General features: G+C 34.0%; 44 protein-coding genes and 1 tRNA gene (2 of these 45 only partly in view). 37 read left to right on the forward strand and 8 right to left on the reverse strand.

The window, feature by feature from the left end:
* On the forward strand, positions 1-824 hold the 3' portion of the coding sequence (locus tag A8975_RS11700) for a histidine kinase dimerization/phosphoacceptor domain -containing protein (RefSeq protein ID WP_134200676.1). The gene continues 754 nt to the left of window position 1, outside the view; the window shows 824 of its 1,578 coding nt (coding positions 755-1,578); the start codon falls outside the window, past its left edge; its stop codon occupies positions 822-824.
* Here A8975_RS11700 and A8975_RS11705 read toward each other — a convergent pair.
* From A8975_RS11705 to A8975_RS11720, 4 genes are all read right to left on the reverse strand, one after another.
* The gene (locus A8975_RS11705; RefSeq protein WP_131508799.1) at positions 805-1,419 is read right to left on the reverse strand and encodes a response regulator; all 615 of its coding nucleotides are present in this window, start codon (positions 1,417-1,419) and stop codon (positions 805-807) included. The two genes, A8975_RS11700 and A8975_RS11705, sit on opposite strands and share 20 nt — an antisense overlap.
* Before the next feature lie 70 nt (positions 1,420-1,489).
* The gene (locus tag A8975_RS11710) at positions 1,490-2,497 is read right to left on the reverse strand and encodes an isoaspartyl peptidase/L-asparaginase family protein (RefSeq protein WP_134200678.1); all 1,008 of its coding nucleotides are present in this window, start codon (positions 2,495-2,497) and stop codon (positions 1,490-1,492) included.
* Positions 2,494-3,804: a sugar MFS transporter gene (locus tag A8975_RS11715; protein WP_134200680.1), complete on the reverse strand. Its 1,311-nt coding sequence runs from the start codon at positions 3,802-3,804 to the stop codon at positions 2,494-2,496. The genes A8975_RS11710 and A8975_RS11715 overlap by 4 nt, the downstream gene beginning before the upstream one ends.
* Before the next feature lie 19 nt (positions 3,805-3,823).
* Entirely contained in the window at positions 3,824-6,772 is a 2,949-nt protein-coding gene (locus A8975_RS11720) for a GH92 family glycosyl hydrolase (RefSeq protein ID WP_134200682.1), read from the reverse strand.
* Between the two features lie 112 nt (positions 6,773-6,884).
* On the opposite strand from A8975_RS11720, the gene A8975_RS11725 reads away from it, so the two are divergent.
* Positions 6,885-8,120, forward strand: a complete 1,236-nt coding sequence (locus tag A8975_RS11725; RefSeq protein ID WP_134200684.1) for a metallophosphoesterase — start codon at positions 6,885-6,887, stop codon at positions 8,118-8,120.
* 140 nt (positions 8,121-8,260) lie between these two features.
* Complete coding sequence (locus A8975_RS11730; RefSeq protein ID WP_129760948.1) at positions 8,261-8,557, forward strand: thioredoxin family protein; 297 nt, start codon at positions 8,261-8,263, stop codon at positions 8,555-8,557.
* Here A8975_RS11730 and A8975_RS11735 read toward each other — a convergent pair.
* Both A8975_RS11735 and A8975_RS11740 read right to left on the reverse strand, forming a co-directional pair.
* Positions 8,554-9,195 (reverse strand): polysaccharide deacetylase family protein, encoded by a 642-nt coding sequence (locus tag A8975_RS11735; RefSeq protein ID WP_134200686.1) that lies wholly within the window; start codon positions 9,193-9,195, stop codon positions 8,554-8,556. The two genes, A8975_RS11730 and A8975_RS11735, sit on opposite strands and share 4 nt — an antisense overlap.
* Before the next feature lie 17 nt (positions 9,196-9,212).
* Positions 9,213-12,575: a DUF2723 domain-containing protein gene (locus A8975_RS11740; protein WP_134200688.1), complete on the reverse strand. Its 3,363-nt coding sequence runs from the start codon at positions 12,573-12,575 to the stop codon at positions 9,213-9,215.
* A 150-nt stretch (positions 12,576-12,725) separates the two neighbouring features.
* Here A8975_RS11740 and A8975_RS11745 point away from each other — a divergent pair.
* Positions 12,726-12,798 (forward strand) — tRNA-Gln (locus A8975_RS11745).
* Between the two features lie 51 nt (positions 12,799-12,849).
* Here A8975_RS11745 and A8975_RS11750 read toward each other — a convergent pair.
* The gene (locus A8975_RS11750) at positions 12,850-13,674 is read right to left on the reverse strand and encodes a universal stress protein (RefSeq protein WP_129760951.1); all 825 of its coding nucleotides are present in this window, start codon (positions 13,672-13,674) and stop codon (positions 12,850-12,852) included.
* 151 nt (positions 13,675-13,825) lie between these two features.
* On the opposite strand from A8975_RS11750, the gene rimP reads away from it, so the two are divergent.
* From rimP to infB, 3 genes are read left to right on the forward strand one after another with little or no spacing between them, the layout of a single operon-like run.
* Complete coding sequence (gene rimP / locus A8975_RS11755; RefSeq protein WP_129760952.1) at positions 13,826-14,290, forward strand: ribosome assembly cofactor RimP; 465 nt, start codon at positions 13,826-13,828, stop codon at positions 14,288-14,290.
* 12 nt (positions 14,291-14,302) lie between these two features.
* Positions 14,303-15,541 carry a transcription termination factor NusA gene (gene nusA / locus A8975_RS11760; protein WP_129760953.1) on the forward strand — a complete coding sequence of 413 codons (1,239 nt, stop codon included), beginning with the start codon at positions 14,303-14,305 and terminating at the stop codon, positions 15,539-15,541.
* Positions 15,542-15,571: 30 nt separating this feature from the next.
* Positions 15,572-18,313 carry a translation initiation factor IF-2 gene (infB, locus tag A8975_RS11765; RefSeq protein WP_134200690.1) on the forward strand — a complete coding sequence of 914 codons (2,742 nt, stop codon included), beginning with the start codon at positions 15,572-15,574 and terminating at the stop codon, positions 18,311-18,313.
* A gap of 71 nt (positions 18,314-18,384) precedes the next feature.
* Here infB and A8975_RS11770 read toward each other — a convergent pair whose 3' ends face one another.
* Entirely contained in the window at positions 18,385-18,759 is a 375-nt protein-coding gene (locus A8975_RS11770; RefSeq protein WP_129760955.1) for an SPOR domain-containing protein, read from the reverse strand.
* A gap of 310 nt (positions 18,760-19,069) precedes the next feature.
* On the opposite strand from A8975_RS11770, the gene A8975_RS11775 reads away from it, so the two are divergent.
* The 30 genes from A8975_RS11775 to A8975_RS11920 all read left to right on the forward strand — a co-directional run.
* Positions 19,070-20,359: a cytochrome c3 family protein gene (locus tag A8975_RS11775; RefSeq protein WP_134200692.1), complete on the forward strand. Its 1,290-nt coding sequence runs from the start codon at positions 19,070-19,072 to the stop codon at positions 20,357-20,359.
* 35 nt (positions 20,360-20,394) lie between these two features.
* On the forward strand, positions 20,395-23,508 hold the full coding sequence (locus tag A8975_RS11780) for a TAT-variant-translocated molybdopterin oxidoreductase (protein WP_134200694.1): 3,114 nt from the start codon (positions 20,395-20,397) through the stop codon (positions 23,506-23,508).
* 35 nt (positions 23,509-23,543) lie between these two features.
* Entirely contained in the window at positions 23,544-25,274 is a 1,731-nt protein-coding gene (gene nrfD / locus A8975_RS11785) for an NrfD/PsrC family molybdoenzyme membrane anchor subunit (protein ID WP_134200696.1), read from the forward strand.
* A 9-nt stretch (positions 25,275-25,283) separates the two neighbouring features.
* Positions 25,284-25,820, forward strand: coding sequence for a DUF3341 domain-containing protein (locus A8975_RS11790; RefSeq protein ID WP_129760959.1), 537 nt, complete (start codon positions 25,284-25,286; stop codon positions 25,818-25,820).
* A 1-nt stretch (position 25,821) separates the two neighbouring features.
* Positions 25,822-26,379 carry a c-type cytochrome gene (locus A8975_RS11795; protein ID WP_129760960.1) on the forward strand — a complete coding sequence of 186 codons (558 nt, stop codon included), beginning with the start codon at positions 25,822-25,824 and terminating at the stop codon, positions 26,377-26,379.
* Positions 26,380-26,403: 24 nt separating this feature from the next.
* Positions 26,404-27,801 (forward strand): quinol:cytochrome C oxidoreductase, encoded by a 1,398-nt coding sequence (locus A8975_RS11800; RefSeq protein ID WP_131508810.1) that lies wholly within the window; start codon positions 26,404-26,406, stop codon positions 27,799-27,801.
* Positions 27,802-27,829: 28 nt separating this feature from the next.
* Entirely contained in the window at positions 27,830-28,885 is a 1,056-nt protein-coding gene (locus A8975_RS11805) for a cytochrome c oxidase subunit II (RefSeq protein ID WP_129760962.1), read from the forward strand.
* 36 nt (positions 28,886-28,921) lie between these two features.
* A complete protein-coding gene (locus A8975_RS11810; protein WP_134200698.1) occupies positions 28,922-30,715 on the forward strand; it encodes a cbb3-type cytochrome c oxidase subunit I in 1,794 nt (597 codons plus the stop codon).
* A gap of 84 nt (positions 30,716-30,799) precedes the next feature.
* Positions 30,800-31,822, forward strand: coding sequence for a Holliday junction branch migration DNA helicase RuvB (gene ruvB, locus A8975_RS11815; RefSeq protein WP_129760964.1), 1,023 nt, complete (start codon positions 30,800-30,802; stop codon positions 31,820-31,822).
* Positions 31,823-33,163: a cytochrome P450 gene (locus A8975_RS11820; protein WP_134200700.1), complete on the forward strand. Its 1,341-nt coding sequence runs from the start codon at positions 31,823-31,825 to the stop codon at positions 33,161-33,163.
* On the forward strand, positions 33,163-34,089 hold the full coding sequence (gene queG / locus A8975_RS11825; protein ID WP_134200702.1) for a tRNA epoxyqueuosine(34) reductase QueG: 927 nt from the start codon (positions 33,163-33,165) through the stop codon (positions 34,087-34,089). Before A8975_RS11820 ends, queG begins: the two co-directional genes overlap by 1 nt.
* Positions 34,090-34,143: 54 nt before the next feature.
* The gene (locus A8975_RS11830; protein WP_134200704.1) at positions 34,144-36,441 is read left to right on the forward strand and encodes an NADP-dependent malic enzyme; all 2,298 of its coding nucleotides are present in this window, start codon (positions 34,144-34,146) and stop codon (positions 36,439-36,441) included.
* A 54-nt stretch (positions 36,442-36,495) separates the two neighbouring features.
* Positions 36,496-37,077: a Holliday junction branch migration protein RuvA gene (gene ruvA / locus A8975_RS11835; RefSeq protein ID WP_129760968.1), complete on the forward strand. Its 582-nt coding sequence runs from the start codon at positions 36,496-36,498 to the stop codon at positions 37,075-37,077.
* A 5-nt stretch (positions 37,078-37,082) separates the two neighbouring features.
* Complete coding sequence (gene sprA / locus A8975_RS11840) at positions 37,083-44,306, forward strand: cell surface protein SprA (protein ID WP_410504199.1); 7,224 nt, start codon at positions 37,083-37,085, stop codon at positions 44,304-44,306.
* A gap of 93 nt (positions 44,307-44,399) precedes the next feature.
* Positions 44,400-44,780: a glycine cleavage system protein GcvH gene (gene gcvH / locus A8975_RS11845; protein ID WP_129760969.1), complete on the forward strand. Its 381-nt coding sequence runs from the start codon at positions 44,400-44,402 to the stop codon at positions 44,778-44,780.
* Complete coding sequence (locus tag A8975_RS11850) at positions 44,773-45,135, forward strand: VanZ family protein (RefSeq protein WP_131508821.1); 363 nt, start codon at positions 44,773-44,775, stop codon at positions 45,133-45,135. The genes gcvH and A8975_RS11850 overlap by 8 nt, the downstream gene beginning before the upstream one ends.
* A gap of 65 nt (positions 45,136-45,200) precedes the next feature.
* Complete coding sequence (locus A8975_RS11855) at positions 45,201-45,923, forward strand: energy transducer TonB (RefSeq protein WP_129760971.1); 723 nt, start codon at positions 45,201-45,203, stop codon at positions 45,921-45,923.
* Positions 45,924-46,038: 115 nt separating this feature from the next.
* A complete protein-coding gene (locus tag A8975_RS11860; RefSeq protein ID WP_134200708.1) occupies positions 46,039-46,833 on the forward strand; it encodes an energy transducer TonB in 795 nt (264 codons plus the stop codon).
* A gap of 164 nt (positions 46,834-46,997) precedes the next feature.
* Positions 46,998-49,112 (forward strand): gliding motility protein RemB, encoded by a 2,115-nt coding sequence (locus tag A8975_RS11865; protein WP_134200710.1) that lies wholly within the window; start codon positions 46,998-47,000, stop codon positions 49,110-49,112.
* Positions 49,113-49,237: 125 nt separating this feature from the next.
* Positions 49,238-50,131: a heme o synthase gene (cyoE, locus tag A8975_RS11870; RefSeq protein ID WP_129760974.1), complete on the forward strand. Its 894-nt coding sequence runs from the start codon at positions 49,238-49,240 to the stop codon at positions 50,129-50,131.
* A 3-nt stretch (positions 50,132-50,134) separates the two neighbouring features.
* Positions 50,135-50,716, forward strand: a complete 582-nt coding sequence (locus A8975_RS11875; RefSeq protein WP_131508825.1) for a heme-copper oxidase subunit III — start codon at positions 50,135-50,137, stop codon at positions 50,714-50,716.
* Between the two features lie 136 nt (positions 50,717-50,852).
* Positions 50,853-51,830, forward strand: a complete 978-nt coding sequence (locus A8975_RS11880) for a cytochrome c oxidase subunit 3 (RefSeq protein ID WP_134200712.1) — start codon at positions 50,853-50,855, stop codon at positions 51,828-51,830.
* 22 nt (positions 51,831-51,852) lie between these two features.
* Complete coding sequence (locus A8975_RS11885; protein WP_134200714.1) at positions 51,853-52,233, forward strand: cytochrome C oxidase subunit IV family protein; 381 nt, start codon at positions 51,853-51,855, stop codon at positions 52,231-52,233.
* 103 nt (positions 52,234-52,336) lie between these two features.
* Complete coding sequence (locus tag A8975_RS11890; protein WP_134200716.1) at positions 52,337-53,053, forward strand: hypothetical protein; 717 nt, start codon at positions 52,337-52,339, stop codon at positions 53,051-53,053.
* Positions 53,037-53,783 carry an SCO family protein gene (locus A8975_RS11895; RefSeq protein ID WP_134200719.1) on the forward strand — a complete coding sequence of 249 codons (747 nt, stop codon included), beginning with the start codon at positions 53,037-53,039 and terminating at the stop codon, positions 53,781-53,783. The genes A8975_RS11890 and A8975_RS11895 overlap by 17 nt, the downstream gene beginning before the upstream one ends.
* Positions 53,783-54,328 carry a DUF420 domain-containing protein gene (locus A8975_RS11900; protein WP_134200721.1) on the forward strand — a complete coding sequence of 182 codons (546 nt, stop codon included), beginning with the start codon at positions 53,783-53,785 and terminating at the stop codon, positions 54,326-54,328. The genes A8975_RS11895 and A8975_RS11900 overlap by 1 nt, the downstream gene beginning before the upstream one ends.
* Positions 54,321-54,551: a hypothetical protein gene (locus tag A8975_RS11905; RefSeq protein WP_129760981.1), complete on the forward strand. Its 231-nt coding sequence runs from the start codon at positions 54,321-54,323 to the stop codon at positions 54,549-54,551. The genes A8975_RS11900 and A8975_RS11905 overlap by 8 nt, the downstream gene beginning before the upstream one ends.
* 136 nt (positions 54,552-54,687) lie before the next feature.
* Positions 54,688-55,389 (forward strand): ABC transporter ATP-binding protein, encoded by a 702-nt coding sequence (locus tag A8975_RS11910; RefSeq protein WP_129760982.1) that lies wholly within the window; start codon positions 54,688-54,690, stop codon positions 55,387-55,389.
* Positions 55,382-56,632, forward strand: coding sequence for an ABC transporter permease (locus A8975_RS11915; protein ID WP_134200723.1), 1,251 nt, complete (start codon positions 55,382-55,384; stop codon positions 56,630-56,632). Before A8975_RS11910 ends, A8975_RS11915 begins: the two co-directional genes overlap by 8 nt.
* A gap of 1 nt (position 56,633) precedes the next feature.
* Positions 56,634-57,671: the 5' portion of an ABC transporter permease gene (locus A8975_RS11920; RefSeq protein ID WP_134200725.1), read on the forward strand. It continues 222 nt past the right edge of the window; 1,038 of the gene's 1,260 nt are visible here — the first part of the coding sequence; it begins with the start codon at positions 56,634-56,636; the stop codon falls past the right edge of the window.

A 57,671-nucleotide genomic window follows, 5' to 3' on the forward strand; every position in this document is an offset into this window, starting at 1 on the left:
AGCAAAAAAAGGATGCTGAAATTACGTTGCTCAATAAAGAAAAAGAGCTTTCTGAAACTAAATTATCACGATCAAAATCTATTCAACTCATATCGCTTGTAGCTTTGTTATTGTTGAGTATTGCAGCCATTGCTTTATATCAACTTTATCGAAAAATTAAAAGCAAAAACAACACCATTTCCAAGGCGTTAAGTGATAGAGAATTGTTGCTTCATGAAACACATCATCGTGTAAAGAATAATTTACAGATGATATCTAGCTTACTCAATTTACAGTCTAAATATGTGGAAGACCCGAAAGCGCTTGAGGCACTTCAAAATGGAAGAAATCGCGTGCAATCTATGGCAATTCTTCATAAAAATTTATACACTGGCGAAGATTTAACAACAGTTAATATTCAGAGTTATTTTGAAGGATTGGTTGATAGTATTTTTAGTTCGTATCACAAAACAGGAAAAGAAATTACTGCGACAGTAAAAGCAAAAGATATCGTGCTAGATATAGAAAAGGTAATTCATATTGGGCTTATTGTTAATGAGTTGGTAACTAATTCTTTAAAACATGCTTTTAATAGTGTAGAAGCAAATTTAGAACCAAAAATTCAGATTGAAATGACTGAAACAGCAATGAACTATAACCTTGTTGTTTTTGATAATGGTGTTGGTATTTCAGAAAAAATAATAAAAAGAGGTAAAGAAGAAACCTTCGGGCAACGATTAATACGCTCGTTAACGCAAAAGTTGAAAGCAACTATTGAGACTAATAATACTCACGGAACGCATATAAGTATAACAATTCCTAAAACTAATAAAGTAGCTCGTTAAGAAGTGTAATAGTTTCTGACCGTGTATGTGTATTCAGTTTTTCGTAAATATTTTTAATGTGGGTTTTAATAGTATTGACACTTACAAATTGCTCATCGGCTAGTTGCTGATTTGTTTTTCCACTGTAAAGTCCTTTTAGCACATCAAATTCTTTTTGCGTTAAAGGTGTTGTTATTAAATTATTTATTGTGTCGCGATTAAGTGCTACAGGAAGCACAAACTTTGAAAAATTATGTAAGGCAATTTCAATGCTAGAAAATAGTTCGCGCTCATTAAAAGGTTTAACAATATATCCCATAGGAAATGTGTTTTTTGCGCGCTCAATAATGTTTTTGCTAGAGTACGAAGTCAGATATAAAAACGGTATTTTACGTGTTTTATTTATGTGTTCAGCAATTTCAAAACCTTCATATTCACCTTCTAAATTTATATCTAAAAGTATTAAGTCAGGTTGCAATTCATCTACTGCTTGTAAAGCGTCATTTTTATCATAGGCAATACCAACCACAAAATAATCTGCACTAGTAAGCATATCTTTTATGTCATCAGAAATGATTGGGTCGTCCTCAATAATAAGTACACGAATGGCTGACATAAGGCATTGTTTTATAATTTAAAGATAGCAATACCTATTTTAATTAAAGGTTAAGTTGTTAAAAAAGTGCTTATTCTGTTTTTATAAAATGATTAGATGTTTGATTGGTATTCTCTCCATTTTGAAATTTTGTCATGCTAAAACCGTTATGAATAGAATAACTTCCTGTTTCTCCTTGTTTGTTTACAGCAATGTACCCAACCTGAAAATCCTTGTAATTACTATTAGGTTTACTAACAATACGATTTATAGCTTCTTCACAAGCTTCTTGCGGCGATTTGCCTTGGCGCATCAGTTCAACCACCAGAAAGCTACCAACTGTTTTTACAACTTCTTCACCCAATCCAGTAGCTACACAAGCACCAATTTCGTTGTCTACAAATAAACCAGAACCAATTATTGGGCTATCACCAACACGACCAGTCATTTTATAAGCAAGACCACTTGTTGTACAGGCACCAGAAATATCGCCATTTTCATCAATAGCAAGCATGCCAATAGTATCGTGATTTTCAATATTAATAATAGGTTTGTACTCGCTTTTTACTTTCCATTCCTCCCAAGCTTTTTTTGATGATTCCGTTAGTAAGTTGTCCTTTGGCATTCCTAATTCATAGGCATATTGTTCAGCGCCTTTTCCAGCAAGCATAACATGTGGTGTGTCTTCCATAACTTTACGGGCTACTGAAACAGCATGTACAATATTTTCAAGATATACTACTGAACCACAATTACCATGCTTGTCCATAATGCACGCATCTAACGTTACGTGACCATCACGATCTGGTAAACCACCTTTTCCTACGGAAGTATTATTGACATCAGCTTCTTCAACCATACAACCTTTTTCAACGGCATCTAATGCAGAGCCTCCATTTTTTAGAGTTTCCCAAGCTTTTGAAGTAGCATTAGGTACATTCCAAGTAGCAATAACTAAAGGAAGTGATGCTTTCGGGTTTGCAACAACTGAAGTTTTTTCGGTTTTTGAATTCTCTTGAGCACATGCAATTATTGATGAACCAACGGTTAATCCAACTCCAGTAAGTGAAGCGTTTTTTATAAAGTGTCTGCGTTTCATAGATTAAAAGTTTTTTTAGAGTTTCGGTAACCATAATACAAGATGTAAGCATAAGCACAAATCACCAAAAATAAAGCAGGTTTAAATCCGATGTTATCTGTTAGAAATCCGTATGCAGGCGGAATAATAGCACCACCAACAATAGCAGTACATAAAAGCCCTGAACCTTTTGGTTTTAATGACCCAATACCATCAATAGCCAATGTGAAAATGGTAGGGAACATAATAGAATTGAATAATCCTACCGCTAAAATACTCCACATTGAAACCAATCCTGTTGTACTAATAGATATCAAGATTAAAGCAACAGCACAAGTAGCAAATATACCAAGTACTTTTCCTGGGTTAATGATTTTGGTTAAGTACGAACCTATAAAACGTCCTATCATAGCACCTGACCAATAAAAGGTAACAAATACACCAACAACTGCCTTGTCATCTTTTTCAGCTAAACCAGAATTTAATAGTGATTCAGCGATTGATTTCATAAACCCTTCTTCTTTGATGAGTGATACTAAATTCATATCCATGAAATAATTTACCAAGTAGCTACCTATAGCAACTTCGGCTCCTACATAACAGAAAATACCAAATACACCAAGCATAAGGTTTTTCTGTTTTAAGGCATCTTTATATGTCCCTGTTTCGGTTTCACTAATAAGTTTTGGGAGTTTAGCAAAAAAGAAATAGACAGCAATAAGTATGATAAATATCGCTAAACCAATAAAAGGTGTTTGAACAGCTGATGCTTCAGCAATTAAATATTGTTCTTTGGCAGTGCCAACCAAAGCATCTATTTCGTCTTTAGTTTTAATTTTATCACTTAAAATGAATAATGCACCAATGGCAGGAGCAATTGCAGTTCCTAATGAATTGAAGGCTTGCGATAAGTTTAATCGACTAGATGCACCATCTTCAGAACCCAAAACCGCAACATACGGATTTGCCGCTACCTGTAAAATGGTAATACCTCCAGCTAAAATAAAATAAGCCAACATAAATATTCCGAATACACGATAGGAGGCTGCAGGATAAAACAACAAGCAACCTAATGCCATAGTAACCAAGCCTAGAATAATTCCTTTTTTATAACCAATTTTTGATAGAATATAACTCGCAGGAATTGACAGTAAGAAAAAGGCACCAAAAAATGCAAATTGAACCATACCTGCTTGAAAGTAGGTGAGTGTGAAAAGCTCTCTTAATCGAGGTATGAGGGAATCGACTAAAACTGTTATAAATCCCCAAAGAAAAAATAATACAGTAAGTAGAATGAATGAAGAACGATAGGATTTTTGTTGGGTCATGATTAAATGTTAGTTAGTTTTATTTAATAGTAATTTCGTCAGCAAATAGCCAGCTTCTTCCATCGTGTTCGTAACCTAAATGCCATTCAGGGAGTTCGCCCAGTGTTTTGGCTTTTATTTTTATGTAACGGTATTTTTTTGGCACTTGTTTAAAGTGAAATTGTTTGATTTCTACGTTTTCATTTGGAGAAATGTTTTCTGATACGCGAGGTGAATCAATAGGTGTAAATGTTTTACCATCAATGGAACCAAAACAAGCGACTTCAGTAGGATAAAATATCCAAGAGCGTTGATCTTCCAGAAAGTTTATGGTAACCAGATTAACAAGGGTTTCTTTTCCTAAATCTACTGTTGCTATCAAATCAGTATTATGATACCCTTGCCAAGTACCAGTTCTGAAATCTTGGGTTCCAAGAATACCATCAATTAAAGCATCGTTGCCACCACCATTGTATTGATTGGCGTATTCGGTTTCAAGAGTAATAGAAAGGTTAGGGTCTATTTTATAAAACTTGGTTTCAACCGTTGCGCTTTTGATTTTGTTTTTTTCTGAATACACTTTTAAGTTTGTAGCTTCTGAAATTGTAAAAGGCGCATCGTATAATTTGAAATCTTCATCATTCAAACTATAAAAAATGGAAGCGCTTTTATCTACATTTTCTAGAACAACTTCGGTTTCACCTTTAAAAGCGACATCGCCTTTTGCAATAAAAGGTACAGGAACAACGAGATGTTCGTCAATGCTTGTATTAGGTTCTTGTCCTTCTTGACTTCCCCAAACAGCTGGATTGTCGGTCATTTTAAATTCTAATGTATCACCTTCTGCAATTTCGTTGTGATAAATAAATGTTCTGTCAAGCGATTTTCCGTTGAGGTAAACATGCTCAATGTAAATGTTTTTGTCACTTAAATTGGTAGCAATAACATTAAATTGCTTACCATTTTCCATATTGATTGTGGCTTTGTCAAATAAAGGTGTGCCTATAATATATTCATTACTTGCTGGCGTAACAGGATAGAATCCCATTGATGAAAATACATACCATGCGCTCATTTGTCCGCAATCTTCATTACCCGAAATACCATCAGGTGTGTTGGTGTACAATTCGGTTAAAATTTGGTGAACGCGTTCTTGAGTTTTATGCGGTTTATTTACAAAATTATAAAGGTAAGCCATGTGATGACTTGGTTCATTGCCATGTGCATATTGACCAATGAGACCTGTGATATCTACTTGATGACGTCCAGAAGTTTTGTCGTTTGCAGTAAATAACGTGTCTAATTGGGTTTCGAGTTTGTCTTTTCCTCCTAATAAATTCATAAACCCGGAAATATCTTGAGGCACATAAAAACTGTATTGCCAAGAGTTAGCTTCGGTATAATTGAAGTTCACTTCATAAGGATCAAAAGGTGCAAACCAAGTATTTCTAAAACGACCACGCATAAATTTGGTTTCTGGGTCATAACTGTTTTTATAATATTGCGCGCGTTCCGTATAAGTTTTGTAGTCTTCGGTTTTGTTCATGGCTTTTGCCATTTGAGCAATGGTCCAGTCGTCATAGGCATATTCCAAAGTTTTTGAAACCGATTCACTTTCTTCTTCTACAGGAATAAATCCAAATTCTTTGTAGCTTTTCAATCCTAATTTATCTCGTGTCGCACTGTGCTTCATGGCTTCAAAAGCTTTTTCGGTCTTGTACCCACGAATCCCTTTTAAGTAAGCGTCAGCAATTACAGGAACTGCGTGATAACCAATCATGCAGCCCGTGTAATTAGCGCTTAAATCCCAAATTGGCATGATGCCGCCTTCATCATATTTTGCTAAAAATGTATTGATGAAATCGTTCGTTCGGTCTTCTTCAATAATGGTGTAAAGCGGATGCGCTGCACGATAGGTATCCCAAAGCGAGAACACTGTGTAATACTCAAAATCTTTAGTTTCATGAATTTCCAAATCCATACCACGATATCTTCCATCAACATCTTGATATAAGTTTGGCGCAATCATGGTGTGATATAATGCTGTGTAAAAGTTGGTTTTGTAGTCATTATTTGTGCTTTCAACCACAATTTTTTCTAGTTGCTGCTCCCAAGTGTTTTGAGCTTCGGTTTTAATATTGTCAAAGGTTTTGTCTCCTATTTCAGTTTCCCAATTAAGTTTTGCGCCAGCTTCATCAACTGCACTAATACCTATTTTAATATAAATAGGATCATTGTTTGGTTTTTTGAATTTTATAGCAGCCTTTTTGCTTTGGTATTTGTAGTTTTTTGAAACTTCAGTGTCATTTTCAACATAAGAAATACTTTCAATAGGTTTTGAAAAATACATGTCAAAAAACAAACGTTGGTCTGTTGCCCAAGCTTTGGAATGTCTGTAACCTTTAATCGATTGACTATCGACCATCTGAATTTTATAGTCCAAAAGTTGGTCGCGATGGTCTAAATCTAAAATCACATATTGATTTTCAGAAGAAGGAAATTGGTATTTATGTATACCACTTCGTTTGGAAACAGTGAGTTCTACATCAATTTCTGTAGAATCTAAATGTACTTTATAATAACCAGGTTCAGCAATTTCGTTGTCATGAGAAAAATGTGCTCTGTAACCTGATTTTCCGTTAGCTCCATTATTAAAAGCAACCTTGTTTGTTGGCATTAATAAAATGTCACCATAGTCAGAAACTCCTGTTCCGCTTAAATGTGTATGCGAAAAGCCATAGATATATTCATCTGAATAATGATATCCAGAGCAACCATCCCAACCATCAAGTCGCGTATCTGGAGACAGTTGCATCATACCAAAAGGTATAGTTGCTCCAGGATAGGTATGGCCATGACCACCAGTACCAATAAACGGATTAACATAAGAAATTAAAGATTTGTCTTTTTGAGCAGGTTCAAATGGTTTGTTTTCAGTGCATCCGAAAAAAAAGGATGTCAATAAAACAATAAAAAAGCAACGTTTCATGCTGAGGTATTAAATTGGAGGCAAAAGATACTAAATCTTAACATATAGTTAAATATAAAATGATTGAAGATAAAAGATTTTAAATTCGGTTATCTTTGATTAAATTTAGTTTATGTCGAGATGGATTATTAGGCTTGTGATACTTTCAGCTATTATTTTGGTAGCTGAAATTTATGCTTTTCAAGCCTTAAAAACGGTTACTAAAAGTCGTGTTGTTAAATGGAGTTGGCTAGGTGTTTCTGCATTAGTTTATGCCAACTTAATATATGTAATGTTTTCTACTCCAAGAAGTTTAGGGCAAACCATGCAATTTCAGTATGCAGTTGGCTTTATGCTTACAATTCTTATCCCAAAAGCAATATTAATTATAATGATGTTTGGCGAAGATATTGTACGAGTTATTCTAAAACTTGTTTCAGTATTTTCAAGTGGAGAAACGCAATCTTTTGTTGGTAGGCGTGTTTTTGTTTCTAAGCTGGCTTTAGGGTTGGCAGCCATCCCATTTGCTTCATTTTTATACGGAATTATTCAGGGAAGATATAACTACAAGGTTTTAAAATATCAATTGTCTTTTGAAGATTTACCTGAGGCTTTTGATGGTTTAACCATTACACAGATTTCCGATATACATTCAGGGAGTTTTACCAATAAGAACAAAATACAGTATGGTGTTGATTTAATTAACGAACAAAAATCAGACATTATTCTTTTTACTGGTGATATTGTAAATAATAAGGCTGATGAAATGGATACTTGGGTTGATGTTTTTAAGCAGCTAGATGCACCAATGGGTAAGTTTTCAGTATTAGGAAATCATGATTATGGCGACTATGTTGATTGGTTAACAAATGAAGATAAGATTAACAATTTTAAAGCGGTAAAAGACATTCATCCAAAAATAGGATTTGAATTATTACTGAATGAGAACCGTTACATAGAGAAAGACGGTCAGAAAATTGCTATTGTAGGTGTTGAAAACTGGGGAAAAGGGTTTAATCAATCAGGTGATTTGGTTAAAGCTTCCGAAGGAATAAATAAAGACGATTTTAAAATATTGCTATCTCACGATCCATCTCATTGGGAGTACATGGTAAAGAAAGACGATTTTAATTATCAACTTACGCTTAGTGGTCACACTCATGGATTGCAGATGGGAATTGAAATTCCAGGGATTTTCAAATGGAGTCCTTCTCAGTATGTTTATAAACAATGGGCAGGTTTATATGAAGAGTTTGGAAGATATATAAATGTTAATAGAGGTTTTGGTTATCATGCGTTTCCAGGACGAGTTGGTATATGGCCAGAAGTAACAGTTATAGAGCTCAAAAAGGGAACAAAAAACGCTTAATTGCAAGGAAATGTTATATTTACTCTTAAAATTGCTTATTTTTATAAATAAGTAAGAGTGAATCTACTAGATGATATTAGTTAAATCATACCTAAAATCATCTAGGTTTAATAACAACATTTGACTTAAAACTTTAAAGTATGTCAAAATTTGGGGAATTAATAGATGTTAACATTCCTGTTCTGTTAGACTTTTTTACAGAATGGAATGAGCAATCCAAGGCAATGCATGCTGTGTTAAGAGACGTTGCAGCTGCTCTTGGTGATAAGGCAAAGGTCATTAAAATTGACGTTGATAAAAACAAAGAGCTTGCTGAAGCTTTAAGGGTTAAAGGCTTACCAACACTAATTATCTACAAAGGTGGTGAAATGAAATGGCGTCACAGTGGTGAGCAAGACGCTAATACTTTAATAGGTATTATTCAAGAGTATATCTAATCAGGTATAACTATATTCTTAAAAGAAAATCCAAGATTGCTGTAGTGTTCTAAAACCTTAGGTAAAGCATATTGCAGATTTGAAGCAGCTTTGAGGCTATCATGAAAGACAATAATGCTCCCTTTTTTTGTTTTGGAGATTACATTTTCTAAACAAGCTGCATTAGATATTGTAGCATCCCAATCAAAAGACAATACATCCCACATAATAATTTTATAACCCATTTGAATTAACTCGTTAGCTTGCTTGGGTTTTATTTTTCCATAAGGAGGACGAAATAACTTAGATGTTTGTTGATGTTCTATTAAAGATTGGGTTTTTAAAACATCGTCTATATATTCTTGTTTTTGGGTTTTCCAGCCTTTTAAATGGTTGTAGGTATGGTTACCAATGCTATGACCTTCATTGATTATATCCTGAAAAATATCTGGATGCTTTTCAATATTACTACCAATACAAAAGAACGTCGCTTTTGCATTGTATTGTTTTAATGTGTTTAGAGTCCAATGCGTTATTTCAGGTGTTGGACCATCATCAAAAGTGAGATAAATTGTTTTTTGTTCAGTAGGAATGTCCCAAATGTAATTTGGAAACATCTTCTTTACCACCAAAGGTGTTTTAGTAGGAGTTATTTTCATACGAAAACCCTAACAATTTATTCCATATTAAAAAGACTATCAACCGAGTCGTTTGATATAATATCTAAGTCATCCATTAAAGGCTGATCATCATCTTCAGGTTCGTCTCCAGCAAAGTGATTGAAAAGCTTAAGATAATTGTTAAACCTTTCAGTTTCTTCTAAAGCAAAATCACCATCTTTATAAATCACTAATATATCTACTAAAGCACGATAGCGCTCAATATCAGTAACAATTTCGTCAAGATAACGTGTTTGATTTTCAATAGATAATCCACTGTAATAGGTTAAACTTTCCTGGTATTTTTTACTTACCTTTTTAAATAGGTCTCTACCTTTTTCCACTTTGTCTACTTCGTAGTAAGCACTAATGTATGGTTCTAAAAGTGTGTAATACCCAAAAATATCAACAGGCATTTTTTCCATAGCTAAATCAGCTACTTTTTCAGCTTTATCGTACTCCTCTTCATTAATTAGTTGCTCCACCAAACGCGCAAGATTGCCTCTGTAAGTTATTCCATTCTTTCTAGATTCGGTATCATGGTATACGTTTTCGTTACCACTATTTCCCCAATCCCAAGCCATAACTTTTTCGTACATTAATTCGCTATCTACACGTCCCATATCAAATGGGTTTGCTCTGTCAACAGGTGTTTTTATTGGCACAAGTTTGTAGCATAAACCGTCTAGTTGCAGGTAGTCTTTCATCCAGATATAATCATCGTCACCAAATGCACCTCCAGTAAAATAAATTGGACGTTCCCAATTGTTGTTAGCTACTATATCTAGCATTAGCAATCTGTTTTTATATAAAGCGCCTCCTTTTATTTCAACGTCTAAATAAGGTAGTATTTTATCAGCATCTTTAGGTTTTACGATACCATGTTCTAAAACAGAAGTTTTGTCAACAGGAACTCTAATGTGAGATGTTGGAAAATAGTTAGAGTTTAATAAATTACTTGGGTAGTAGCTAAGGTCTTCACCTTCTCGTTGAAGAATATATTTTAGCTTGTATCTAGGATCGTCACTACTTACAAAGTTCATAAAGTCTTTTATCATAAGCGTGTCTTTGGTAATTTCCCTTCTCATGATATAGTCTCTTGTTCCAAACTTATATTGGTCATGCGTTAGTTGAGAAGGAATTGGGTCACTCTCATACGCTTTTCGTTTCATTTGATCGATATACCAATCGGTTTGGAATAAACTTGTATTTACAACTCTTACGTCAGTTCGTATTCCTTCAATTTCTTGAGCATACCAAAGCGGGAATGTATCATTATCACCAATAGTGAATAAAATGGCATTTGGCGCACAAGATTCTAAATACTTAATAGCCATTGCATGGGCTGTTTCTCTTTCAGACCTGTCATGGTCATCCCAATTGTTTGCCGCAAGAATTCCTGGTACAAGAATTAAACACACAAGGGTTATTGATGGCGCTAAGAATTTTGAAGACGAATACTTTTTTAAGCCTTCAAAAATAGAGTACACTCCAAAACCAATCCAAATGGCAAACACATAAAACGAACCAACAACCGAATAGTCTCTTTCTCTAGGCTCAAAAGGTCGAATGTTTGTATAGAACTGAATTGCTAAACCTGTAAACAAGAAGAAAACTAGCATAGTCCAAAACAGTTTTTTGTCTTTACTGAGTAAAAATAAAAACCCTATAAGCCCTAAGATAAGCGGTAAGAAATAGTAGGTGTTTCGTGCTTTATTGTTTTCTACATCGCTTGGTAAGTTTTTTTGCGACATGCCTAAATGCATTTCGTCAATAAAATCAATACCACTTATCCAGTTACCGTGTAAATCGTCATACTTTCCTTGAATATCGTCTTGTCTTCCTACAAAGTTCCACATAAAATAACGCCAATACATATAACCTAATTGGTACTCTAACATGTATCCAGCATTTTGAAGTAATGACGGTTTTTCAATGTCTAAAAATTCTTGACCGTATCTTTTAAGGAATAAATGGTAATCTTCATAATCAATTCTACCTTCAGCAACTTGCTGTCTAAAATCATTAACCAAAGCTCTTACTTGGTTTTCCATTTGATATTCGGGCTTGATTTTAAAATCTAGTAAGCCAGTAAACATCATATAGTTTTCGGCATGCTCTGTACTCCACATTCTTGGTAAAATAGAAGCTTGCTCAGAATTGTAGTTTTGTTTGGCGTTTTTCCAATCGTTTACAACAATATACTTTCCAGACTTTTCGTCTTTTTCGTATTTAGGTTTATCATCAATAAAAGGTTGATTGGCATCATAACCAGTGTATTGCTCGGTAAACAATGGTCCATAGAACAAATGAGTTTCTGGGTACTGCTCTAAGTTATAATATGCTAAAAGTTCTCTGGCACTAGAAGGGTTGTTTTCGTTAATGACAACTTGAGCATTGGCTCTAATTGGTAGCATTAACCATGAAGAAAAACCAATGATAATAAACGTTAAACAAAGAATTCCTGTGTTTAAATACTTGTAGTTTTTTTGACGTGTATATTTTAGTCCGAAATAAATAATAGCAATTAAAACAATACCAGCAATAATTGAACCTGAGTTAAAAGGTAATCCTATGCTATTTACAAAAAACAATTCCGAAGCACTAAACGCTCTCATAATGTTTGGAGCTAATAGTTTAAACACAAAAAGTAATATAGCTACTGCTACAACATTGGCAATAATGAAGTTTTTAACCGTTATTTCTTTGTAGTTTTTAAAGTAATAGATAAGTCCAATAGCAGGTATGGTCAATAATCCCATAAAGTGAACACCAAAAGACATACCTATAACAAAAGCTATTAAAATTAACCATCTGTTACCTCTAGGAGTATTCATGTCTTGTTCCCAACGTAACCCTAACCAGAACATAATAGACATAATTAAGGCAGCCATTGCATATACTTCTGTTTCAACAGCATTAAACCAAAATGAATCGGTAAAAGTAAAAGCTAAACTCCCTACAAGAGCACTTCCTAAGATGGCAACGCTTTGTTGTTTAGACAATAAAGTAGTGTCATATTCATCATTGATAGCCTCTTTTTTAGGTAGTGAAGCAACTGCTAGTTTCCTTAAAAGTAGGCTTATGGTCCAAAACATAAACAAGATTGTAAATGCACTTGCTACAGCACTCATCATATTTAACATCATACCAACTTGAGAAGGTTCAAGAGCAAACATTGAGAAAAATGCACCCATCATTTGAAAAAATGGAGCTCCAGGAGGATGTCCAACTTGTAGCTTAGAAGAAGTTAAAATATACTCTCCAGCATCCCAAAAGCTAACTGTTGGTTCTATGGTTAGCGCATATGTAATAAGGGCTACGGTAAAAGCAAACCATCCTAAAATGGTATTCCATTTCTTGAAGTTGAAATGTGTCATATGTGTTAAGTATTGTTGCGGGCGAATTTAATAATAAATATGATAAACACTAAGGTTTTTAAGTAAACGTTAAGGTTTTTAAATTATTTTCTTGATTTTTTTTTGTGCAAATGAAACTTTGTTATAAATTTGCATCCTCATTTGAAATGATGGCCTATGGTGTAACTGGCAACACGTCTGGTTTTGGTCCAGAAGAGTCTAGGTTCGAGCCCTAGTAGGCCAACAAAAAAAGTCTTCCAATTGCGGAAGACTTTTTTGTTTTAGGGTTTTGAGATTATATCTTAAATGTAATCACAGGTCTTTTAGCATGATTCACAAGGTCTTCACTTATACTGCCGTTAAAAAAATGAGCAATTCCTTGTCTCCCATGAGTGCTTATTCCTATTAGGTCTGCGTCAATATCTTTAGAGAAGTTTAAAATGCCACTTTCCACAGTGGTGTCGTTGTATATGTTTAGCGTGTAATTGTCAAATTCATAATCTTTTATAAAATCTAATATTCGTTCTTTAGCTTTTGCTGTAGTTGTAAACGTATTTGCGGTATTTACCATGAGTAAATGTATTTTTGAACCAAATGCACTGGCAAAATCGGTTGCTTGCTTATAGGTTTCTTTGTTGTCGTTTTTAAAATCAGAAGCAAACACAAAGTTTTTAACATTAAAGCTAGTGTGCTCGTTTTTAATCACCAATACGGGAATATCAGACGTTCTTACAACCTTTTCAGCATTTGAACCAACAAACATTTCTTTAAAACCACTAGCGCCATGTGAGCCCATAACAATTAAGTCTATGTTTAACTCATGACACTTGTCAATGATGTTGCCAAAATTGGTGTCAGATTTTACAGTTTCGTGTACAGTAATACCTTCTAAATAATCGCTAGCCATAAGGTTTTCAAACTTTTGATGCGCTAATTTCATGAAGAACATTGCTTCGGGTAATGCGCTATGAGAACTCATAGCATCAACTTCCTGTAATGGAAGTTCTAACATGTGAAGTAGGTAGATTTCACTATTCTCTTTTTTGGCTAATTGAGCAGCAACTTTTAATGCGTTTTCTGCTTCTTTAGAAAAGTCGGTTGGTACAAGAATTTTTTTCATATTGATGACGTTGAATGTTATAACATAAATTTAATAATAAAAATCGACTTTACCCTATTTGCAGAAATCAATTAATTTGTTGTATATTTGCAGCGTTGTAAGGAAAAAGAAAATACGAGGGGACGGGAAGTCCCCTCTTTTTATACTAAAAATGTTTAGAGATACCGTAAAAGAATTACTTGATAAAGCCTTAGAAGAACGACAAGATTTGTTCTTGATTGATTTTGAGGTGTTAGATAACAATGCCATTAAGATTATTATTGATGGCGACAACGGAGTACTTGTTGAAGATTGCATATTTGTAAGTCGTGCAATTGAGCATAATCTGGACAGAGAAGATCAGGATTTTTCTTTAGAAGTAATGTCATCTGGTGCTACAACACCACTAAGCCATATAAGACAATACAAAAAAAATATAGGTAGAGTTTTAGGTGTAAAGACAAAAGCTAGCGAAAAATTTGAAGCAACACTTGTTAATCAAGATGAAGAAGGTATAATGCTAGAGTGGAAAGCAAGAGAACCTAAGCCAGTAGGTAAAGGAAAAGTTACTGTTAAAAAAGAAGCCAAGATAAAATACGATGATATTTTAGAGGCAAAAGTTATAATAAAATTTTAATTCATAATAGATATGGAAAATGTTGCGTTAATTGATTCTTTTTCAGAATTTAAAGACGATAAGTTAATAGATCGTGTAACGTTAATGGCGATTTTAGAAGATGTGTTAAGAAATGCATTAAAAAAGAAGTATGGAGATGACGATAACTTTGATATCATTATAAACCCAGATAAAGGAGATTTAGAGATATGGAGAAATAGAATTGTTGTAGCAGATGGAGAAGTAGAAGAACCAAACCAAGAGATTGAATTAAGTGAAGCACGTAAAATAGAACCAGATTTTGAAGTAGGAGAAGATGTAGCAGAAGAAGTTAAACTTATAGATTTAGGAAGACGATCTATCTTAGCATTAAGACAAAATTTAATTTCAAAAATACACGAACACGACAATACTAATATCTATAAGCAATTTAAAGATTTAGAAGGTGAAATTTATACAGCAGAAGTACACCACATTCGTCACAGAGCAATTATTTTGCTAGACGATGAGGGTAACGAAATTATTTTACCAAAAGACAAACAAATTCCTTCTGACTTCTTTAGAAAAGGAGAAAATGTAAGAGGAATTATTGAAAGTGTTGAGCTTAAAGGAAATAAGCCAGCAATTATCATGTCAAGAACAGCTCCTGTTTTCTTAGAGAAGTTATTTGAACAAGAAATACCAGAGGTTTTTGATGGATTAATCACCATAAAAAATGTAGTAAGAATTCCAGGTGAAAAAGCAAAAGTAGCTGTAGATTCTTATGATGATAGAATAGATCCAGTTGGAGCATGTGTAGGTATGAAAGGATCTAGAATACACAGCATAGTAAGAGAATTGGGTAACGAAAACATTGATGTAATCAACTTTACCAACAACTTACAATTATACATTACAAGAGCATTAAGTCCAGCAAGAGTAACATCAATAAAAATTGATGAAGAAGCAAAACGTGCTGAAGTACTTTTAAAACCAGAAGAAGTAAGTAAAGCTATTGGTAGAGGAGGTCATAACATACGTTTAGCAGGACAATTAACAGGTTATGAAATTGACGTGTTTAGAGAAGGAACTGAAGAAGATGAAGATGTAGAATTAACTGAATTCTCTGATGAAATCGAAGGATGGATTATTGAAGAATTCAATAAAGCAGGTCTTGATACAGCTAAAAGTATTCTAGAGCAAGATATTGAAGACCTTGTGAAGAGAACAGATTTAGAAGAAGAAACAATAATTGATGTTATCAGAATTCTTAAGGAAGAATTTGAAGAATAACATATATTTAAGTTATATTACAAGCAATTTATGGCGCAAACAATTAGATTAAATAAAGTATTAAGAGAACTCAATATTTCTATTGACCGTGCAGTTGATTTCCTAGAATCAAAAAACGTGGAGATAGAAAAAAGTCCTAATACAAAAATATCAGAAGACGTTTATGCAATTCTTTCCAACGAGTTTCAAACAGATGCAAGTAAAAAAGTAGCGTCTCAAGAAGTTAGTGAAGCAAAGCTTAAGGAAAAAGAAGAGTTGCGTGAACAACGTGAGCGCGAGCTTGAAGAAAAGGCGAAAAAAGAAGAACGAGCTAAAGTCGTTAAAGCCAAAGCTGAATTAAGCGGTCCGAAACAAGTAGGTAAAATTGATTTAGACAAACCTAAAACCGAACCTAAAAAAGAGACTCCTAAAGTAGAGGAAACTCCTAAAGTTGAAAAAACTGAAAAGGTAGAAAAAGTAGACAAGGTTGAAAAGGTAGAAAAAGTCGAAAAAGTCGAGGTTAAAAAAGAGACTCCTAAAGTAGAGGAAACTCCAAAAGTCGAAAAAACTGAACCTAAAAAGGAAACTCCTAAAGCTAAAGAAGTTCCAACCGAAGGTGCTGTTGGTGATGACAAACTAAAAACACAATACCAAAAACTTTCAGGACCTAAAATAGCTGGTGATAAGATCGATTTATCTCAATTCAATAAGCCTAAGAAGAAAAAAGAAGATAAAAAACCTGCGGCTTCATCTGATAGAGACACCAATAAAAAGAAAAGGCGTCGTATTAGTAAACCAGGATCAGATAATAACTTTAACAGAAACAATAACCAAAGAGGCGGTTTCAAAGGTAAAGGAAAACGTCCAGCTGTTGTTAAAGAAGAACCAAGCGAAGCAGAAGTTCAAAAGCAAATTAGAGAAACTCTAGAAAAGCTTCAAGGTAAATCCAACAAAGGTAAAGGAGCTAAATATCGTAGAGAGAAAAGAGAACAACATAGAGAGCAAACTGAAAAAGACTTACAAGCTGAAGCAGCTGAAAGTAAAATTCTTAAAGTAACCGAGTTTGTTACTGCAAGTGAAGTTGCTACTATGATGAATATTTCTGTTACCGAAATTATTTCGGCATGTATGTCGTTAGGTATGATGGTAACAATGAACCAACGTTTAGATGCTGAAACACTATCGGTTGTAGCAGATGAATTTGGTTATGAAGTTGAGTTTGTAACTGCTGATATAGAAGAGTCTATTGAAGAGGTAGAAGACAAACCAGAAGATTTAAAATCTCGTGCACCAATTGTAACTGTAATGGGTCACGTAGATCATGGTAAAACATCGTTACTAGATTACATTCGTGAAGAAAACGTAATTGCAGGTGAGTCAGGTGGAATCACACAGCACATTGGAGCTTATGGAGTTACTTTAGAAAGCGGACAAAAAATCGCGTTTTTAGATACTCCTGGTCACGAAGCCTTTACAGCTATGCGTGCTCGTGGTGCTCAAGTAACTGATTTGGCAATTATTGTTGTAGCAGCTGATGATGATATCATGCCTCAAACCAAAGAGGCAATTGCACATGCGCAAGCAGCAGGTGTTCCAATTGTATTTGCAATTAATAAAATTGACAAGCCAACAGCAAATCCTGATAAGATTAAAGAAGGATTAGCAAACATGAATTTATTGGTTGAAGATTGGGGAGGAAAAATTCAATCGCATGATATCTCTGCAAAAACAGGACAAGGTGTTAATGAATTACTTGAAAAAGTATTGCTAGAAGCTGAATTATTAGAGTTAAAAGCAAATCCAAATAAACCTGCAAACGGAACTGTTGTTGAAGCATTCCTAGACAAAGGTAGAGGTTATGTATCAACAATTTTGGTACAAGCCGGAACACTTAAAATTGGAGATTATGTACTTGCTGGTAGAAACAGTGGTAAGGTAAAAGCTATGCATGATGAGCGTGGTAATGACATTACTGCTGCAGGACCATCAACTCCTGTATCTATTTTAGGTTTAGATGGAGCACCACAAGCAGGTGACAAATTCAACGTATTTGAAGATGAACGTGAAGCTAAACAAATTGCAGCTAAACGTACACAATTACAACGTGAGCAATCAGTAAGAACACAACGTCACATTACCTTAGACGAAATTGGTCGTCGTATTGCACTTGGAGATTTCCAAGAGTTGAACATAATCTTAAAAGGTGATGTTGATGGATCTGTTGAAGCGTTAACTGATTCGTTCCAGAAATTATCTACCGAAGAAATTCAAGTTAATATCATACATAAAGGTGTTGGAGCCATTACCGAAAGTGATGTGCTTTTAGCAACTGCCTCTGATGCAATTATTATCGGATTTAACGTAAGACCAATGGGGAATGCACGTCAAATTGCAGATAAGGAAGAAATCGATATCAGAATGTATTCTATTATCTATGATGCTATTAATGACCTTAAAGATGCAATGGAAGGTATGTTATCTCCAGAGCTTAAAGAGGAAATTACTGGTACTGCAGAGATAAGAGAACTATTCAAAGTGTCTAAAATTGGTACTATTGCAGGATGTATGGTAACTAACGGTAAAATATATAGAAACTCAGGAATAAGGTTAATTAGAGATGGAGTTGTTGTTTATACAGGAGAGTTAGCATCGCTTAAACGTTTTAAAGATGACGTTAAAGAAGTATCTAAAGGATATGACTGTGGATTGCAAATCAAAAACTACAACGACATTAAAGAAGGTGACGTATTAGAAGCATTCCAAGAAGTAGAAGTGAAGAAAAAATTGAAGTAATTACTCTTTCAATTAGATATAAAAAAAGCGACTTATTTAAGTCGCTTTTTTGTTTGATATAATCTTTCGTTTTAGCTTTTATCTCTTTTAGGTTTAAAAATAAAAGCATTGTTGTAGTTCTTTTTAATTTTAAGTAAAGCCTTGTCAGCTTCAAGTCTACTTCTAAAATTTCCTACCCAAATCTTGTAGTTGGGTGTCTCATATTCCATGCTTACAGGCCATTCGCTGTAAGTTTTCATAAAATCAGCCTCAGCTTTTTGAGCTCCAGAGTGATTTCCTTGATAAACTTGTATTTTATACAAGTCAACAGTTTTAGCATCTTTTTTAAACTGTAATAACTTTTCAATGTCTTTGTCTTGTTCAACAGTAACAACACCATCTTGAGCATTTCCTATTGAGGAAAATCCAATAAAAATTAAAAAGGCGAGTAGTGATTTTATGTTCATTTTTGTCATACGTATCTATTATTAAGAGTATTAAAATTTTCAAACGCAAATACTAAACCATTTAGTATTAACAACTTTTCAATTCGGTAAAATTAAAAAATTTATTTCAGCAAAAGTATATCTGTGTTTAATTAAGTAAAATGCAAGCTTCAATATTATTTAGAATCTTTATAAATTACCAATTAACACTTCTGTAACATTTCTAAAATGGACTTTAAGTATTATTTTTGCGTGAGATTTTATAACTGTATTTTTTTCTTTTTAAATGAAAAAATCATACCAAAGTTTGGAAGATAATTCAACTAACAATATGAAACAGGTGATATACCGTAAATTAACCGCTAATATACTTCAATTAGGGTTTATTCTTTTACTCACGTTTTCAACAACACTTAACGCTCAAGAAGGTGATCCTGCTAAGGGTAAATCTATTTTCAATACCAATTGTGCTTCTTGTCATAACCTAGATCGAAAGATGACTGGTCCTGCGTTACGTCATGTAGAGCAAAGATTAGCAGATGACCATGGTTTGGATAGAGAGTGGATTGCTGCATGGATTCGTAACAGTGCTGGAGTTGTTAAATCTGGCGATGCCTATGGTAACCAAATATTCAATGAATATAGTGGTACACCTATGACGGCTTTCCCGCAATTAACTGATCAAGACATTTCAGATATCTTAGCGTATACAGCCCAAGAAGCTGTGGTAAAGAAACCTGAAACTCCAGAGAATACTAATAGTGAAGGTGCTGCAAATGGAGGAACTTCAAACAAAATAATCCTTTGGGCATTAGCATTGTTATTTGCATTGTTGGCTTTTGCTTTAGTATTGGTAAGACGTACACTAAATAGATTTGCTGAAGCGAAAGGAATTGAGATTCCTCAAAAAGACAAAGGATTACCATTATGGAAAGCGTTTGTGCAAAATCAATTTTTAGTATTGGTTACTGCAATCTTCTTTTTATTGACTAGTGGTTATTTTGTGTATGGTTATTTAATGCAAGTAGGTGTTGATCAAGGATACCAACCAGTACAACCAATACACTTTTCTCATAAAATACACGCAGGAGATAACGGTATCGATTGTAAATACTGTCACTCATCTGCAAGAGTAAGTAAAACTTCAGGGATTCCTTCATTAAACGTTTGTATGAACTGTCATAAATCAGTTGTTGAATATACAGGTGAAACTACTGCTGAGTATAGCAAAGAGTTTTATGATGGAGAAATTCAAAAATTATATGCAGCAGCAGGATGGAGTGATGCAGATCAAAAATACACTGGTCAAGCACAACCTGTAAAGTGGGTTAGAATTCACAACCTACCAGATTTTGCATACTTTAACCACTCACAGCACGTGTCTGTAGCAGGAATTCAATGTCAAACATGTCATGGTCCTGTAGAGGAAATGGAAATTATGTATCAACATGCTCCACTTACAATGGGATGGTGTATTAACTGTCACAGAGATACAGAGGTTAAAGTTCAAGATAATGGCTATTATGAAAAAATTCATGAGCAGTTATCTAAGAAATATGGAGTTGAAAAATTAACAGCTGCTCAAATGGGTGGACTGGAATGTGGTAAATGCCATTACTAATTTAATATTAATAAAGAGTAATTCAATTATATAATATGTCATCAAACAAGAAATACTGGAAAAGTGTTGAAGAGCTAGACCAAAACAGCTCTGTTGTTGAGACGCTAAAACAGAACGAGTTTGTTCAAGAAATTCCAACTGATGAGTTTTTAGGAGATAAAGCCTCATTAGAAAGTTCTTCTACAACACGTCGTGACTTCTTAAAGTACGTTGGTTTTAGTACAGCTGCAGCATCATTAGCTGCCTGTGAAGGACCAGTGATAAAGTCAATCCCTTATGTGGTACAACCAGAGGAAATTATTCCTGGTGTTGCTAACTACTATGCAACTACAATTGCTGACGGATTTGATTTTGCAAGTGTTTTAGTTAAAACTCGCGAAGGTCGTCCAATTAAAATCGAAAACAACACAATGGCAGCTACCAATGGTAGTGCTAATGCTAGAGTTAATGCTTCGGTTTTAGGGTTATATGATAGCCTTAGAGTTAAAAAACCAATGAAAGGCGACGCTGAAATTTCTTGGGAACAATTTGATGCTGAAACCAATCAAGCCTTAACAGATGCAATGAATTCTGGTAAAGAAATTGTGTTATTTACACAAACATTTGCTAGTCCTTCAACATCTAGATTGATTGCTGATTTTAAAGCAAAATATGGTAATGTACGTCATGTGCAATACGATGCTGTTTCTGAGTCGGCTGCATTAGATGCTTTTCAAGCAAAATATGGAGAACGTGGATTAGCGGATTACGATTTTTCTAAAGCAATGACAATTGTATCTGTAGGAGCAGACTTTTTAGGTGATTGGCAAGGTGGTGGATTTGATTCTGCATATGCTAAAAAGAGAATTCCAGATCATGGAAAAATGTCTCGTCACATTCAGTTTGAATCAAACATGTCTCTATCAGGAGCTAATGCTGATAAAAGAGTACCAGTAACTCCAACACAACAAAAAATGGTATTGGCTAAGCTTTATGCCGAAGTAGTTGGTGGTTCTGTTTCTGTTGATTTACCAGAAAATATTTTACAAGCCGTTACTAAAACAGCGTCTGAGCTTAAAAGCGCTAAAGGAAAAGCTGTAGTTGTAACTGGACTTAACGATATAAATGCACAAACCGTTGCATTAGAAATTAATGAGTACTTAAACAGTGAAGCATTCAATACTGCTTCACCAATAAAAACTAGACAAGGTAGTGACAAAGCTGTATCTACTTTGGTTAGTGATATGAAAGCAGGAAAAGTTGGAGCAATTATAATGAGTGGAGTTAATCCATTATATACATTACCTAATGCTGCTGACTTTGCTGAAGGACTAAAAAACACTAAAGTGTCTATCGCTTTTTCTATGAAAGCTGATGAGACGTCAACTAACTGTACATATATTGCTGCTGCACCACATTACTTAGAATCTTGGGGTGACGTAGAAATGAAAAAAGGACATTATGCATTAATGCAACCAACAATTCGTCCTTTGTTTGATACAAGACAATTTCAAGATGCATTATTAAAATGGTCTGGAAGTGATGTATCGTATCATGATTATGTAAAAGACACTTGGAATTCTTCAATACTTAATGGAGGATCATTTAACCAAGCGTTACATGATGGTGTTTTTGTAAGTAATGTGTCAATTGATGTTGTTGAAGAAGCTACAACAGAAGAAGATACTGCTGAGGCACCTTCAACTAATGCAGCAAGAGCTTTAGCGTCTTCTGCAAAAGCTGGTTCAGGATTAGAACTTACATTATATAGCAAAACAGGAATGGGAGATGGTCAACAAGCCAATAACCCATGGTTACAAGAGTTCCCAGATCCTATTTCTCGTGTGTCTTGGGATAACTATTTAACTGTTTCTAAAGCTGATGCTGATAAACTTGGACTTAAAAATGTTCATGTTGCAACAGGAGCTTTAGATGGAAGTTATGCTGATGTTACTGTAAACGGAACAACTTTAAAGAATGTTCCTGTATTAATTCAGCCAGGACAAGCTAATGGTTCTGTAGGTTTATCATTTGGGTATGGTCGTAAGGCTGGACTTAAAGATGAAATGAAAACAGGAGTTAATGCTTACCAATTATACAGTGATTTTAATAATATTCAAAGTGTAACTGTAGCTGCTGCTGCTGGAATGCATGAGTTTGCATGTGTTCAGTTGCACAATACATTAATGGGTCGTGGAGACATCATTAAAGAAACTACACTTGAAATATTTAATACTTACGATAAAGAAGACCACAAACACGGTTGGAATAAGATACCTGTTGTTTCTCTTAACCATGAGGAAACTCCAGTAACTTCTCCAGATGTTGACCTTTGGGATGAGTTTGATCGTTCAATTGGACACCACTTCAACTTATCTATCGATTTAAATGCTTGTACAGGTTGTGGAGCATGTGTGATTGCTTGTCATGCAGAAAATAATGTACCTGTGGTAGGTAAAGAAGAAGTTCGTCGTAGTCGTGATATGCACTGGTTACGTATTGATAGATATTATTCTTCAGAAGACTCTTTTGAAGGCGATAATGAAAAGAAAGATAATATCTCTGGTTTAGGAAGCTCATTAAGTGAGTTTGGTGAGATGGAAAACCCATCAGAAAATCCTCAAGTAGCTTTCCAACCAGTAATGTGTCAACACTGTAACCACGCACCTTGTGAAACAGTTTGTCCTGTGGCAGCAACATCACATGGTCGTCAAGGTCAAAACCATATGGCTTATAACCGTTGTGTAGGTACAAGATACTGTGCTAACAACTGTCCTTATAAAGTACGTCGTTTCAACTGGTTCTTATATAGCCAAAACGATGAGTTCGATTATCACATGAATGACGATTTAGGACGTATGGTATTAAACCCAGATGTTGTAGTACGTTCAAGAGGTGTTATGGAAAAATGTTCTATGTGTATTCAAATGACACAAAAAACAGTTCTTGATGCTAAACGTGATGGTAGAGAGGTTAGAAAGGATGAGTTCCAAACAGCATGTTCAGCTGCTTGTAGTAGTGGAGCAATGATTTTTGGAGACATTAACAATAAAGAAAGTAAGGTAGCTCATCTTAAAGAAGATGACAGAGCATATCACTTACTTGAACATATTGGTACAAAACCAAACGTTGTATATCAAACTAAAGTTAGAAATACAACTGAAGCTTAACAAAAGAATTAATAAGAAACAATTATAAACAAATTATGGCGTCTCATTACGAAGCACCTATTAGAAGACCTTTAGTTACAGGTGAAAAATCATACCACGATGTTACTGTGGATGTGGCAAGACCTATTGAAGGTAAAGCAAATAAGCAGTGGTGGATAGTTTTTGGAATTTCACTGGTAGCTTTTCTTTGGGGAATTGGATGTATTTTATATACCATATCAACAGGTATTGGAACTTGGGGTTTAAATAAAACCGTAGGTTGGGCTTGGGATATCACCAACTTTGTATGGTGGGTAGGTATTGGTCACGCAGGAACACTTATTTCTGCAGTACTTCTTTTATTCCGTCAAAAATGGAGAATGGCAATTAACCGTTCTGCGGAAGCGATGACAATCTTCTCAGTAGTACAAGCAGGATTGTTCCCTATTATTCACATGGGTCGTCCATGGTTAGGATATTGGGTATTACCAATCCCAAACCAGTTTGGTTCACTATGGGTTAACTTTAACTCACCATTACTTTGGGATGTATTTGCAATTTCAACTTACTTATCAGTATCATTAGTATTCTGGTGGACTGGTTTATTACCTGATTTCGCAATGATTCGTGATAGAGCAGTAAAACCTTTCCAAAAGAAAATATATTCTCTAATCAGTTTTGGTTGGACAGGACGTGCTAAAGATTGGCAACGTTTTGAAGAAGTATCATTGGTATTAGCAGGTTTAGCTACACCACTTGTACTTTCTGTACATACCATTGTATCTTTTGACTTCGCAACTTCAGTAATCCCAGGATGGCATACTACAATTTTCCCTCCTTACTTCGTTGCTGGTGCGATTTTCTCAGGATTTGCAATGGTAAACACACTTCTTATCATTATGAGAAAAGTGTGTAACCTAGAAGACTATATTACTGTACAACACATCGAGTTAATGAATATTGTAATCATGATTACAGGATCTATAGTAGGTGTGGCTTATATTACTGAGTTATTTATTGCTTGGTATTCTGGTGTAGAGTATGAACAATATGCATTCCTTAACAGAGCAACAGGTCCTTACTGGTGGGCATATTGGGCGATGATGACTTGTAACGTGTTCTCTCCACAGTTTATGTGGTTTAAGAAACTACGTACTAGTATTATGTTCTCGTTCTTTATCTCTATTGTTGTAAACATAGGTATGTGGTTTGAGCGTTTCGTAATTATCGTTACATCATTACACAGAGATTACTTACCATCTTCATGGACAATGTTCTCTCCAACGTTTGTTGATATTGGAATTTTCATTGGGACAATAGGATTCTTCTTTGTACTATTCTTATTATACTCTAGAACATTCCCAGTAATCGCTCAAGCAGAGGTTAAGACTATTTTAAAATCTTCAGGAGAAAGATATAAGAGAATAAGAGAAGCTGGTGAAAGTTTATCAGGTACTGGAGCAGATGAAAGAACATCAGGTAAAGCTGTTGAAGTAAAATCAGCACCAAAGGCTGAAGTAAAGGACAATACTGATAAAGTAAATAGCTTATTTGAAAGTATAGGTAAGTTCGACCCAAGTACACAAACTGCTGATGACCTTAAGGTGATTAATGGTATTGGTCCAAAAATGGAAGACGTACTTAACAGTATAGGTATTTTTACTTATGTTCAGGTAAGTAAAATGACAAAGAGAGAATACGACTTGTTAGATGAAATTACTGGTTCTTTCCCAGGAAGAGCAGAACGTGATGATTGGTCTGGACAAGCTAAAAAACTAATAAACTAAAAGTAGCATATGGAATCTTCAAAAGTAATTCACGCTATTTATACAGATGATGATGTATTAATGTCTGCGGTTAAAAAAGTTAAAGCAGCAAAACATCATATTGAAGAAGTATACACACCTTTTCCAGTTCATGGATTAGACAAAGCTATGGGATTAGCACCAACACGTATTGCAATTGCTGCATTTATGTATGGTTGTGTAGGGTTAACTGTTGCTATTACCATGATGAATTTTATCATGATTAAAGATTGGCCTCAAAACATAGGTGGAAAACCAAGTTTTAGCTACATAGAAAATATGCCAGCTTTTGTGCCAATTATGTTTGAGTTAACAGTATTCTTTGCTGCCCATTTAATGGTAATCACATTTTATTTACGTAGTAGAATGTGGCCATTCAAAAAAGCTGAAAACCCAGATCCAAGAACTACTGACGACCATTTCTTAATGGAGATAGCTGTTCATGGAAATGAAGAAGAACTTGAGAGTTTACTTAAAGAAACAGGTGCAGTAGAAATTAATTTAGTAGATAAAGAAGAAGCACATTAATATGAAGAGCTTAATTAAAGTAGCAGTTATAGCATTAGTATTAGTAGCGTTTGTCTCTTGTAAAAAAGATTCAAGACCTAATTACCAATTCATGCCTAATATGTACGAGTCTGTAGGTTACGAAACATATTCAGAGTCTGATGCATTTAAAAACGGAAAAGAAGGTCAATTGCCTGTAGAAGGAACAATTCCAAGAGGACATACTCCTTTTGATATTGATAACACAACTGAAGGATATGAGCTTGCAAAAGCTACACTGACTAATAAATTAGATTCTACTCAAGTAGATTTCACTAGAGGAAAAGAACTTTATGATATTTATTGTGGTATTTGCCATGGTAATAAAGGTGACGGACAAGGTAACCTTGTAAAGCGTGAAAAGATACTAGGTATACCTAGTTATGATGATGTTGGAAGAGCAATTACCGAAGGTAGTGTTTACCATGTAATATACTATGGTAAGAACGCAATGGGTTCTTATGCAAACCAATTGAACGAAGAAGAGCGTTGGCAAGTAGTTGCTTATGTAATGAAATTAAAAGCTGATTTAGAAAAATAAGACAGATAAAGATTATATATAGATATGTACACATTTTCAAATAAATTAAAGACACTTTCTATTGCATTAATGATTATTGGGGCAATAGGCGTTGTTTATGGTTTTATGACATCTCATAAATCTTTTGAAGACGTTGAAACCATGTTAGTGGCTGAGTCAGCTTCACATCATGGTGGAGGTCATGGAGAAGATGCAGCGCATGCTTCACCTGCTCATGATACTCATAACACTACAGATGCTCATGCAACTAACGCTCATGCTAATTCAGATGTAAGTCATGGTGACGACCACAAAAAACATGTTGAGCATGTAATGCACCAAATACACAATAGACCTTGGGCAGCATTATACGTTGCAGCATTTTTCTTTTTCATGATAGCTTTAGGAGTACTTGCATTTTATGCAATTCAATATGCAGCTCAAGCAGGATGGTCTCCAGTACTGTTTAGAGTTATGGAAGGGATAACATCTTATGTATTACCTGGTGGATTAATAGTATTAGCAATTGCAGTTGCTTCACACTATTTAGGACACAATAGTATTTTTGTTTGGATGAATGAAAATATGACTAACCCAGATCACGAAGATTATGACAAGTTAGTTGCAGGTAAATCAGGATTCTTAAATATGACAGGATTTATAATTCGTGGATTAATATTTATAGCTGGTTGGAGTATTTACCGTCATTTTGCTCGTAAGTTCTCGATAGCTCAAGATAATGCTGATATTAATGATAACAGTAACTTTAAAAAGACATTCCGTATTTCTGCTGCATTCTTAGTATTCTATATTTATACTGAATCTATGATGTCTTGGGATTGGATTATGAGTGTTGACCCTCACTGGTTCTCTACCTTATTTGGATGGTATGTTTTTGCAAGTATGTTTGTAAGTGGAATTACAGTAATTGCAATGATAACTATGTACTTAAAGTCTAGAGGTCACTTAGAGTTTGTAAACGATAGCCATTTACACGATTTAGCTAAGTTCATGTTTGCAATCAGTATTTTCTGGACATACTTATGGTTCTCTCAATTTATGTTAATCTGGTATTCTAACATTCCAGAAGAGGTAACTTATTTTGTAACGCGTTTCCAAGATTACCAATTACCTTTCTTAGGTATGGTAGTAATGAACTTTGTGTTCCCATTATTAGTATTAATGAATAGTGATTACAAACGTATTCCTTGGTTTGTAGTTATGGCTGGTATAGTAATTCTTTGTGGGCACTATTTAGACATATTCAATATGATTATGCCTGCAACAGTAGGAGATAGATGGTTTATTGGTGTATCTGAAATTAGTTCAATAATGTTATTTGCAGGACTGTTTATTTTCGTAGTATTCACTGCATTGACTAAAGCACCTTTACTTGCAAAAGGAAACCCATTTATTAAAGAGAGTGAACATTTCCATTATTAATTAAAATAAATAAAGAAGAGAAACGACAATGACTGCTTTTTTAACAACTATAATAGTACTTTTCATAGCTGTTGCAATTTGGCAAATGGTTAAAATATTTGACTTAGCTCAAGTAGGTAACACCAATAGCCAAGTAGCAAATGATAAAGACAATACAATTAATGGCTATTTAATGATAGGTTTCTTAATCTTCATTTATGTAATAACAATTGTTTGTTTTGTAAAATGGGGAGATTTACCTCTAATGTCCAATTCAGCTTCAGCTCATGGCCCTCAAATAGATAACTTAATGATTATCTCAATGGTAATCATATTTATAGTTCAAACAATAACTCAGTTTTTACTACACTACTTTGCTTACAAATACAAAGGAGAAAAAGGTAGAAAAGCATTATTCTATGCTGATAATAACACATTAGAGGCAATTTGGACTATTATTCCTGTAATTGTTTTAGCTGGTTTAATTATCTACGGATTATTTACTTGGACTAGCATTATGAATATTGATGAAGACGAAGATCCTTTAGTTATTGAGTTATATGCTCAACAATTTAATTGGACTGCTAGATATGCTGGAGACGATAATGTTTTAGGTATGGCTAACGTTAGATTAATTGATATTGATAAAGCTAATGTTTTAGGTATTGACGAATCTGACCCTAACGGACACGATGATGTAATTGTTAAAGAATTACACCTTCCAGTAGGTAGACCAGTATTATTTAAAATGCGTTCTCAAGATGTATTACACTCTGCATACATGCCTCACTTTAGAGCACAAATGAACTGTGTTCCGGGTATGATTACTCAGTTTGGATTTACTCCAACCATAACAACCGAAGAAATGAGACAAAACCCTGATATCATTGATAAGGTTGCTCACATTAATGAGATAAGAGTTGAAAACAGCGAAGCTGTTGAAGCTAGAGGACAAGATTTAAGATATGAGTTTGACTATTTATTATTATGTAACAAAATTTGTGGTAAGTCGCATTACAACATGCAAATGAAAATAATAGTAGAAACTCAAGAAGAGTATGATGCTTGGATGAAAGAGCAAAAAACATTCAAAGAATCTTTATAATAAACCAATTAAAAAGTATTAAAACGATATAAGATTATGTCAGCACACGCAGATATTCACGCACACGACGACGATCACGGACATCATCATAAAGAAACATTCGTGACTAAGTATATATTTAGTCAGGATCATAAAATGATTGCCAAACAATACCTAATTACAGGTACTATAATGGGTGTTATAGGTATTTTAATGTCTATGATGTTTCGTATGCAAATTGCATGGCCTGAAGAGCCAAATGTACTTTTTGAAGCATTATTAGGTAAATGGGCACCTGAAGGTGTAATGGATGCTGATATCTATTTGGCATTAGTGACCATTCATGGTACTATAATGGTATTCTTTGTACTAACTGCAGGTTTGAGTGGTACATTTAGTAACCTTTTAATTCCGTTACAAATTGGTGCTAGAGATATGGCATCAGGATTCTTAAACATGGTATCTTACTGGTTATTCTTTTTATCTAGTGTTATCATGGTGTTGTCATTATTTGTTGAAGCTGGACCAGCTGCAGCAGGATGGACAATTTATCCGCCATTATCTGCATTACCAATGGCTCAAGGCGGTTCAGGTGCAGGTATGACTTTATGGTTAGTATCTATGGCAATATTTATTGCGTCATCATTATTAGGATCATTAAACTATATTGTTACAGTACTTAATCTTCGTACTAAAGGAATGTCTATGACAAGATTGCCTTTAACTATTTGGGCATTCTTTATTACAGCTATTATTGGTGTAATTTCATTCCCAGTATTATTATCAGCTGCTTTATTATTAATAATGGATAGAAGTTTTGGTACATCATTCTTCTTATCAGATATATTTATTCAAGGTGAAGTACTGCATTATCAAGGTGGATCTCCAGTATTGTTTGAGCACTTATTCTGGTTCTTAGGTCACCCTGAAGTGTATATTGTATTATTACCAGCATTAGGTATTACTTCAGAAATTATAGCAACTAACTCACGTAAACCTATCTTTGGTTATCGTGCCATGGTAGCCTCTATTTTAGCAATTGCATTCTTATCTACAATTGTTTGGGGTCACCATATGTTTATTTCTGGTATGAATCCATTCTTAGGGTCTGTATTTACATTTACTACTTTATTAATCGCGATTCCTTCAGCTGTTAAAGCATTTAACTACATCACTACGCTGTGGAAAGGTAATCTGCAAATGAATCCAGCAATGCTGTTTTCAATAGGATTAGTTTCTACATTCATTACAGGAGGTTTAACAGGAATCATCTTAGGAGATAGTGCGCTTGATATTAACGTACACGATACGTATTTCGTTGTAGCTCACTTCCACTTAGTAATGGGTATTTCTGCACTTTACGGAATGTTCGCTGGTATTTACCACTGGTTCCCTAAAATGTTTGGACGTATGTTAAACAAACGTTTAGGTTATGTTCACTTCTGGACAACTGCAGTATGTGCTTATGGAGTATTTTTCCCAATGCACTTTATAGGTATGGCAGGTCTACCAAGACGTTATTATACTAACTCTGCATTCCCATTGTTTGATGACTTAGCAGATGTAAACGTTATTATTACTGTATTCGCCTTAGTAGGTGGTGTATTCCAGTTGGTATTCTTATACAATTTCTTCTCTAGTATTTTCTTTGGTAAGAAAGCTGAGAAAAACCCATGGAAATCTAACACTTTAGAATGGACTACTCCAGTTGAACATATACATGGTAACTGGCCAGGAGAAATTCCTCATGTTCACCGTTGGGCTTATGACTATAGTAAACCAGGACATGATGAAGATTATGTGCCTCAAAACGTGCCAATGAAAGATGGCGAAGAAGAACTTCAACATTAATGAATTCTTGATAGAGCAAGAATCTTAAAAGATATTAAAAAGCCTTTCTGAAATAGAGAGGCTTTTTCTTTATATTTGTTTAGTATGAACGAAAACCTAGATCCAACAAACGAAAACTTCACACCAGAAGAGCTGGATGTTGAAAAGAAATTAAGACCCTTATCTTTTGAAGATTTTACTGGTCAAGATCAAGTATTGGAAAACCTTCAGGTCTTTGTTAAAGCAGCTAATTTGCGTAACGAAGCATTAGATCATACACTATTTCATGGACCTCCTGGATTAGGGAAAACAACTTTAGCACATATTTTATCTAACGAGCTTAATGTTGGTATCAAAGTAACTTCAGGACCTGTGTTGGATAAACCAGGTGATTTGGCTGGTTTGTTAACCAATTTAGAAGAGCGTGATGTACTGTTCATTGATGAAATTCATAGATTGAGTCCCATTGTTGAAGAGTACCTTTACTCTGCAATGGAAGACTACAAAATTGATATTATGATTGAGTCTGGACCCAATGCAAGAACAGTACAAATCAATCTTAATCCGTTTACATTAGTTGGTGCAACCACTCGTTCTGGGTTATTAACTTCACCTATGCGTGCGCGTTTTGGTATTAGTAGTAGGTTACAATATTACAATACCGAATTATTAACAACCATTGTACAGCGTAGTGCATCAATATTAAACGTGCCAATTTCTATGGAAGCTGCTGTAGAAATTGCAGGTAGAAGTAGAGGAACTCCTAGAATTGCCAATGCTTTATTACGAAGAGTTAGAGACTTTGCTCAAATAAAGGGTAATGGAACAATTGATATTAAAATTGCACGATTTGCTTTAGAAGCTTTAAATGTGGATGCGCATGGACTCGATGAAATGGATAACAAAATTCTATCCACTATCATTGATAAGTTTAAAGGTGGACCAGTTGGTATCACTACTTTGGCTACTGCAGTAAGTGAAAGTGCCGAAACTATTGAAGAAGTTTACGAACCCTTCCTTATTCAACAAGGATTTATAATGCGTACGCCTAGAGGACGAGAAGTGACTGAACAAGCCTATAAACACCTTGGAAGAGTAAAAGGCAATATACAAGGTGGTTTATTTTAGATGAGTGTTGTAAAAAACATACCAGAGGTTTCAACCTTTACTTTTTTAAGGCAAGCAATATCTATACTTAATAATCCGCTACCATTTCATCATAAAAACTTTGAACGTTATGGAGACACATTTAAACTAAATGTAGGACCCAAAAATTATGCTATATTTTCTCGTGATGCTGAACTAGCTGAATATGTATTGCAGAAAAACTGGAAGAACTATAAAAAATCACCTATTCAAACTAAAGATCTTGCAAAGTATTTAGGTCAAGGATTACTCACAGCCGAAGGTGATCATTGGCGAACGCAACGAAAACTTATTCAACCAGCATTTCATAAAAAGCACATTGAACATTTACTAACAGTCATAAAACAAACTATTGTAGATGAATTAACAGCAATTGAACCTAATAAGGATATTGATGTTTTACCAATGTTTAGCAATTTAGCGTTTAAAGTAGTTGTAAAGGCATTGTTTAGTAATGCAGCATCTGACAGTGAAATTAAACTACTCCAAGATGTAACCGAAGAAAATCAAGAAATGTTAGTGAAAGAATTAAGACAACCTTACTTGTCTTGGTATTTTAAACACTTCGGAATTATAGAAAAACACTTATCACGATCGAAAGCTTCAAGAGATGTTTTACAGACTATTATTGATAAGCGTAGGAATTCTTCCGTAGAGTATAACGATTTGTTAGATATGCTCTTGCAGACACGTTATGACGATGGCTCTCAAATGAGTGACGAACAACTTATAGATGAGATTTTGGTTTTGTTTGTTGCAGGACATGAAACAACAGCAAATGCCCTAAGCTTTGCAGTACAATTATTAGCACAACATCCTAACTGGCAAACAAAAGTAGTAGAGCAGTATCAACAAGTATTAGAGCAACATGATGCAGATTTAATGTCTGCAATTGCTATGTCAGCTTATGCTAAACAAGTGGTTGAAGAAACTTTAAGACTGTATCCACCAGCATACTTTATAGATCGTGTTAATATTGAAGATGATAGTTTTAAAACCTATCAGTTTAAAAAAGAAAGTAGTATTTTATTATCTATTATAGAAATTCATAAACATAAAGACCTGTGGGAAAACCCAGAGGAGTTTAATCCTAATCGTTTTTCTCCTGAAAAAGCTAAAAGCTACTCCTCACAGTATTTTCCTTTTGGAGCTGGACCAAGAAAATGTATAGGAAACAATTTTGCTATGTATGAAATGATTATAGCCATTTCAGAAGTATTACTTAGGTTTGAAATTCTTTCAACTAAAGATACCATTGAAATAAATCCATTAATAACGCTTAAGCCTAAAAATGCCATTGTTAGGCTTCAACCGAGAGCTTAATGAACAGCCAAACTTCAAAATACACAAAGCTTATAAAAGAGGAATCTAAAAGGCTAGGTTTTTTATCGTGTGGTATAAGTAGAGCAGAGTTTTTAGAAGCAGAAGCACCTCGTCTTGAGAAATGGTTAAACGCGAATATGCATGGTGAAATGCGTTATATGGAAAATCATTTTGACAAACGTTTAGACCCAACAAAACTAGTGGATGGTTCTAAAAGTGTAGTATCGTTACTGCTTAATTATTTCCCTTCCCAAACTCAAAACACCGAAAGCTATAAACTGTCAAAATATGCTTATGGAACTGATTACCATTTTGTAATAAAAGATAAATTAAAACAACTATTACAATTCATTCAAGACGAAATAGGTGAAGTGTCAGGACGTGCCTTTGTAGATTCAGCACCAGTTTTAGATAAGGCTTGGGCAGCAAAAAGTGGATTAGGTTGGATAGGTAAACACAGTAATTTACTAACCCAAAAAGTAGGCTCGTTTTATTTTATTGCTGAATTAATTATCGATTTAGAATTAGATTACGATTCACCAACTACAGACCATTGTGGGAGCTGTACTGCCTGTATAGATGCTTGCCCAACAGAAGCCATTGTAAAACCATATGTGGTAGATGGCAGTAAATGTATTTCGTATTTAACCATTGAGTTAAAAGATAATATACCATCAGACTTTAAGAATAAAACCGACGATTGGATGTTTGGTTGCGATGTGTGTCAAGATGTTTGTCCATGGAATCGATTTTCAAAACCACACAATGAACCATTGTTTAATCCACATCCAGAACTATTAGAAATGACCAAGAAGGATTGGGATGAAATTACAGAAGACACTTTTAAAAAGGTGTTTAAAAAATCTGCAGTAAAACGCACCAAATTTTCAGGACTTACACGAAATATTAAGTTTTTGAAAGATTAGAGTTTCATAGAAAGGATTACTACATTTGTAAATTCATATTAATCCAATTTTTATATGAGTAAACAAAGCAAACGTCGAGAGGCTTTGGTGTATCACGCCAAACCAACTCCAGGAAAAATTAAGGTTGTACCTACCAAAAAATATGCAAGCCAAAGAGATTTGTCATTAGCATATTCACCAGGTGTTGCAGAGCCTTGTCTTGAAATTGCAAAAGATAAAAACAACGTCTATAAATATACTACTAAAGGTAACCTTGTTGCCGTAATTTCTAATGGAACAGCGGTTTTAGGACTTGGTAATATTGGTCCTGAGGCTTCTAAACCTGTTATGGAAGGTAAAGGTTTACTGTTTAAAATATTTGCCGATATTGATGTATTTGATATTGAGGTAGACACCGAAAATATTGAAGAGTTTATTGAAACGGTTAAAAATATTGCGCCAACCTTTGGAGGTATTAACCTTGAAGATATCAAAGCTCCCGAAGCCTTTGAAATTGAACGTCGTTTAAAAGAGGAGTTAGATATTCCTGTAATGCACGACGACCAGCATGGAACAGCTATTATTTCTGCTGCAGCATTAATAAATGCATTGGAGTTAGCAGAAAAAAATATTGAAGATGTTAAAATAGTTATTAGTGGAGCAGGAGCTGCTGCAATATCATGTTCGCGTTTGTACCAATCGTGTGGTGCAAATCTTGAAAACATGGTTATGTTAGATAGTAAAGGTGTTATCAGAAAAGACAGAGAAAACCTTACAAAAGAAAAAGCTGAGTTTGCTACACACAGGAAAATTGACACCTTAGAAGAAGCAATGAAAGATGCTGACGTGTTTATAGGACTGTCTACGTCTAACATCGTAACTCCTGAAATGCTTAAGTCTATGGCAAAAGACCCAATAGTTTTTGCTATGGCAAATCCAGATCCTGAAATTGCTTACGATTTAGCAATAGCTACTAGAGATGATATAATTATGGCTACTGGACGTAGCGATCATCCTAATCAGGTAAATAATGTACTTGGCTTTCCTTTTATTTTTAGAGGAGCTCTAGATGTAAGAGCTACCAAGATTAATGAAGAAATGAAAATGGCTGCTGTGCTTGCATTAGCACGTTTAGCAAAGGAGTCAGTGCCTGAGCAAGTTAATATAGCCTATGGAGAAACGCACTTAACTTTTGGTAAAGAATATATCATTCCAAAACCTTTTGATCCAAGATTGATTGGAGAGGTTCCTCCTGCTGTGGCAAAAGCAGCTATGGAAAGTGGAGTTGCTCAAGAGTCTATCGATGATTGGGATAAATACAAAGAGTCACTATTAGAGCGTTTAGGAGCAGATAATAAGATTGTACGTTTACTTGTCAATAGAGCAAAACTAAACCCAAAACGAGTTGTGTTTGCTGAAGCTGACCAGCTAGATGTATTAAAAGCTGCTCAAATAGTTTATGATGAAGGAATAGCACACCCTATTTTATTAGGAAGACGAGATGAAATTGAAAAACTTAAAGAAGAAATTGAGTTTGATGCTGATGTTCCAATTATCGACCCTAAGTCAGATGAAGAGTTAGAGCGTAAAAATAAATATGCCGAAGTCTATTGGCAACAACGTAAACGACGTGGTGTTACATTATATTCTTCTCAAAAAATCATGCGCGAGCGAAACTATTTTGCAGCAATGATGGTTAATACAGGAGATGCTGATGCTTTAATTTCTGGTTACTCTAGAAGCTATCCGTCAGTAGTAAAACCTATGTTAGAGCTTATAGGTTTAGCTAAGGGAGCATCGAGAGTTGCGACTACCAACTTAATGATGACGCAACGTGGACCAATGTTTTTAAGTGATACTTCAATAAATATTGACCCTTCATCTAAAGACTTAGCAAAAATTGCTCAAATGACTTCTAAAGTGGTAAAGATGTTTGGGATGGAACCTGTAATGGCAATGGTATCGTATGCCAATTTTGGTTCGTCAACAAATGAGCGCGCATCAAAAGTAAGAGAAGCAGTGTCTTATTTGCATCGTTACTATCCTGATATGATTGTAGATGGAGAGTTGCAAACCGATTTTGCTTTAAACAGTGAGATGCTACAAGACATCTTTCCGTTTTCAAAATTAGCAGGTAGAAAAGTAAATACACTCATTTTTCCAAATTTAGATTCTGCAAACATTACCTATAAGCTGCTTAAAGAACTTAATAAAGCGGACTCAATAGGACCAATAATGATGGGAATGCGTAAGCCTGTTCATATCTTACAATTGGATGCAAGTGTAGATGAAATTGTAAACATGACAGCTATTGCGGTAATTGATGCTCAGCAAAAAGAAAAGTGGGAGTTAGAAAACCAATCGACCAAGTAGATTTGTAATGCAAATAATTTTATTACATTTGAGAGGTTAATTAAGGATTAGTTAATGATTACACATATTCAAGGGAAACTTGTAGAGAAAAACCCAACTGATGTTACGATAGACTGTAATGGAGTGGGCTATTTGCTTAATATTTCGCTACACACGTTTTCTCAAATTCCAGATAAAGAGCATCTTAAGTTGTACACGCATCTTCAGGTTAAAGAAGATTCGCACACGCTTTTTGGATTTTCATCATTAGCTGAACGTGAAATTTTCAGATTACTTATATCGGTAAGTGGTATAGGAGCTAGTACTGCACGTACTATGTTGTCTTCGTTAACACCAAAACAAGTTAGAGAAGGAATAGCTATGGAAGATGTGGCTCTAATCCAATCTATAAAGGGTATTGGAGCCAAAACAGCTCAACGAGTTATTTTGGATTTAAAAGATAAAATTTTGAAAGTGTATGATATTGACGAACTTTCGGCCCCAAAAAGCAATACAAACAAAGATGAAGCGTTATCTGCTTTAGAAGTTCTAGGATTTGCTAAAAAACAGTCTGAAAGAGTTGTAGATAAAATTATATCCAATCAGCCAGATGCAAGCATTGAAGCAATTATAAAAGAGGCTTTAAAAAATTTATAATCAATTTGAGGACAACTAACTATACTTTTAAACCGACATTATTACAATACCTGCTTTTTAGTTTAGCTATGCTGTGCAGCACTTTTGCGTTTTCACAAGAAGATGCTGAAGAATCTGATACTACAAAAACAGGGTATGCCTTAGGAAATATAAAAATGCCAAATCCTAACAGCATTGTTTCAAAGTATACTTACGATCCTTTAACTGACAGATACATTTACACTGAAAAAGTAGGCGATTTCAATATCAATTATCCAATTATTCTAACACCTGCTGAATATCAAAGATTAGTAATACAAGAGCAGTTAAGAAACTACTACAAACAAAAAATTGATGCTGCTGAAGGTAAAAAGGAAGGGACTGAAGAAGAACAAAAAAATTTATTACCAGAGTTTTATGTAGACTCAGGTTTTTTTGAAACTATTTTTGGAGGTAATACCATTGAGGTAGTTCCTCAAGGTTCGGTTGAAATGGACTTAGGAGTATTGTTTACAAAGCAAGATAACCCTTCGTTTTCACCAAGAAACAGAAGTAATTTCACCTTTGATTTTGACCAACGTATAAGTTTAAGTTTATTAGGTAAAGTAGGTACAAGATTACAGGTAACTGCAAATTATGATACCGAGTCAACATTTGATTTTCAAAACTTAATCAAGTTAGAATATACACCAACCGAAGATGATATTGTAAGAAAAATTGAAGTTGGTAACGTTAGTATGCCGCTTAATAGTTCATTAATTACTGGAGCGCAAAGTTTATTTGGTGTAAAAACCGAACTTCAATTTGGTAAAACAAGAGTTACAGCAGTGTTTTCTGAACAGAAATCACAGTCGCAGTCAGTAGTAGCCCAAGGAGGAGGAACACTCGAGGAGTTCTCGTTTTTTGCTAGAGACTATGACGAAAACCGACACTTTTTCCTTTCGCAATATTTTAGGGAAACGTATGATGCGTCTATGATGCGTTACCCATACATAAATAATAATATTCAAATTACTAGAATAGAGGTTTGGGTAACTAACCGAAGCAATCAAACTGATAACGTAAGAAACATTGCTGCCTTTCAGGATTTAGGAGAGTCTGAAATTGTCGGTTCTGGTGTAAACATACTAAATCCAGGCGCACTGCCTGATAACAGTAATAATGGTTTTGACCCTACAAATATAGGTGGAGCTGGTTCTAACCTTAATGATTTAGTAAGAGATATTACCACTGTAGAGCAAGGTATTAATATTCCAGCAAACGAAGGTTTCGACTTTGGAAAATTAGAAAACGCACGTAAGTTAGAAGAAGGATATGACTATACGCTAAACACACAACTGGGTTACATCTCATTAAACCAAAGGTTGTTAAATGATGAAGTGTTAGCAGTTGCTTTCCAATATACTGTAGGAGGCCAAGTGTATCAAGTTGGTGAATTTGCTAACGATGGTGTTGAAGCTACAGGAGTAACAACTGATACAGGTTCAGGAAACCAAGTAGTTAGTAACAATAGCTTGGTGCTAAAAATGCTTAAAAGTGCAATTACTAGTGTTGAGGAACCTATATGGGACTTAATGATGAAGAACGTGTATGACACTGGCGCTTTTCAATTAAGTCAAGAGGATTTCAAACTAAACATTTTTTATACTGAAGCGTCTCCTGTTAACTACATTTTACCAGTTGAAGGAACAGCTTTTCCATTGTATGATAACAATACAACCGATCCAACAGACGATTCAGTTATTAACGAAACACCTTTAATTAGACTATTTCATTTAGATCGACTTAATTACAATAATGACCCACAATTGCATGGTGATGGGTTCTTTGATTTTGTTGAAGGTCAAACTGTTTTAATGCAAAACGGAAAAATAATATTCACTAAGGTAGAGCCATTTGGTAAATACCTATTTGATGTGTTAGACGACCCAAGTAACCCTGGTGACTACGATGCTGATATCTATACCAACGCCAACCAAGAAAAGTATGTGTATGATATTCTTTATAAGAAGACTAAAACTGCTGCTTTAGATGAAATTGAAAAGAATAAATTCCAGATTAAGGGAAGTTATAAATCATCAGGAGGTGATGGTATTCCTCTAGGAGCATTTAATGTGCCAAGAGGTTCTGTAGTAGTAACTGCTGGAGGACGTACACTAGTTGAAGGTATTGATTATACAGTGAATTATCAATTAGGACGTGTTCAAATTTTAGATGAAGCACTTAAAGCATCTAACACTCCTATTAATGTGTCTGTTGAAAACAATGCAGTGTTTGGTCAGCAAACAAGACGTTTTGCAGGTGTAAATGTAGAACACCAGTTTAATGAGAATTTTGTGTTGGGCGCAACCTTTTTAAATTTAAGTGAACGACCAATAACACAAAAAGCAAACTACAATACTGAACCTATAAACAATACCATTTTCGGATTTAATGGAAATTATTCAACCGAAGTTCCATTCTTTACAAGATTAGTAAATAAACTTCCAAATATTGATACTGATGTGCCTTCTAATTTATCAGTTAGAGGAGAATTTGCTTATTTAGCTCCAGGAGCTCCAAAAGGAACCGACTTTAACAATGAAGCTACAGCTTATGTTGATGATTTTGAAGGTACTCAAGGAGCAATAGATTTACTATCACCTCAATCATGGTTTTTATCGAGTAGACCAAGAACTGTAAATGGAGCGGCTGAAAACGATCCTATAAACGCACCAGGTTTAGAAAATGGTTTTGATAGAGCCTTTTTAAACTGGTATACTATTGACCCAATTTTTTATAGTAGCCAAAGACCAAGTGGTATTTCAGATGATGATGTGTCAAACTTATACTCAAGACGTGTTTTTATTGACGAAGTATTTCCTCAGGTTGATATTGTACAAGGTCAAAGTACCATTATCAATACATTGGATTTAAGATATTATCCAACCGAAAGAGGACCATACAATTTTGATCCTTCAACATCTGATGGAACAATTGATAACCCAACACAAGCTTGGGCAGGAATTACCAGACAAATAACTTCAACCGATTTTGAACAAGCCAATGTAGAGTATATTGAGTTCTGGGTTCAAGATCCATTTTTAGATAACGAAAACAGTACAGGAGGAAAGCTCTATTTCAACTTAGGAAATATCTCTGAAGATATTTTAAAAGATGGTAAAAAGCAGTATGAAAACGGACTTCCTGAAAATGGTGATGTATCAGCATTATTAAACTCAGGAACCGATTGGGCTGTGCCACAAAACCAATCATTAATCTATACGTTTTCAACTCTAGGGCAAGAAAGAACAAACCAAGATGTAGGTTATGATGGATTTGATGATGCTGAAGAAGCGCAACAATTTCCTGCATTCGCTGGATTAGAAGATCCTTCAAATGATAACTATACCTATTTCTTAAATACATCAGGAGATATTTTTGAGCGTTACAAGAAGTACAATGGTACACAAGGAAACTCTCCTGAAACCTTTACTGAAACAAACAGAGGTTCTACAACACAACCAGATGTTGAAGATATCAATAGAGACAATACAATGAATACTATTGATAGTTATTATGAGTATGAAATTGATATTACTCCTGCGAGTTTAGTTGCAACTAATGAGCAAATCAATGATATAAAAACAAGAGATGTTGTATTGCCAAATGGAGATACAAGAGAAGTAAAATGGTATCAGTTTAGAATTCCAATTTCTGAGCCAACTTCAGCGGTAGGAGGAATTACAGATATTAGATCTGTACGTTTTGCAAGAATGTATCTTAATGGGTTTAACGAAACTACAACATTGCGTTTTGCAACTCTAGATCTTGTACGTAGTGATTGGAGACGTTACACATTAGATTTAGATAACGACTCAAATAATAACAGTGCTAACCCTGAGTTTAGTGTTGGTATAGTTGGTTTGCAAGAAAACGAAGGAAACTATGTGTTGCCTCCAGGAGTTGAGTTAGAGCAGTTAAATAATAATAACAATATCATTAGACAAAATGAGCAATCATTAGTTTTAAATATTTGTAATTTAGAACCAACCGATTCTAAAGGAGTTTTCAAGAACATAAATGTTGACATGCGCCAGTATAAAAAACTGCGTATGTTTATGCATGCCCAAGATGGAGAAAGTGGAACTTTAGATGATGAAGAATTAGTTGGGTTTATTAGAATGGGTAATGACTTAACTCAAAACTTCTACCAAATTGAAGTGCCTTTAAAAGTATCAACAGGAAGTGTGTCTGCTACTGATGTTTGGCCTGAAGAAAATGAAATTAATATTCAGTTATCAGTACTTCAAGAAATAAAATCAAGAGGAATTTCAGCACAAACATTAAGTAACCTTGACCCTACATTCTACGATGTTATAAATGGAGAGTTAAGTGTAGATCCTGTTACTGAATTTTCACCACATACTTTAGGTCAACAGCGTGTGGCAATTAAAGGTAATCCTAACTTTGGTGACATTAGAGTGTTGATGGTTGGTGTTAAAAACATCAATCCTAACGAAGATGTTTGTGGAGAGGTTTGGGTAAATGAATTGCGTTTATCTGATTTAGAAAACGAAGGTGGTTGGGCAGCTATTGCTAGTGTTGATACCAATTTTGCAGATTTTGCAAACATTAGTGCAACAGGAAGACAGAGTACTTCAGGATTTGGTTCGGTTGAGCAACGTCCTAATGAGCGTAGTAGAGAAGATGTGCAACAGTATGATGTGGTTACTAATGTTCAGCTTGGTCAATTATTACCTAAAAAATGGGGAATTCAAATACCATTTAATTATGCTCAGAGTGAAGAGCTTATTACACCAAAATACGACCAGTATTATAACGACCTTACACTAGAGTCAAGAATAGATGCTGCAGAAACTGAAGAAGAACGTGAGCAAATTAGAGTACAATCAGAAAATTACACTAAGCGTAAGAGTATTAACTTTATTGGTGTTAAAAAGCAACGTTCAACTGAAGCTAAACCACATTTTTATGATGTTGAAAATTTAACGTTCAACTATTCATATAACAAAGTAGAGCATCGAGATTTTGAGATTGAAAGATCTTTAGACCAAAACATTAGAGCAGGTGTTAACTACAACTACAGTTTTACACCAAAACCTATTGAACCTTTTAAAAAGAACGATTCATTATTTAGAGGGAAATACTGGAAGATACTTAAGGATTTCAATTTTAATGTGTTACCAACAACATTCTCTGTTAATACTGATATTATTAGACAATTCAACAAGCAAAAGTTTAGAGATGTTGAATTGGGAGGAGATAACATAGGAATTGAAGAGTTATTTAGAAGAAATTACACGTTCAACTTCCAATACGCTATTAACTATAATATCACTAATGGTTTAAATTTAAACTTTAGTGCAGCAAACAAAAATATTGTAAGAAACTATTTTATTGATGACCAAATTAACGGCAGTCAAGACCCAACTCTAGATGTTTGGGATGGTTTCTTTGATCTTGGAGATCCAAATATTCAAGCACAGGATTTACAGATTAACTATGACATTCCATTGTATAAAATACCAACATTTAGTTTCTTAAAGGCAACGTATTCTTATACAGCAAATTTCCAGTGGCAAAAGGGGTCTGATCTTAATACCGATTTTGAGTATACTGATGATAACGATGTAACTAGAACCTATAATTTAGGGAACTCAGTACAAAATGCAAATACCCACTCTATAAATTCTACATTAAATATGGAGAATTTATATAGATATGTAGGTTTGGTTAAAAAACCAACTCGTACAAGAGCAAGAACTAGAGCGACACCTGCAGCAATAGGGAAAGATGGTAAACCAGCCCAAAATCAAAGAAATAATAGTTCTACTTCTAAAGCTGGAGCAGGAACCAAAATACTTAATGCAGGAATAGACCTTTTAACAAGTATAAAACGTATTCAAATTAATTATACTGAAAATAACGGAACATTCTTACCAGGTTATTTAAGAACACCAGGATTTGTAGGAACACTTAAGCCTACGTTTGGATATACCTTTGGTAGTCAAAGAGACATTAGAGATGTAGTTGCAAGAAACGGGTGGCTTACTGTATTCCCAGAGTTTAACCAACAGTATATGGCTACTACCAATAAAATATTGGATTTAGCAGCCAATATGGAACCTATTAATGATTTAAAAATTGACTTTACTGGAAGTAGGACTTACTCTGAAAGTATGACTGAGAATTTTAGAGTTGAAGATTTAGATAATGATGGAGAGTTAGACTATAATTCATTAATTCAAAATTCATATGGTAACTTTAATATTTCTACAGCATTAATTAAAACAGCGTTTAGTAAGAGTGACGAAAATCAATCAGAAGCTTTTGATAATTTTAGAGAAAACAGACTTGTAATAGCTAATAGATTGGCGAGAAACTTTTATGGTAACTCAACTTATGATGTAGATGATGAAGGTTATCCATTAGGATTTGGTAAAAATAGTCAAGCTGTATTATTACCAGCATTCTTATCGGCATATCAAGGTACTAATCCTGATAATATTAAACTAGGAGCGTTTAGAGATGTTCCAATTCCAAACTGGCAGTTAAAGTATACAGGTTTCATGAAGTTTAACTGGTTTAAAAAGCGCTTTAAACGTTTTTCTGTAACGCATGGTTATAGGTCTAGTTATACAATCAATCAGTTTAGAACTAACCTAGACTATCAAGCTGCTGACCCAACTATGGATTATACAAACCAAGATCCAAATGTGTTAGACCAATCAGGAAACTTCAAGAATAGAACAGTATTTAGTAATATAAACCTAGAAGAGCAATTCAGTCCATTAGTAAGAGTGGATTTTGAAATGAAAAACTCAATAAAAATTCTAGCCGAAATTAAAAAAGACAGAGTACTGTCATTAAGTTTTGATAACAATCTACTTACTGAAATTCAAGGTAAAGAATACATTATTGGTTTAGGATATAGAATAAAAGATGTTAGAATACGCTCTAAACTTGCAGGACCAAAACAAATTATTAAAAGTGATTTAAATATGTCGGCAGATATCTCAATAAGAGATAATAAAACCATAATTAGATATTTAGACTTAGATAATAATCAAATTACTTCAGGTCAAACCATATTAGGGTTTAAGTACAATGCAGATTATGCGTTTAGTAAAAACCTAACAGGAATATTCTATTTTGATTATACGTTTTCTGAGTATGCTATTTCTACAGCATTTCCACAAACCACAATACGATCTGGTATTACTCTAAGGTATAATTTTGGTAACTAGACATATAAAGGCTGTTAATAAAAAATAAGAGAAAACACCTGAAATTCTTTATTTAAAAAATTACATTTGCTGTAATTAATATTTTTATACAAGATGAATATACCATCAGATTTAAAGTACACTAAAGACCACGAGTGGGTTAAAATTGAAGGGGATGTAGTAACTGTAGGAATTACAGACTTTGCTCAAGGCGAATTAGGAGATATTGTTTATGTTGAAGTTGAAACTTTAGACGAAACTCTAGAAGCCGAAGAAATTTTTGGAACAGTTGAAGCTGTAAAAACAGTTTCTGATTTGTTCTTACCTGTATCAGGAGAAATCATTGAATTTAATGAAGCTTTAGAAGACCAACCAGAAACAGTAAATACGGATCCTTATGGAGACGGTTGGATGATAAAAGTAAAGTGTTCAGACGTTTCTCAATTCGATAATTTAATGTCTGCCGAAGATTATAAAACACTAATAGGTGCTTAAAAAATTCGCATTAATTTTATTTGGCGGTTACGTTATAGCTTTAACAATACTTAGCCTTATAAATGTTAATGGATTACCAAGCTTAGGCTCATCAATGGATGATAAGTTTTATCACATCGCAGCCTATGTTGTGTTTACCTTACTTTGTTTTAATTACCTACGCACATTAAGCCTTAACTATAAAATAGGTGTAACAATTGCTGTGGGAGTAATTTATGGCATTATAATTGAGGTATTACAAAATACAATTACAACTTTAAGAACATTAGATTTTTATGATGTAGCAGCCAATGCAATTGGTATCCTAATAGGAGTAGTCATTATAAAGTCTAGTAAAAGCTTAAAGTTAAAATAAAAAAATCACTTGCTTTTTTAACAATTAATTGGTTATTTTAGCAATCCTTTTAAACCTTTTAAGATATGGAACCTAAAAAGAGTACTAAAGCAGATGTAAGTAGAAATAGTTCAATCTATTTCGCTGTAGGTCTTGCTTTAATGTTATTGTTTGCTAATGTGGCAATTAACTATAAAACATATGATAAGTCTGATATTGATATAGGTCAATTAAACTTAGATGAAGAATTAGAAGAAGAAATTCCAATTACTGAACAAATACAAACCCCACCACCACCACCACCACCACCTGCAGCTCCTGAAGAGATTGAGATTGTAGAAGATGAAGAAGAAGTTGAGGAAACTGTAATTGAATCTACTGAAACTGATCAAGAAGAAGAAATCGTTGAAGTAGAAGAAGTAGAGGTTGAAGAAGTAGAAGAAGACATCGAGGTTCCGTTTGCTGTTATTGAAAACGTACCAGTTTTTCCTGGTTGTGAAAACGAAAGTGGAAACAATGCTAAAAAGCAATGTATGTCTGAAAAAATCAGCAAGTTTGTAAACAAGAAATTCAACACTGACTTAGCTGGAGAATTAGGTTTATCAGGAAGACAACGTATTAACGTAATTTTCAAGATTGATAAAAGTGGAAACATTACTAACATTATGGCTAGAGCTCCACATCCAGGATTGGAAAAAGAAGCTAAGCGTGTAATTGGATTGCTTCCTAAAATGAAACCAGGTAAGCAAAGAGGGAAAGCAGTAACAGTTCCATATTCGTTACCAATCTTATTCCAAGTACAAGACTAAAAAACAGTTTTAATATAGATTTAAAAATCCCGTTCAAATTAATGAGCGGGATTTTTGTTTTTGGTATGCTTATTGTGTTTTTATCATAATATTAACATTTTAAATTTAAAGTATTATGAAAAATTTTAACGAAACACACAGTAATGCTGGTCAGAGCACTACCAATGTGAAAAAACCACAAAAGCATGATGCAAATTTACAAAAAAATTCAGCCTTGTATTTTCAGGTTGGACTCATTCTTTGTTTGCTGGGAACTTACCTGCTTTTTGAAATGAACTTTGCAACACATGTTCCAAAAATTGATCAAGCTTTAGTGGCAATTGATGATGAAACCGAAATTATTGTCCCAGAGTTTAAAATCTATGAAGAACAAGCGCCAAAAGAAGAGGTCAAACAAAAACAGAGAAGGATTGTAGATAAAGAACCTACAATCGTTGAAGACGACTTCAACGAAAAACAGGTGACCGAAACTATAATTACTGAACCTGTAGCAACATCAACTCCTGTTGATCCTGGAGATATAGTAATTGATAAGGTTGTTGAAGATATTCCTGTGCCTTTTTTCAGAATAGAAAAAGCACCAATTTATCCTGGTTGTGAAAATGAAACAACCAATGAAGCACGTAAAAGATGTATGTCAGAGAAAATTACCAGATTGGTAAATAAAAAATTCTCTACAAGCATAGCTTCAGAATTAGGGCTGAGTGGTGTTCAAAAAATTTATGTTGAGTTTAAGGTGGATAAATCTGGTAAGGTTTCAGATATTAAAACTAGAGCACCACACAAAGGACTTGAAAAAGAAGCTGAGCGTGTGGTGAAAAAAATCCCAGAAATGACTCCAGGTATGCAAAGAGAAAATCCTGTTGAGGTAATCTATACCTTCCCAATCATTTTTCAAGTGATGGATTAGTAAACCTTAAAATTTATTAATGTATCAACCGTTATCATTTACTGATAGCGGTTTTTTAATTATAAATGAATTTCAGTTTTATACCTTTATCAAGAAATTCTTTTATTGTCCGCATTTTGAAAAAAATAGTATCTTTCGCCTAATAAAAAGGTAGTTACCATCTTATGAAACAACTCTTCTTGTTTATTTTCGTTTTAACACAATCCATAGTATTTTCTCAAACTAGCGATACTTACGAAAAATCACCTGTTTTTCCAGGTTGCGAATCTCAACCAATAGAGAATTTAAAATCTTGTTTTAATAATAAAATAAACACCCATATTTTTAATACTCTAAAAGTACCACAAGTAGCTATTGATGATGAGTACAAAGGTGATGCAAAAGTGTTGTTTGAAGTAGATAAAGAAGGAACAATACATGTGCTTTATGTAGATGCAGTTTATGATGAATTAAAGGATGAGGTAAAGCGTGTTTTTAATGAACTACCAAAGACAACTCCTGGGACTTACAATGGCAATCCAACCTATTATCAATATTCTTTGGCTATAAAAATACCTTTGGTAAATCCTCAAGAGGTTACTCCGCAAACAGCTAAAGAAACTATAGTTGATGTTAAAAAAACGGTCGATTTAAATGAGGTTGTATCTAATGAGTACGATAGCATTAATGATAACATTGTAAAGTATCAAAAGTTAGAGTATAAGAGTCAGCTTAACATTCCATTTACGCATACCTATTATGCAAGGTTTGATAGAGAAATGAATGAGCTTGGTACCAATAGTCATACTGCAGCAAAACCGTTTATGTTTGATGAGGTTTCAAAGTATTATGATTTTGAAGCTGAAAAAGAAGCTTTAGTAAAAGACTCTGAAAGTTGGTGGGCAAGAAAACTGTGGAATGAGCACTTAGTACAAGTTCAAGGAGAAGATTATTGGTTTACCATTGATCCGGTTTTTGACCTTCAGGTAGGTAAAGATACTGATGCCGATTTTAGCACAACATATAATAATACTAGAGGATTTTATATTCAAGGAGGATTAGGGAAAAAATTCAACTTCTCAGCATCAGTTTATGAAAGTCAAGGTCGATTTGCTCAATATTTTAATGAGTATTCTGAAAGTTTAAAAGCCTTTGGTCCAGATCCTGCTATAATCCCTGGTCGTGGTATTGCAAAACGGTTTAAAACCGATTCTTACGATTATCCAGTAGCTGAAGCATATTTATCATATTCACCAGCAAATTTTATCAATGTACAATTTGGTCATGGTAAAAATTTCATAGGTGATGGTTACAGGTCTTTGTTGCAAAGTGATGTAACTAGTCCATACCCTTTTTTAAAATTAAACACCAAATTCTGGAAAATAAAATACACCAATACTTGGATGTGGTTAAAAGACGTACGAACCGAAGTAACCGAAGATGGTGCGTTTTTAACCAAGTATATGGCAAACCATTACTTAAGCTGGAACGTGTCTAAACGACTTAATATTGGATTGTTTGAATCCGTTATGTGGGCAAAGACTGATAATAGAGCGTTTGATGTAAATTACCTTAACCCAATAATATTTTTTAGAGCTATTGAGTTTGAAACAGGACAAGATGCTGGAAACGCTGTGGTTGGTGCATCTTTAAAGTATAAGTGGAACAATAAAGTTAACCTTTACGGACAATTTATTTTAGATGAATTTTCTTTAAACGATATTAAAGGAGGCGAAAAAAGTTGGAAAAATAAATATGGCTATCAGTTAGGAGCAAAATACTATGATGCCTTTAAAGTTGATGATTTACTACTACAAATTGAATATAACAGGGTTAGACCTTATACCTATTCTCATAATACAGTAGCTTTAAATTATGGGCATAACAACCAGTCAATGGCACATCTTTGGGGAGCAAATTTTAGTGAGCTTATTTTAATAGGTCGTTATAATTACAAACGTTGGTTTGCTGATGCTAAACTTGTATTTGGTGTAAGAGGATTTGATATTAATGATGGTACAGACAACTTTAGCTATGGAGGCGATATTTACCGTAGTTATGAAGAGCGACCTTTTGATACAGGAGTAGAGGTAGGACAAGGTATAAAAACCAATACATTTAATGCCGAATTACAAGGCGGTTATATTATAAATCCTGTAAGTAATCTTAAGCTATTCACTAATATAAGCTTTAGAAACTTTGACCCAAACGCTAATACAGCTGCATTGGTAAAAAGTAATACAACCTGGTTTAGTTTAGGGGTAAGAACCGATTTGTTTAATTGGTACTACGATTTTTAGTACTACTTTTTTACTTTTAAAATAGATTCAACAACAAAAACCGAATTACTTTCACTAAGCGTTGCCCATAAGTAATTTTCAAAGTATCTTTGCAGTCGCAATAGCGAGCAACAAAACAATAGAGTTTGAGTACTAAAGTGTCTTCGGTTTCAACAGCATCAATAATTTCAGATTTTAAGGAAATTACCAAAATCAGGCTTTCTGTAAGTGTGGTGTTTTCTTCCATTGCTGGTTATTTGTTGGGAGCTCCAACTGTAGATGTTTACACATTAATATTATTGGCTTTTGGAGGCTATTTTATGGTAGGTGCTTCTAATGCCTACAATCAAATTATTGAAAAAGATTTAGACGCTTTAATGGAGCGTACCAAAAACCGTCCAATTCCTGCCGGAAGAATGTCGGTAAGAACAGCATTTATAATTGCAGTTGCATTTACACTATTAGGAATAGCAACACTGTACGTTATTAACCCAAGAACTGCAATGTATGGTGCAATTTCAATTTTTTTATACACGAGTGTTTACACACCATTAAAAACCAAAACGCCTTTAGCAGTTTTTGTTGGAGCCATTCCAGGAGCCATTCCATTTATGTTGGGATGGGTTGCAGCTCGAAACGATTTTGGTATTGAACCAGGAACCTTATTTGCGGTACAGTTTTTTTGGCAATTTCCTCACTTTTGGGCTATTGGCTGGTTTCTGTTTGATGATTATAAAAAAGGAGGTTTTTTTATGCTTCCAACAGGAAAAAGAGATAAAGGAACAGCAGTACAAATTATAATGTATACTGTTTGGACAATATTGGTTTCAATAATACCAGTATTTGGTTTTACAGGAGACTTAAAACTCTCTATTGTTGCAGCAATAATTGTGTTTTTATTAGGGCTTGTGATGTTGCGTTACGCATTAGTATTGTTTAAAGAACGAACAGCAAAAGCTGCTAAACAATTAATGTTGGCAAGTGTGTCTTATATTACGTTGCTGCAAATAGTTTATGTTATAGATAAGTTTATTAGATAAAAAATGGATTTAACACAGGGAACGCTAGAGGAAAAAAATGAACGTGCAAAAAAAATGATGCTATGGTTTGGTATTGGCTCATTAATTATGTCTTTTGCAGGTTTAACAAGTGCTGTAGTTGTAAGTAGTAAGCGACCAGACTGGTTAAAAGATTTTCAATTACCAGAAGCATTTGTAATAAGTACAGTAATTATTATTGTAAGCAGTATTACGTTTTATCTGGCTAAAAGAAGTTTAAAAGCTAACAACAGGCAAGCAACAACACTATGGTTGTTTGTAACATTTGCATTGGGTGTTGCTTTTATATGGAGTCAATTATTAGGGTTTCAACAAATAATAGATTTAGGTTATAATTTTACAGGACCTACAAGTAATATTACCATGAGTTTTATTTATGTTATAGCATTTGCACATATAATGCATGTTGTGGCAGGTTTAATCTCAATAATGGTAGTAATTTTTAATCATTTAAGACAAAAGTATACAGCAACTAAAATGCTTGGTTTAGAGCTATCTGCAACATTTTGGCACTTTGTAGATATACTATGGCTGTTTTTGTTTTTGTTTTTATATTTATTTAGATAGACTATATTGCCTATCAAAAGGATAAAGTAACATCGCTTTTATATTTATTTAGAGTCTGTATAATTTATTACTTGATGTTTCTTTAGATGAATAAAATGATTATTTTTGTGCAACTTTTAAAAACTAAACGCTTTATATGGATACTACAGTTGTAAATACTGGTACAGAGGGCAAAACTTGGGGAGGTGGAAATCAGCCTCTTAAAGCTAGCTATGGTAAAATGATGATGTGGTTTTTTATATTATCTGATGCCTTAACGTTTTCTGGGTTTTTAGCAGCCTACGGATTTTCAAGATTTAAGTTTATTGGTTCATGGCCAATTGCCGATGAGGTTTTTACTCACATTCCATTCTTTCATGGGAATTACCCTATGATTTATGTGGCATTCATGACCTTTATTCTTATTATGTCATCAGTTACAATGGTACTTGCTGTTGATGCTGGTCACCATATGAAAAAAGCAAAAGTGACAATTTACATGTTCTTAACCATTATTGGTGGATTAATATTCGTTGGTTCGCAAGCATGGGAATGGGCAACATTTATAAAAGGTGATTATGGTGCTATCCAAACTAATGGAGGAAACATTTTACAATTTGTAGATACTGATGGTAATCGTGTTGCTGTTAGAGATATTGCAATTAGTGAACATGGAGAAAGAGTACAGCATGAACGCAAAAGCGGACTTTGGTTTGTAAGCGAAGGTACATTACCAAGCTATACTATTGATGAAGTATACAATGGTCTTGAGGCAAACCCAAATGTGTTGGTTAGAACTCAAACTTTAACAGAGGACGGAAAGAAAACAGTTTTATCTAGAGAAGAATCTTTAAAACAAATTAAAGAAAATGGTAAATTGGTTGTAGAAGGAGCAAATCTTCATGTTAATGAATATGGTTCTCCTTTATTTGCAGATTTCTTTTTCTTTATTACAGGATTTCACGGTTTCCACGTATTTTCAGGTGTAGTAATTAACATTATTATATTCTTTAATGTTATTTTAGGAACTTATGAAAGAAGAGGAAGCTACGAAATGGTTGAAAAAGTAGGTCTTTATTGGCACTTTGTAGATTTAGTTTGGGTATTTGTATTTACTTTCTTCTACTTAGTTTAATTCATTTAGAAACTTAATTAAAATGGCACACGCACATAAATTAGAAATATTTAGAGGATTATTAAAGTTTAAAAGCAATACTCAAAAAATTTGGGGTGTTTTAATCTTATTGTCTATCATTACAGCAATTGAAGTTGTATTAGGTATTTACAAGCCTGAAGCTTTAGAAGCAAAAGTAATTGGGATGAAACTCTTAAACTGGATATTTATCATCCTTACCATAGTAAAAGCATATTACATCACTTGGGACTTTATGCACATGAGAGATGAAACTAAAGGACTAAGAAGAGCTGTAATATGGACAGGAGTATTCTTAATTTGCTATTTAATATTCATCTTACTACAAGAAGGTGGATATATTGAAGGAGTATACTCTTCTGGTTTTATAAAAAGAGATTTTTAACATATAATTTATTTGTTAAATAGATTACTTAAAGGCGGTTTTTAAACCGCCTTTTTTTAATTTTGCACTAGTAGTAAAAACAAGAAAAATTCCAAAATCCCTAATGGAGAAAAAATCATACAAAAAACCTTTAATTCTTGGAGTTTTATTTTTCCTTCCAGTTTTTTTTGTTCTTATAATGTCAATTTCTAAAGAAAACTACAACACATTAGACATTGTAAAAGAAAATGTAAGAGAGCTTCCTGCAACTAATGAGTTACAAATTCAGTTAAAAGACCACCTTACTGTTTTAGCGTTCTTTGGTAAAAAGCCTATGGAAAAAGCTACAGAAGCATCTAACCTTAAAGAACTTATTTATGATAAGTTTAAAGGCTTTAAAAAATTCCAAATTGTAGTTTTAGTTACTGAAGAAGCAAAAGCTGAAGCACAACAACTATATAAAGAAATAGCACTTTATGAAGATTTGAGATTTTGGCATTTTGTGTATTTAAAAGAAGGTGAAATTAACAACTTGTTTAATAGCTTAAAAACCAATACAGTTTTAGATGCTAACTTAGCAACAAGTAACGTATTTATAGTGGATACTGATTTATCTCAAAGAGGACGATTGGATGATAGAACAGATAATGAAATTGCTAGTAATAAACCAGTTTATGGATTATCATCATACAATTGTATTGAGGTAGACCAATTAAAAAATAAAATGGGAGCCGATGATTTGCGAGTACTATTTACTGAGTATAGAGAAAAACGCAAAGGAAACTTTGACTCCTCGCAGCGAAGAGCTAACGAAATAAACAACAATGAGCAAGAAAACTAATTATTCTTACATAGGTATCGCATTTATAATTCTAGTTTTTGGTATTTATTTTATACCAAGAATTATAGATAGAATTTCAAACGATGATGTAACCAGAAATGAAAGTCGTAGTGACCAAACAAAAGAGAAAGATGCTTATACCTCTGATTTAATATTTATAAAAAATCCTGATGGTTCACCTAAAAAAGTACCAGATTTTAGTTTCACTGACCACAATGGTAATACAGTAACCAACAAAGATTACGAAGGTAAAGTGTATGTTGTAGAGTTCTTTTTTACTACTTGTCCTACAATTTGCCCAAGAATGAATAGAAACCTTGTTCAAGTTCAAAATACATTTAAAGGGTTTGATAATTTTGGTGTAGCATCATTTACTATAAATCCTGAAAATGATACACCTGAAGTTTTAAAAGCCTATGCTGATAATTACGGGATAACAAACCCTAATTGGCATTTAATGACTGGAGAACGAGATGATATTTATAAATTAGCAAATGAAGGTTTTTATATTTATGCTTCAGAAAATAAAGAGGTAGAAGGCGGTTTTGAACACTCAGGTAATTTTGCTTTAATTGATAAAAACGGATTTATTAGATCTAGAGTTATTGAAGGTAATCCTTTAATCTATTACGAAGGTATAATTTCAGAAGAAGAGCAAACTGACGAAGACGGTAAAACACAACAAATAACAATGTTAAAAGAAGACATTGCTAAACTATTAAAAGAATAATGGGAAATACTAACCTACAAGCAGAAAAAAAGTATAATAAGTTGATAGTAATTCTGTCAATTGTTATTCCAATAGCAGTTGCAGCCCTTTTTGGAATTAATCTAAGAGAGCTTGGGTTTGATGTTGAACCACTCACATTTTTGCCTCCAATTTATGCTGCTATTAATGCAGTAACTGCTGTGGTGTTACTTATAGCTTTTTGGGCTATTAAAGGCAAAAGAATAAAGCTTCACGAACGCTTAATGAAGTTTGCTATCTTTTTATCAGTACTATTTTTACTTATGTATGTTGCTTATCACATGACTAGTGATTCTACAAAGTTTGGAGGAGAAGGAGCTATTAAATATTTCTATTACTTTATTTTAATAACACACATTTTACTATCAATAATTATCATTCCTTTTGTGCTAATTACTTATGTAAGAGCAATTGCTAAAAACTTTGATAGACATAAAAAAATAGCACGAATCACATTTCCTTTGTGGTTGTATGTTGCAATTACTGGTGTTATTGTGTATGTCATGATTTCTCCATATTATGTCTAAACTTAAGCTTGCTTTTATACTGTTCTTTGCTACTGTTTTTTATCAAACAGTAAATGCACAATGTGCAATGTGTAGAGCAGTTTTAGAAAGCGAAGAAGGGCAACAAGCAGCTCAAGGTGTTAATGATGGCATTGTTTATCTTATGGCTATTCCTTATATTTTGGTAGCAGGATTAGGCTTTATTATTTACTGGAAATTCTTTAGACAGAAAAAAACTTCATAAAAAGATTTATCTGCAACTGTAACATTTTTAGATTTCAACAGTCTTATTTAATATCAATCAAAATTATTCTTAACAATTTGTTAGTATAAAACAATTTTAGTTTTGTGTAACATTGTATAGAATTAACCATCTATAAATGATACAGATAAAAGATTTACATAAATCTTATCACATGGGGAGCAATTCTCTTCACGTTTTAAAAGGCATAAATTTTGAAGTAAAAGAAGGCGAATTGGTTTCCATTATGGGATCTTCAGGATCAGGTAAATCAACCTTACTTAATATTTTAGGAATGTTGGACGAGGCAGATACAGGACAATATATTCTTGATGGCTTTCCAATTAAAAACCTAAACGAAAAAGTTGCCGCAAAATACCGTAATGAATTTTTAGGATTTATATTTCAATCGTTCAACTTAATAAACTACAAGAGCGCTTTAGACAATGTAGCATTGCCATTGTATTATCAAAATATAAAGCGAAAAGAGCGTATTGAAAAAGCTGAGCATTATCTAGAAAAGGTAGGACTAGCACAATGGTCGCATCATTTACCTAGCGAACTTTCTGGTGGTCAAAAACAACGTGTAGCAATAGCAAGAGCTCTTGCAAGTGACCCAAAAGTACTTTTAGCCGATGAGCCTACAGGAGCATTAGATACTAAAACATCATATGAAGTTATGGAGTTAATACAAGGTATTAACGACGAAGGAAAAACCATATTGGTTGTAACCCATGAGAACGATATTGCTAATATGACTAAGCGTATTGTAAATCTCAAAGATGGTGTGATTATTGATGATAGTACTGTTGAACAAGTAAGAGCATCCCAATATGTTTGATATTGAACGTTGGCAGGAAATTTTTGAGACATTAAGAAAAAACAAACTTCGTACCTTCTTAACTGGTCTTTCTGTGGCTTCTGGTATTTTTATTTTAGTCATTCTTTTAGGCTTTAGTAAGGGTATTGAAAATGGAGTGACTTCTCAATTTCAGCAAGATGCTACAAACATGATTACAGTGTGGACAGGTAGAACTACTAAAGAGTATAAAGGACTTAACCCAGGAAGATACGTCCAGCTTAAAAACGATAACTTCGATATGATCTCTCAGAAGTATGAAGATTATATTGAATATGAAACCTCATTGTACTCTATTTGGGGAGGAACCATTTCTTATAAAGGAGAGTCAGGTAATTATCGTATTCGAGGTGTAATGCCAGATCACCAATTTATTGAAAATGCTGATATTTCAGTGGGACGATTTGTAAATCAATCAGACTACAACGAAAATAAAAAAGTAGCAGTAATTGGAAACAAGTTAAAAACCGACTTATTCAAAGACGAAGACCCAATTGATAAAAACATCTCTGTTTTTGGAATGAACTTTAAGGTTATAGGTGTATTCTATGATCCAGGAGGAGAACGCGAAGAAAACCAAGCCTATATTCCTATTTCAACGGCACAAAAAGTATTCAATGCAGGAGACAATATTAGAAACATGCTGTTTACAGTTAAAATGTCTGATAATTTTGATGACGCTGTAGCGCTTTCTCAAAGCATTTCAAAAGGTATTGAAGATCAAATAAAACAAATTCACACTGTCGCTCCTGATGATACAAGTGCAGTAAGAGTGTATAATACCCTTGAGAATGCCAAACAGATTTACTCATTAATAGGTATTATAAATGCTGTGTTTTGGTTTATTGGAGTTTTTACTTTAGTTGCAGGAATTGTTGGAGTAGGTAACATCATGTTAATTATAGTAAAAGAGCGTACAAAAGAAATTGGAATTCGAAAAGCCTTAGGAGCCTTACCAATGTCTATTGTAGGAATGATTCTTCAAGAGGCTGTATTTGTAACCATGTTTGCAGGTTTATTTGGTTTGATATTTGGTTTAGCTTCTCTTGAAATATTCGGGCCTATGGTAGAGACTTTTACTGATTTTATAAAGTACCCTCAAGTGGATTTTAATACAGCACTAACTTCGGTATTTTTATTAGTATTTGCTGGAGCAATAGCAGGATTTATTCCAGCTTATCGAGCAGCAAAAATAAAACCAATCATTGCATTAAGAGACGAATAGTATGTTTAATAAAGACCGTTGGAGTGAAATCATTGAAGCTTTAAATGCTAATAAATTCAGAACGTTTTTGACCGCTTTTGGAGTGTTTTGGGGTATTTTTATTTTTGTCGTTCTATTAGCATTAACCAATGGATTAAAAAATGGGGTAATGTCTGACTTTGGTGATTTTGCAACTAATTCCATGTTTATGTGGACACAAGGAACATCTAAACCTTATAAAGGACTTCCAAAAGGACGTTATTTCAATTATAAATTAGATGATGTTGCAGCATTAAAATCTGAAATACCAAATCTAAAATATGTATCTCCAAGAAACCAATTAGGAGGGTTTCAAGGTGCAAATAACGTGATACGAGGTACTAAAACTGGAGCTTTTGAAATTTATGGTGATTACCCTGAGTATATAAAGCAACAACCTATGGATATCCTTCAAGGGCGTTTTGTAAGTTATTCTGATATCAATTCTAAGCGTAAAGTTTGTGTTATTGGTACAGATGTTATTAAAAGTCTTTATGATAAAGATGAGGAAGTATTAGGGAGTTATGTGAAAATTAATGGTGTAAACTTTATGGTGGTTGGTACTTTTAAAATGAGTAACAGCCAAGGCGACAATGAGCAAGATGCCAATACCATTTATATTCCATTTACAACGTTTGGTCAAGCATTCAATAGAGGAGATAGAGTAGGTTGGATGGCTATTACAGCTGTTGATGGAGTTCCTATTACTTCAATAAAACAGCAAGTTTTTGATTTAATGAAATCGAGACATACAGTAGCACCAGATGATGATAGAGCAATAGGACACTGGGACTTATCAGAGCAGTTTGCTCGAATGAATGGCTTGTTTATTATTTTGACTGTCGTCGGCTACTTTGTGGGTGCACTAGTGCTAATGTCAGGTATTATAGGTATTAGTAATATTATGCTTATTGTGGTCAAAGAACGCACAAAAGAAATAGGTGTACGTAGAGCATTAGGTGCTTCTCCATGGACTATAAAAGGACAAATCTTACAAGAAAGTTTAATATTAACTATCCTT

The sequence above is a fragment of the Meridianimaribacter flavus genome (genome assembly GCF_004366715.1).
GTDB lineage: Bacteria > Bacteroidota > Bacteroidia > Flavobacteriales > Flavobacteriaceae > Gaetbulibacter_B > Gaetbulibacter_B jejuensis.

Coding starts and splice junctions, on each gene's coding strand:
- A8975_RS11705 (WP_131508799.1), bottom strand. CDS start 1,419: ATGTCAGCCATTCGTGTACTTATTATTGAGGACGACCCAATCATTTCT.
- A8975_RS11710 (WP_134200678.1), bottom strand. CDS start 2,497: ATGAAACGCAGACACTTTATAAAAAACGCTTCACTTACTGGAGTTGGA.
- A8975_RS11715 (WP_134200680.1), bottom strand. CDS start 3,804: ATGACCCAACAAAAATCCTATCGTTCTTCATTCATTCTACTTACTGTA.
- A8975_RS11720 (WP_134200682.1), bottom strand. CDS start 6,772: ATGAAACGTTGCTTTTTTATTGTTTTATTGACATCCTTTTTTTTCGGA.
- A8975_RS11725 (WP_134200684.1), top strand. CDS start 6,885: ATGTCGAGATGGATTATTAGGCTTGTGATACTTTCAGCTATTATTTTG.
- A8975_RS11730 (WP_129760948.1), top strand. CDS start 8,261: ATGTCAAAATTTGGGGAATTAATAGATGTTAACATTCCTGTTCTGTTA.
- A8975_RS11735 (WP_134200686.1), bottom strand. CDS start 9,195: ATGAAAATAACTCCTACTAAAACACCTTTGGTGGTAAAGAAGATGTTT.
- A8975_RS11740 (WP_134200688.1), bottom strand. CDS start 12,575: ATGACACATTTCAACTTCAAGAAATGGAATACCATTTTAGGATGGTTT.
- A8975_RS11750 (WP_129760951.1), bottom strand. CDS start 13,674: ATGAAAAAAATTCTTGTACCAACCGACTTTTCTAAAGAAGCAGAAAAC.
- rimP (WP_129760952.1), top strand. CDS start 13,826: ATGTTTAGAGATACCGTAAAAGAATTACTTGATAAAGCCTTAGAAGAA.
- nusA (WP_129760953.1), top strand. CDS start 14,303: ATGGAAAATGTTGCGTTAATTGATTCTTTTTCAGAATTTAAAGACGAT.
- infB (WP_134200690.1), top strand. CDS start 15,572: ATGGCGCAAACAATTAGATTAAATAAAGTATTAAGAGAACTCAATATT.
- A8975_RS11770 (WP_129760955.1), bottom strand. CDS start 18,759: ATGAACATAAAATCACTACTCGCCTTTTTAATTTTTATTGGATTTTCC.
- A8975_RS11775 (WP_134200692.1), top strand. CDS start 19,070: ATGAAACAGGTGATATACCGTAAATTAACCGCTAATATACTTCAATTA.
- A8975_RS11780 (WP_134200694.1), top strand. CDS start 20,395: ATGTCATCAAACAAGAAATACTGGAAAAGTGTTGAAGAGCTAGACCAA.
- nrfD (WP_134200696.1), top strand. CDS start 23,544: ATGGCGTCTCATTACGAAGCACCTATTAGAAGACCTTTAGTTACAGGT.
- A8975_RS11790 (WP_129760959.1), top strand. CDS start 25,284: ATGGAATCTTCAAAAGTAATTCACGCTATTTATACAGATGATGATGTA.
- A8975_RS11795 (WP_129760960.1), top strand. CDS start 25,822: ATGAAGAGCTTAATTAAAGTAGCAGTTATAGCATTAGTATTAGTAGCG.
- A8975_RS11800 (WP_131508810.1), top strand. CDS start 26,404: ATGTACACATTTTCAAATAAATTAAAGACACTTTCTATTGCATTAATG.
- A8975_RS11805 (WP_129760962.1), top strand. CDS start 27,830: ATGACTGCTTTTTTAACAACTATAATAGTACTTTTCATAGCTGTTGCA.
- A8975_RS11810 (WP_134200698.1), top strand. CDS start 28,922: ATGTCAGCACACGCAGATATTCACGCACACGACGACGATCACGGACAT.
- ruvB (WP_129760964.1), top strand. CDS start 30,800: ATGAACGAAAACCTAGATCCAACAAACGAAAACTTCACACCAGAAGAG.
- A8975_RS11820 (WP_134200700.1), top strand. CDS start 31,823: ATGAGTGTTGTAAAAAACATACCAGAGGTTTCAACCTTTACTTTTTTA.
- queG (WP_134200702.1), top strand. CDS start 33,163: ATGAACAGCCAAACTTCAAAATACACAAAGCTTATAAAAGAGGAATCT.
- A8975_RS11830 (WP_134200704.1), top strand. CDS start 34,144: ATGAGTAAACAAAGCAAACGTCGAGAGGCTTTGGTGTATCACGCCAAA.
- ruvA (WP_129760968.1), top strand. CDS start 36,496: ATGATTACACATATTCAAGGGAAACTTGTAGAGAAAAACCCAACTGAT.
- gcvH (WP_129760969.1), top strand. CDS start 44,400: ATGAATATACCATCAGATTTAAAGTACACTAAAGACCACGAGTGGGTT.
- A8975_RS11855 (WP_129760971.1), top strand. CDS start 45,201: ATGGAACCTAAAAAGAGTACTAAAGCAGATGTAAGTAGAAATAGTTCA.
- A8975_RS11860 (WP_134200708.1), top strand. CDS start 46,039: ATGAAAAATTTTAACGAAACACACAGTAATGCTGGTCAGAGCACTACC.
- A8975_RS11865 (WP_134200710.1), top strand. CDS start 46,998: ATGAAACAACTCTTCTTGTTTATTTTCGTTTTAACACAATCCATAGTA.
- A8975_RS11875 (WP_131508825.1), top strand. CDS start 50,135: ATGGATTTAACACAGGGAACGCTAGAGGAAAAAAATGAACGTGCAAAA.
- A8975_RS11880 (WP_134200712.1), top strand. CDS start 50,853: ATGGATACTACAGTTGTAAATACTGGTACAGAGGGCAAAACTTGGGGA.
- A8975_RS11885 (WP_134200714.1), top strand. CDS start 51,853: ATGGCACACGCACATAAATTAGAAATATTTAGAGGATTATTAAAGTTT.
- A8975_RS11890 (WP_134200716.1), top strand. CDS start 52,337: ATGGAGAAAAAATCATACAAAAAACCTTTAATTCTTGGAGTTTTATTT.
- A8975_RS11895 (WP_134200719.1), top strand. CDS start 53,037: ATGAGCAAGAAAACTAATTATTCTTACATAGGTATCGCATTTATAATT.
- A8975_RS11900 (WP_134200721.1), top strand. CDS start 53,783: ATGGGAAATACTAACCTACAAGCAGAAAAAAAGTATAATAAGTTGATA.
- A8975_RS11905 (WP_129760981.1), top strand. CDS start 54,321: ATGTCTAAACTTAAGCTTGCTTTTATACTGTTCTTTGCTACTGTTTTT.
- A8975_RS11910 (WP_129760982.1), top strand. CDS start 54,688: ATGATACAGATAAAAGATTTACATAAATCTTATCACATGGGGAGCAAT.
- A8975_RS11915 (WP_134200723.1), top strand. CDS start 55,382: ATGTTTGATATTGAACGTTGGCAGGAAATTTTTGAGACATTAAGAAAA.